We start from the raw sequence: 57,671 nt of genomic DNA, 5'->3' as shown, positions 1-57,671 counted from the left end.
ATAAAGCAAAAGCCGAAGGTAGAAGAATTATTGCTGTAGGAACAACATCTACACGTACTTTAGAAGCAAATATGCAAAAATACGGTAAATTTACAGCAACTCATGAAAATACTGATATCTTTATTTATCCTGGATATCAATATAAAGCCATAGATTGTTTAATTACTAATTTTCATTTACCTAAGTCAACACTACTCATGTTAATTAGTGCTTTTGCTTCAAAAGAACTTATATTTAAAGCATATCATGAGGCTATTCAAGAAAAGTATCGTTTCTTTAGTTTTGGTGATAGTATGTTTATTAAATAATGAAAATCAATTATGATTTAAAATTCAAAGAAGAATTAGAAAAGATCCAAGGTAGACCTACTTTATTACTTCATGTGTGTTGTGGTCCTTGTAGTGGTAATGTCATAAAAGAATTAATTGAATACTTTGATATTACTATCTATTATTCTAATTCTAACATTTATCCAGAAACAGAATATCAAAGAAGATATCAAGAACTTGTTCATTTTATTGAACAGTTTAATCAAGATTATCATCAAAACATTCAAGTCATTGAAAAAAAATATGAACCGATACCTTACTACCTAGATATTTCTTTCTATAAGAATGAACCCGAAGGTGGTAAAAGATGTTATTTTTGTTATAAAAAAAGAATGCATGATGCTTATTTATATGCTTCGTTACATCACTTTGATTATTGGACAACTGTATTAAGTGTATCTCCTCATAAAAATAGTCAATGGATTAATGAAATAGGAGGTACTTACCCTATTGATAAAACTCAATTCTTATTTAGTGATTTTAAAAAGAATAATGGATATTTAAAATCAGTTAGATTTGCTGATCAATATCATTTATATCGACAAAATTATTGTGGTTGTGTCTATTCATACAAAGAGATGTTAGAAAGAGAAAAGAATAAAGAAAAAAATAAAGAAAAAAAATAAAGATACTGAAAATCAGTATCTTTTATATTATACAAAAAGCAACGATTAAATCGTTGCTTTATTTTTATGCTTTCTTTAATTTCTTTAAATCGTAGAAGGCAACAATGACACCTAATACAACTAATAAGATAGCAATAATTAATTGTAATCCACTTGTAGCAAAATCAATAGTACCTGTTAACATCCAAGCACTAATAATCTTATAAATTGATAATCCTAAAGAAGATAAAGTAACAACTAACATAATTGTCATTGGAATCCATAACATGAATCCTTTTCTTCCAGTTACTTTTAAGAACACTGATAATGAAATTAATACTAATGCTGATAATAATTGGTTAGCTGCACCGAATAATGGCCAGATATTTTGATATCCTCCGATACATAATACGTATCCACCTAATAAAGTGATAAGTGTAGCGACATGTTTATTAGTAATGAATTTCATGAATGGTGATTGTTCTTTATCATCTACAAATAATTCTTGCCAACTCATTCTACCAATACGTGCAACTGAATCTAATGAAGTTAAAGCTAATGCTGATAAAGCCATAGCAATAAAACAGTTAACAAAACGTGTAGGTAATCCAAGTGTTGATAAGAAACTATTAACACCATAAGCAAATGTTTGGAATGGAGTTGATCCTGCAGGCATATCTTTTAACACTGCTGAAGCAACAACTAAAGCTACAGTCGCTAATAAAGCTTCTAATAACATTGAACCATATCCAACTAATTTCATATCTTTTTCATTTTTAACTAATTTTGAAGAAGTACCACTTGATACTAATGAGTGGAATCCTGAAACGGCACCACAAGCAATAGTAACAAATAATGTTGGGAAGATGTAACTTCCATTGACTTCAAATCCAACGAATGCTTGAGAATTCATTGTTGGGTTTGCAATTAAAACACCAACTACAGCAGCAATAATCATACCTACAAATAAGAATGTAGATAAATAATCACGTGGTTCCATTAATAACCACATTGGTGTAACTGATGCTGCAAAGATATAAGCAAAAATAACGAAAATCCATACATTACGACTTGCCATAACTGGTACATAAGTTCCTAATACCATGATGACAACAAATAATACTAAACCAACTACAAATTGTAATTTAGCTGATGGTTTAAAGTAATGTGTAAATAAACCAAATGCTAATGCAGCAACAATGAATAATAATGAAATTGAAGCAACTGATCCATTAATAGTATTTTTAACTACTTTTCCAGCAGCATCTACTGGGAAACCGTTAAATGTTCCTGCAACAATATCAACGAAAGCTGCAATAACTAATAAAGTAAATAACCAACAGAATAACATGAACATTTTTCTACCTGTTTTTCCAACATATTGCTCAATGATCATACCCATTGATTTTCCTTCATTTTTAACTGAAGCATATAAAGCACCAAAGTCTTGTACAGCTCCAAAGAAAATACCACCAACAACAATCCAAATTAAAGCTGGAACCCATCCAAACATTAAAGCAATGATTGGTCCTGTAATTGGTCCTGCTCCTGCGATTGAAGAAAATTGATGTGTAAATACTTCAAATTTACTTGTTGGTACAAAATCTACACCATCTTCATATTTGTATGCAGGTGTTTGTGCTTTTTCATCAACACCCCATGTTTTTTCCAAATATGTTCCATAAACTTTATACGCTACAAGTAAAATAATCATAACAATAGCTAATATTGCTAATCCATTCATAACTTATAACCCCCCTAAATGTGAACAAGAGAATAATAATCCTATTTAATATATTTGTCAATATTATAAATTTATTTTTTAAATTTATCTTTATTAGAATTTTTTTATAAAAATCGAATATACTTTGTGTTTCAAAATTTTCTTTATAAAATACCTAAATAATTAATATTTCTCAACAAAAAAGAGAAGATATGATATCTTCTCCAATCCGCATTATATTGTATTTTTATTCATATGGTTTTAAGTTTTTTAATGAAAAATCTAAAACAGGTGCATTATATGTAATGGCTCCTGAAGATACAAAATCCACACCTAATTGAGCAATTTTTTCTAATCTTTCTGGTGTAACATTTCCTGAACATTCAGTTTGAGCACGATGATCAATTAACTTTAATGCTTCTTTCATCATCTCATCAGACATATTATCTAACATGATAATATCCGCCTTCGCTTCTATCGCTTCTTTTACCATCTCTAAGTTTTCTACTTCAACTTCTATTTTTCTTACAAAAGGTGCATAAGCCCTACATGCTTCTATCGCTTCTTTTACACCACCGGCTGCACCAATATGGTTATCTTTTATTAATACACCATCAGATAAGTTATAACGGTGATTTTTGGCTCCACCAACAGTAACCGCATATTTTTCAAAAATACGGTTATTAGGTGTTGTTTTACGTGTATCAAGTAAAACAGTATGACTTCCTTTTAAATGTTGGATAGCACGATGGGTATAAGTTGCAATTCCAGACATTCTTTGTAAGTAATTTAAAGCGACGCGTTCTCCTGATAAAAGAACACGGATATCACCACATACTTCACCTATATGATCACCTTTTTTAATTTCATCACCATCTTTATATTTACATATAAATTTAGTATCTTCATCTAATAATGTAAAGGCTCTTTCAAATACTTCTAATCCACAAATAATTCCATCTTCCTTAGCAATCAAATCAACATGACCTTCTACACGTTCTTTCATAATTGCATTTGTTGTTACATCTTCACTTGTAATATCTTCTTGTAAAGCATTTAAAATATATTGATCAATATTAACTTTCAAATTGACACCATTTATCATAGAATTCTTCATCCCTCTTTTTAATTTCATCTAACACTAACTTATGATTTTCTTTTTGTAATTTTTCAACATCTTGGTATTTTGTTAAATCATAATCTAAATGTTTATTTTCTACTTCAGCAATTGTTTCGTTAATAACACCGGCTGCTCTTTTAGCGAATACTAAACTTTCTAACAATGAGTTACTCGCTAATCGGTTAGCTCCATGAACTCCATTACATGCTGTTTCACCTACAGCATAGAGTTGTGTCATAGATGTTTTTCCGCATGTATCTGCTTTAATACCACCCATTAAATAATGTTGTGCAGGTACTACAGGTACAGGTTGTTTAAACATATCGTATCCTTCTTCTTTACAACGATCATAAATGTGAGGGAAACGATTTAAGACTTGATCATGATCCATATGCATAACACTTAAATATACATGATCACTATGGTCTTTTTTCATTTGTTCACGAATCGCATTAGATACAACATCTCTAGGTTGTAATTCATCAGTAAAACGTTCACCATCTTTATTTAATAAATAAGCACCTTCACCTCTTACTGATTCACTAATAAGGAAACTACGTTCATTTTTATTAGTATATAGAGTAGTTGGATGAATTTGAATATAATTAATATTTTCTAATTCAACATGATTTTTTAATGCTATCGCAAAAGAATCTCCGGTAATATGTCTAAAGTTGGTAGAATGCTTAAATAATCCTCCCATACCACCGGTAGCTAAAATAACAGCTTTACTATTAATTTGTTTAATTTCACCTTCATGTAAAACAATAATTCCTTTAACTTGATTTTGATCACATACTAAATCAAGCATTGTTGTATCTTCAAGTAAAGTAATATGACTTCTTTTTTTAACTTGCATAATCAGTTTACTTGTGATTTCTTTTCCAGTTACATCTTGATGATGTAAAATACGATAATTAGAATGAGCCCCTTCACGAGTATAGGCAAGATTACCTTGCTTATCTAAATCAAATTCTACACCATAATCCATTAACTCTTTCATAATATGAGGAGAATTTTTAATCATAATTTTAACTGATTCAGGATTATTTTCTCCGTGTCCTGCTTTTAATGTATCATTATAAAAAGCATCAAAATCATCAGGACTTTTTAAAGTACAGATTCCTCCTTGAGCTAAGTAAGAATCACTATTTTCTACTTTATCTTTCGTAATCATTAATATGTTCAATTGTGGATCAAGACTTAAAGCGGCAAATAAACCAGCTGCTCCTGTTCCAACAATGATAACATCATAATAAGTGTTCATTTTAATTCCTCTCTATTTTGCTAGTTCTAACATTTTTTCTAATGGATGTAAGGCTTTTTTACGATCAAATTCATCCATTTCTACAACATGGTTAAATTGTTCTAATGTTGAACATACTTTTTCTAAAGTGATTTTTTTCATATTAGGACATGTTTGATGGTTATTAACTAAATAAAATGATTTATCAGGATTATCATTTTGTAATTTGTGTAATACGCCTCTTTCAGTACAAATAATAAATTCTTGACTATCATCTTGATGAGCAAAATCAATAATTCCCGAAGTTGAACCTATATAATCAGCCATATCACAAATTTCTAAACGACATTCAGGATGAACAAGAACTTTTGCATTTGGATGTAATTCACGCGCTTTTTCAATATCTTCCTTACTGATTCCTTTATGAACATGACAAAAGCCATCATTAAAGATAAAATTCTTTTCCGGTACTTGCGTTGCAATATAACGTCCTAAATTTTCATCAGGTATAAAGTAAATGTTTTTTTGAGGTAAGTTTTTCACTATCTTCATTGCATTAGAAGAAGTAACACAAACATCACTAAACTGTTTTAGTTCTGCTGTTGAGTTGATATAACAAACAACAGCTACATCATCATATTCTTCTCTTACATGTTTAATTCTTACTATGTTAGCCATATGTGCCATTGGGCAATCTGCTTCTGGTTCAGGCATTAAAACTGTTTTTTCAGGATTTAAAATTTTTGCACTTTCACCCATAAATTCAACACCACAGAATAAAATCGCTTGTGCATCTGTTTCTACTGCTTTTTTGGCTAAGAAGTATGAATCACCTACATAGTCAGCTACATCTTGTACTTCACCTTCTACATAATAATGTGCTAAAATTACCACATTTTTTTCTTCTTTTAATTTTTTTATTTTTTCTACTAAATTCATTTTTCATCCCCATTTTCTTTTGTGAACATTTTAACAAGTTTTTCTAACATATTATATTCCTTTTTCTTAATCTTGTGAACTATTTTATAGCGAAAATTAACATAATTATCAAAAAAGGAGTTAAGCTTTATCAATAATAAAGCTTACTCCTTTTTCTTGATTAACAGCCTTGACTTGATAACCATACATTGTCACTGTTTTATAGACAATAGAAAGTCCTAAACCAAATTGTCCTTTAGTTCCAGTTTCGTATGGTTGAAATAATAACTGAGGATCATCTTTTTCTATAGGATCACCATCATTATAAATTTCTAAATAATCTTCTTTTAATGTAACCTTGATAATTTGATGAACATAGCGACAAGCATTTTCAATAATGTTTTCAATACAAATACGCCAATAATCATCTTTACCTTTAAAAATAACATCTTGTAAATCAACAACAATATCAATATCTGAATGTAACCCCTGCATTTGAATGACAATATGTTCAATTAAATCTTTCATCTTACAAACATCATCTGTTTCTTCACCACTTAAATAATCCAAACGATTTAAGTATAGTAAACTTTTAACTTTTTTATCTAAACGATCACTATTTTCAATAATCACATCTAATGATGAATCTTTATCCCCATAAGGATAAATATCATCTTTCATACTTTGAGCATAGGTACGAATTAAAGCAATCGGTGTCTTTAGATCATGAGATATATTATGAATCATTTCTTCTTTTATTTCATTTTGCTTATCTAACTCTTCTTTCATTTCAATTAATGAACGGGAAACAACCCCTATTTCATCTTCTCGATCAATATTCAGTTCACTCTCTTTATCTTCTTTAATATCATTAATATATTGACGTATCTTCTTTAAAGGTTTAATTAAACTAGATAACCATATAAAAATGACAACACCTAAAATCAAAAAAGCCCCATAAAAAATATAAATAACTTGCTGCCTTAGTGCTGTAATTAACGTTTTAGAATAATCACTGTATACTAAAGAAATAACATATGTACTAGAATCATACTTTTCAATTTGATAATAAACATCATCATTACCACATTTTCCTTTTTCTTGTATTTTCTCTTTATTATTAGAAATCATTTGATAAAGTTTTTGTGAAAATACAGGTGCAAGAACACTTGCTTTTTTGGTACTCATTCCTTGAGATGGATAAAGAGTATTCGATGATACATCATATGTCATATGATAAATTTGTTTTGTTGTATCTCGATATTCTGGAGAGTAATGATATGAATAAAAGGCAGATTGTGAACGATCTAAAACATCATACATTTCTTCATCAATTACATGAGATAAGTTCTTATCAATTAAGGGAAAAAGAATAACAAAAACAGTGATTGCAATGAGTGAAAAAATAACAATCAACTGCTTTTGTAATGATAATTTTTTTAACATTAATCTAGTCGATAACCAAAGCCATAAATCGTACGTACATTTATTTCTGGCATTTTCTTTCTTAAACGTCTAAGTGTGTCATCCACAACACGATCACTACCATAATAGTTTTCATCCCAAACTTTAGATAAGACTTGTTCTCTTGATATCGCAAGTCCTTTATTTGTAATAAAGTATACTAATAAATCATATTCCTTAGTTGTAAGTGTGATTTCTTCACCGCTACGGAAGACTCTTCTTTTTTCTAAATCAATATCATAACCATCTAATTGAATTTTGGATGGATCATCATAAGATCTTTTAAGTAAATTATTAATTCTTAAAATAACTTCCTTAATATTAAAAGGCTTTGTAATATAATCATCTGAACCCTTTTCTAAGCCAATGATACGATCAAATTCTTGATCTCTTGCTGACATAAAGATAATAGGCATTTTAGGTTTCTTTTCCTTTATTTCATTAAATAATTCAAAGCCACTTGCCTTATCAAGCATAATATCAATCAACCAAAGGTGAACATCATCCTCTTTATGCAACAAAGCTTCATCATAAGTATAAAATGAACAAACTGCATATCCTTCTCTTTCTAGATATGTTCTTACTAAATCATTTAAATTTTTTTCATCATCTATAATATTTATTTTAAATTGCATATATTTCACCTCACTTTTTACTATATATAAAATATTGCCATATTATATGGCAATATTATGTGATATTATGTTATTTATCTTTTAATGACAAATCCGCGCTCTCTCATCTTATCAATGATTTTTCGTACATTTTCACTACATTTTTCATCACTATCAGCTTCAACCATGACACGAACAACTGGTTCAGTACCAGATTCACGCACTAAAACACGTCCTTCATCACCAAGTGATGCTTCTACTTCTTTAATAACAGCTTGTACTTCAGGATCATTTTGTGCTTCCTTTTTATCTCTTACTGCTACATTTTGCATTAATTGTGGATAGATTGTGACTGGTTCTGTTAATTGGGCTAATGTTTGTTTACTTTCAATAACAGCTTCCATTACTTTTAATGATGTTAAAATACCATCACCAGTTGTCGCATGTTTAGAGAAAATGATATGTCCTGATTGTTCTCCACCTAAACAATGACCATTTTTAACCATGTTTTCGTTAACATATTTATCTCCAACAGCTGTTTTTTCATAATGAATATTTTCTTTATCTAAAGCTTTATATAATCCTAAGTTAGACATGACTGTTGTAACAATTGTATCATTAGATAATTCACCATGATCTTTTAAATATTTACCACATACATATAAAATTAAATCACCATCAACAACACGTCCAAATTCATCAACAGCGATACAACGATCTGCATCTCCATCATAAGCAAAACCAATATCTAAAGCATGATCTCTTACATATTTTTGTAATACATCAATATGTGTTGATCCACAATTAGTATTAATATTTAAACCATCAGGTTGATTATTGATAACATAAGTTTTTGCACCTAAAGCATCAAATACACTTTTTGCAATGGCACTAGAAGCACCATTAGCACAATCTAAACCAACACGAATATCTTTAAATGCACGTGTAGGAATAGACATTAAATATCCAATGTAACGATTACGTCCTACTGAATAATCTTTAGCACAACCAATTTTATCTTTAGTTGCGAATGGAATTTCATCAATTTCACCATCAATATATTGTTCAATCAACGCTTCTACTTTCGCATCCATTTTATGACCATTACCGTCTAAAACTTTAATTCCATTATCATAATAAGGATTGTGTGAAGCACTAATCATAATCCCACAATCAAATCCATCTGTTCTTACAATATAAGAAACTGAAGGTGTTGTTGTCACATGTAATAAATAGGCATCTGCACCACTGGCAGTTAATCCTGATACAAGTGCATATTCAAACATATAAGAACTTCTTCTGGTATCTTTTCCAATAACCACTCTGGCTTTTTCTTTGCCATGGCTAAAATACCACCCTAAATAACGACCTACTTTGTAGGCATGTTCCACTGTTAAATTAACATTGGCTTCCCCACGGAATCCATCCGTTCCAAAATATTTTCCCATAATATCCTCCTATTTTTTAATCAAAATGCTTACATTTTGAATATCATCAATTTGATAATTTAATGATTTGTCACTTAATTCTACTGAAAGCGGAACTAAATGTCGACCTCTTTTTAAATTTTCGACATCAACATATACTGTAATGTCATTATTTGTTAGTTTATTGACCTTTGATTCAGCTCCTGTCACAGTGACCTGTACAGCCTTTGTATTAAGAAAGCTAACTTGATATTTTTGATTGTTATTCTTTACATGAATAGGTAAATCTGAAAAAGCCTTAGAAATGGCATTTGTAATGGTAACAGTACCATCAACACTGGCAAAAGACATCTTATTAACGTTAGAATCTTTGACTAATTTTAAATCTTTAAAACTTTGAGTTGAAGAAAGATTATTGACATCAATTAATACTTTAACACTATCAATATCCTTAATATTAGCTGCGTCACCATATATTCTAACTTGTGATTTAGAAAAATCAACCTTTTCAACCGCAAATCCTGATGCAATTGTTCCAGTAAATTCAGGTTCTAAGCTTACTTTTTTACTATATGAACTAACAGAACAATCAACATCAACACTTGAAGGAATAATTTCCACATTTAATACTTTACCACTACGATCATATGCTTTTACTTTACATTTTTGACTAAACGAATCTGTAATTCCCTTTAAATCAATAACAGCGTCAACCGAATATATTTTATCAATATTGTCTTGGCTACCTCGCACTTCTACTTTATCATGTTCTAAAGAATTAACCGAAACAGAATACTTACTATCAATTTTATCTTCATTAATAAAGCGATAATTTAAATCAAATGTTTTTGTCACTTTTCTCGTAATTGTTACAGTAATAGTTTGAGGTACCATCATCACTTCTACACTATCAGGAAAATTACGTGATTTAAGTTCTACTGTTTGTTCACCCTCACCTAAACCTGATAAATCTACATAAACTTCATAATTCTTAGTCAGCTTTGTAGAATAAATATCTAGTGATGGTCCAATTAATCCTACATTCACTGTTTCTGGTACTCCAGCAACATCATAATCATCTTGTAAACCTTCTATTGCTACAGGTACAGATTTGATATAATCTCCGCCATTTGGTGTAGAAAATAGCGATTCTAATGAACCTCCACTTACAGTAAACAATAAAACTACAGCTAATAAAAACGATAATATTTTAATTGATAAATTTGATTGTAACATCTTATCAAATGTTGTATTAAGCAAATTAATCATTTTAAATAAAGCTTTCGCAAATTTTTCTTTTGTAGATGTATATTCTTCGCTAATACCACGATGATTGTTTGGCTTTGATTTTTTATCTTCTTCACTTTTTTCTTTATTAATAAATTTTAAAAAGAAATCAGTAGTTGAATCATGACGTGATGAATCTTTTTTATTCATCTTCATCACCATCCTTTTCATTAGAATTAAACCAATCTAACTCATTGACAAGTGATGCTTTTAACTCTTTACGAGGGATCTTTCTAAGTTTACCATTTATCGCAAAAGAAATCGTCCCTGTTTCTTCAGATACAACAATCGTAAGCGAATCAGTAATTTCACTAATTCCTAACGCTGCACGATGACGTGCCCCATATAATGGTGATAAATCCTGATTTGTTGGCGGGAAGAAAGCAGCAGCACATACAACACGGTCATTTTTGATAATAACAGCCCCATCATGTAATGGCGTTCCTTCCCAAAAGATTGTATTGAATAACTCTGATTTAATATCAGCGTTAATCTTTGTTCCTGTATTAATATAATCAATCAATGATTGTGTTCTTTCAAAAGTAATCAGTGCTCCAGTTTGAGTCTCCGATAACTTTGTTACAGAATCAACTATTTCATCAATTAAATGCTCTTTTTGATCATCTGACAAATCATTCATCTTATAATCCAATTTCGTACGTCCCATTTTTTCTAGTAGAGAACGAATCTCTGGTTGAAAAATCACAATAATCGCAATAATTCCCCATGTTAAAACTGTATCTACTAAATATGACATTGTTGTGAGTCCTAAAATAGATGTTACAAATTTTAAAATAAGAATAATCAGTACCCCTTTAAATAATTGCATAGTACGCATATTTTGTTTAAACATACCAATTAGTAAATATAAAACATACCAAACCATAAAAACATCTAATAATGTTCTTATAATATTGACAATAAACGATAAATTAAATTGTATCGCTGAAATATTAAACATTGTCTAACCACCTTCTTATTTCATATTATACCAAAACTGATAAAGATAGGATAGAATATAAAAAATTATTTTAAAACAAAAAAGGGCATCCACCCTTTAATCATTCACAATATGATTTTGATAAATTCGTATGCCACCAATAATGATGACTAAAGTTAAAAAAGCACTAAATAAAGTTAAAAGTAAATTTTGTGTAAATCCAGCGAATAAATACCCTACTATACAAGCCAAAGCCACAATGAGAGCATATGGTAATTGGGTTGTAACATGATGTAAATGATGACATTTTGCACCCGTTGAAGCCATAATTGTTGTATCTGAAATTGGTGAAATATGATCACCACAAACAGCTCCTGCCAAAATAGATGAAATAGAAATCACTAACATATTTGAGCCTTCAGGAAACAACGAAGTTGCCATTGGAATAAGAATAGCAAACGTTCCCCATGATGTCCCTGTTGAAAAAGACAAGCCTGCTCCTACAACAAATAAACATCCTGGTAAAATAGCAGTAGAAATCGAGGCAGATTGCAACATTTGATAAACAAACGCCCCTGCTTTTAACTGATTAGAAACAAGATCACCTAATACCCAAGCTAAAACCAGAATCAAAATAGAAGGTACCATTGTTTTAAATCCTTCTGGAATACATTCTACAAATTCATCATAACTCAACACTTTTCGAGATAAATATAAAACAAACATACAAATTAAAGTAAAAAATGTTCCATATACTAATCCTTTAGAAGCATCACACTGACTAAAAGCAGTGATTAAGTTTTCACCCGAAAAAAATCCTCCGGTATAAATCATTCCTATCATACAGCTCATAATAAGGATAAAAACAGGTAATACCAAATCAATCATTTGACCACCTTTTTGAACATCATCTTCCTTTTCATTATAAGGATTCATTCCATAATGGATATCTCCCATTTTAGCTGCTACCTCATGTTCTTTCATTTTCCCAATATGAAATTCACTATAAATAACATAACAAACCATAACAATAGTAAGTAAAGCATAAAGATTAAAAGGTATCGTATTTAAAAACAATTGAAAACCATCACCTGTTGTATAACCACTTACAGCCGCCGCCCAAGATGAAATAGGGGCAATAATACATATTGGTGCTGCTGTGCTATCTATAATATAAGCGAGCATCGATCTCGATACTTTAAATTCATCAGTTACCTTTGACATAACATTCCCTACTGTTAAACAATTAAAATAATCATCAATAAAAATAAAAACACCTAAAAGAAATGTAGCAAACAATGATTGTTTAGATGATTTTATTTTCTTTTTAGCAAACTCGCCATAGGCTTGACTACCACCACTTTTACTCATTAAAGTTACGACTATACCAAGCATCACTAAAAATCACAAGATACTTATATGCGTTGATTGACTTAAACATTGAATAAATGTATCAAATAATAAATCTATACCTTTTATGATATCAAATTGACTTAATAATAATGTTCCTGAAATAACACCAATAAATAAAGATAAATAAACTTCTTTTGTTTTTAATGCCCATATAATCGCAATAATTGGTGGTAGTAATGCCCACCCTGTCTTTACATAATTCATTTTTTCCTCCAAAAAAATAAGTACTTTGAGACAATCAAAGTACTTATACTTCATGATAGCTCTCCACAATTGTGACAAGAAATAATATCTTTTATTATCTCCCAGGTAAATAGAAATTGGTGTTTCTATTTCCTTCGGCATGTTTCCCTTTCTTTAACAACTGTCACCAACCATTATCGTTAAATACTAATGATTCATGCGCCTCTATCTTTTATTTATTTTTCTTGAAAAGAATATCAAACTCTTATCACGATGTCAATGAATTGTATTTATTTTAATACATTTCATCTAATCCATTTTTTTAATTAATACAAGCATCAAAACAATAGATAACATTGTAAGTAAATAAGAAATGAGTATAGACTGATTATCTCCCGTTACCACTGTTTCCAATTGATGTGTTGAGTTCACATTTGTCTTTATGATTTTATTTATTAAACTATATTCTACTTCTAATGTACCATCTTGATAAATAGCATCACTTTGATACATATTATCATTTAAATGATCTGTTACATCTTTCCCATTAAATATAACTTTACTAATTCGATAACCTTGATGAGCATTAAAAACAAATTGATAACTTTTTCCCCGTTGTAAAAGAATAGTATCCCCCTGATGATAAACTATTCCATTGACCGTCATTGTTCCCTCTCCCTTGATGACAATTTTAGTATCATGCTGTGTCGGTATTGTTGTTTTTAATGATGTTTGCTCACTTGCATAAACTGGTGTAATTAAATTAATGATCATTAAGAACATTAAAAATAGTCGTTTAAATCTTATTTTTAATTTCACTATTTTGCTTCTTTCTTATTGTAACTTAGCATCGAAGATAATACTTCCATTATAGGATCCTGCTGGTGATTGATTCCAATCTTCTTGATTAATTGCGATTTGAAGTTGTACTTCTTTTGTAGATTTTAAATCATTTTGATTAAAATTCATTGATGTGAAAGTTTGATTACCATTTTTTAATGTATAAGGTAAATCAGCATTTTGATCATCATTATGTAATGGTTGAGTAACTGCAGATACCACTACGTTTTGAGTTGATAAAATATTTCCGGTTACTTTAATTGTTCCATTTAATGGTGTTGTAAGTGCATTGACATCAATTGTTGTTTCTTTAGGAATAGTCAATGTATAACTTGAACCTACATTTGCATGAATTAATGTTGTTTGTTCTGCTGCTTGTACTGGCACAGTTAAAGTAGCCATCAATGATACTAATAATAATCCTGTTAAACCCTTTTTCACTTTATTTTCCCCCTATTTATTAACAACTTTAATATCAAAAGTCATTTGTCCTTTCCAAGTCCCCGCTTTTAAATTATTAGCTAATCCAGCAAAATAAAGAGTTCCTCCTTCTTTTGCAGTTAAATCTTGGCTTTCAAATGAAGCAACAATACTATTATCATTGATAGCTGTTCCATTTGAAGTAAGACTCACTTTTGATGTTGTTTGATCAGTTCCATTATCATGAGTTAATGTTACTTGACCATTTGTAAGTCCACTGTTTACACTTACTTGTACTTTTTCTGTTGGTGAAACATTCATTTGTGTTGCCTGAATTTGGGCACTCACTTCTTCCCCTTGTTTTAAGTTTACTGTTTTAGGAATACTAATTGTATAGTTATTTCCTTGTGTATAAACAACATCTGTTGTTTCTGCTGCACAAATTGGTGTTACGACTGCTGAAAGTAACATCATTAATGTTAACCCACTACTTATCATTTTTTTCATTTTTAAATCCCCCTATTACTCTAATACACTTAAATTAAAATTTATTTGTGATCCATTTAATGGTGTTTGTTCATCATTGAGTTGAAAACACTCATATTTTAATAAACAATTTTGGTACTCACCTGTTTTTAAACCCTTATTCAATGTGATTTCATAAATAGCTTTCCCTGGTTTAATTAATTGACTTTGCCATAACTTTGTTCCATCTTGAAGACACATTGAAAGTCTAAAATAGCATGTATTTTGCTTAGGATTATAAAAGTTAACCTTCTGTTTTTTAGTTCCTGCTTTAAATGTAAGCTTATCAAATCCCGGTATATCAATCGTATCTGTATTTTTCTTACCAGTATATGTTTCTTTATTCCCTTTATAATCTTGAGCATTTTTATCTACATTAGAAATTGTTTGATTAGAAAACCAATGAGACCAATTCATTCCTACAAAAACACCACCTCCTAAAAGAATGAATACAATCACTATTGATAAAATGACTTTCTTTGTTTTTTTCATTTGAACCTCCGTTATTTTTCTTTATAACTGATTTTAAATGTAATCTGTCCTTTATATTGCCCAGCTAAAATAGACTGGTTTTCAGGTTTCTTTACTGATAATGACGCATAATCTGTTTTATTAACAATCTGAATGACACTTTGACTTAAATTAGTAAATAATTGATTATTAATAAATAACTGTGCACTCACGGTTGTCTTTTTTGCATCATTTAATCGAGATAATGTAATATTTCCATTTTTAATATCTCCAGTATCTTCAATCATTACATCAACATAACCATTCTTTCCTAAATAGAAATCTTCATTTTGGTTGATTTTTATTTGTTGTATACTTCCATCAGCTTTCACTTCTTTAGGAATACTTACTACATATGTTGCTGCTCTTGTTGTATATTGCACTGTTGTAATATCTGAAGCCCCATATTCTTCACTTTCGCTAAAACGAACATAAATAGTATAAGTTTGTCCCGGTTGTATTTGATCAAATATATTTGATGTTTGCCAATGACTTTGATCTAGACTATATTCCTCGTCTCCATAAGCATCATTTTTATTAGTGACTGTTACTTCAAGTTGATGATTATCTTCACTTACTGTCACTTCCGGTGTCTTTGCCTTTTTGCGTGTTGCCTGTGGTAAAGTCAAATCAACATTACCTGAAGGTATTCCTGATATTGTTAAACCCTTATCTGTTTTACTTACAACTAAACCATTTAATCCTTGAATATTTTTTAAATCATCATCGCTTATTGTATAACCTTTTTTTAATTCAACAGTAATAGTTGAAATAGCTTGACCTTCTTCTACATCTTGACTTTCATTATGAGAAGTAATTTGTAACCCTGTACTTTCCTTAATTTCTACATGGTAACTTTCTTTAGTTGGTTCTTGTGTACCCGCTAATGAAGCTGAAGTGATACGTTGATCCGTATTCGTATTTTCTATCCACACTTGATACCCTTTAAAACTTGTTAATCCTAAATCACTAGCTTGAATAGAAGTAGAACCAGAAACAGCTTTTGACCAAGAACCTTGATTATTTTGAGCTACTAAATAAGTTCCTGCTGGCACATTTGTAAGAACTGCTTTTTTATAATCAGTTGTTACATTCACTGTACCTATATTGTCCGATTGATAGCGCAAAGTCATTGCTTCACTTTTATCTAATTGTCCTTCTTTATTTACAGCAGGTGTTGTTGATCCAAACAACACTTTGGACATATCAATTTGACATGCAGGACGAAGTCCACTTTCACTTGTTACATCTACTCTACCTGTGTTAGCCAACTTAGATGTAGGCGAGTAATTAAATCCTTTTACCGAAGTATTTCTAGCAGGTGCTGTCAAAAAGAACCACTTATATGTATCGGTTGCCCAATAATTTTTATAAACAGGTAACCCTGCATATAAATTATCTTCGCTGTTTTCTCCAACTGATAGAGTATCAGTAGAAGCTCCATAAGCACCCTCTGCTTCATGAGGTAAGTAAAGTTTATCATTTGTGTAATAAGTTACACTATTTTTTGAATCCTTTGTATAAACCTTAGTTGGTAAAATTAATTTTTGTTCTTCTGTTGTAAAATATGTAAGTGATAAATTGATTAATGTTTTACGTGCTAAACTGCTACCGTAATGGTTAGGATAAACTTGTGAAATACTTGTTCCACTTGGATAAACACCAATATCATCATTTAATGAGACATCTTTATTTGAATTGTCATTATTAAATTTACAATCTTGTAAAGAAGACATTGCATATAACACCAAATGATCATTTTGACTACCTGTAACAATCCATTTTTGTTTATAATTTCCTAAATAAACTTGTACTGTTTCTTCCATGTTTTTATCATTATCACTGGCTGTATTAAATTTTTTTAATTCTTCACATAATGCAAAATCTGTCTTTGCTGGTAAATTGACATCATTTTCTGGTTCTTCTTGAACTGCCATTGTAGCATAATGACAACGTTCACCAGTATCAGTACTCTCTAACCATATTTGACTATTATCAAAACTGCTTAAGTTATAATCTTTAGCCGTTCTTGTACTATTTCCATGTGCTACAGAATAGCGATAAGCACCTTCACTATTTTGAATAACTACATCTACACCATAAGGAACATTATCAAAAGTAATTGATTGTTTGTCTGTTGAAACTGTTGCAGTTCCTTGTAGTTGTGACTTATATCTTAGCGTCATCGTATCATCTAACGCTACTTTTCCACTTGTACTTGTTACAGGTACTCTTGATGCAAATAAGTAACGATCTCCTTTTAATTGAAACGCTGGTACAATATTTAATTTTGCAGTAACCCAAGTTGCCACTGTTGATAAATCTGTATTTACCGATAACACTTGACCTGATGCACTAGCAGGTGTTCTTAAAAAGAAATTATTCGTTTTTAAAGTGGATTTTTTTATTTTGATTCCACTATCAAGTTGATCACTACTATTTTCACCAACACTAATAGTATCACTATTAATATCTCCGTATGGTAAATACAAATAATCGCTCATACCATATAAACCATTATTTTTTTCATCCTTATTATATAAATAAGTAGAAACCATCCCTTTTGATTCAAAATCACTGAAATATGTGTTTTTTAGATTTTTTAAAGTTTGGCGAATAGCACTACTTCCATAGTGATTAGGATATACTGAAGAAACATCTCCACTCATATAAAAGCAATCATCCCATAAGCTACTATCACTTATTTCATTTCCGGTATTATTAAATGTTGTATTAGTTTGAATTGGTGATTGTGCCATGAGTACAATGTTATCATTTTGACTTCCTACAATATCCCATTTCGTATCATCTTTACCATAATATAGACTTACATCATCACTTGTTGTTAGTGTCTTTAATTGCTCCATTGTCGCAAAATCTTTTACACTTGGTAAATCAACAGCATGACCAATAATTTCATAATGAACAAGTCCTGTTATCATCATCGTAAAGACAATAGAAAGTAATATTAATTTCTTAACTGTTTTTTTCAAGTTTGTATTCCCCCGATTCTTTCCTTGAAAAAGCAATGGCGTGATGCCATTGCTTATTAATCTAACTCTTCTCCATTCGATGCAATGACTCTTTTATACCACTCATAAGAGTCTTTTTTACTTCTTTGTAATGTTCCCTTTCCATCATTATCCCTATCAACATAGATAAAACCATATCTTTTTTTCATTTCACCCGTTGTAAATGAAACACAGTCAATGCAACCCCATGGTGTATACCCCATTAATTCAACACCATCTTCTTCAACTGCTTTTTTCATTTCCTTAATATGTGCTTTTAAATAATCAATACGATATGGGTCATGACATGATCCATCTGCTTCTTTTTGATCAATAGCCCCAAAACCATTTTCTACGATAAATAATGGTTTTTCATATCTTTCATAGAATAGATTTAAAGCATATCTTAATCCTTCTGGATCAATAGCCCAACCCCAATCTGATTCTTTAATGTAAGGATTTTTAACAGAATGTTCACTTGATCCATCTGTTGCCTTTGATACATCTTTTGTTACTGTAGAATCAACAACATTTGTCATGTAGTAACTAAATCCAATATAATCAACAGTTCCTTGAGCTAAAGCTTCTTTGTCTTCTTCTGTAATATCAATATTAAAGCCTTTTCTTTCAAACATCTTTAATGCATATGCAGGATAATGTCCTCGACATTGTACATCAGCAAAGAAAAAACGATCATGCATTTGATGTTGTGCTAAAATTTGGTCTGCCGGACGACAACTAAATGGATAAATGGGTACCATTGCAATCATACATCCAATTTGGAAATCAGGATTGATTTCTTTACCAATTTTTACCGCTTTTGCACTTGCTACTAATGTGTGATGTCCACATATGTACATTGCTTCTTCTGGATTATCATAATTACCAAAATGAGCTCCACTATTAGTCCAACCAAAAATATCATTTTTAAAATTCATCTGGTTATTAATCTCATTAAATGTCATCCAATATTTAACTTTATTTTTATATCTTTCAAAACAAACCTTAGCAAATTTCACAAAGAAATCGATTGTTTTACGATTCATAAAACCACCATACTCTTTAGCTAAATGATAAGGCATTTCAAAATGACTTAAAGTAATAACTGGCTCAATCCCATATTTTAATAATTCATCAAAAACATCATCATAAAATTGCAAACCTTCTTCATTAGGTTCATCTTCATCACCTAATGGAAAAATTCGTGTCCACGCTATAGATGTTCTAAAACATTTAAATCCCATATCAGCAAACATCGCAATATCTTCTTTATAATGACCATAAAAATCAATACCTACATGATTAGGATAATAATTTCCTTCTATGACACCATCTGTAATCACTCTAGGTACTCCATGAGCACCAGCTGTCATCACATCAGCTACTGAATACCCTTTAGAAGTATTTAAAACCCCTCCTTCAAATTGGTGAGCTGCCAAGGCACCACCCCACAAAAAATCTTTTTTCAACATATTTCCTTTCCTCCTCATTGACAGTATAACATTACTATGTATGCTTCTTCGTTACATTGAATGTAACATATGACAAAGATAAATCTTTGTGCACTTATGAGTTATATGCATTATTATTTTATATCTATAAAAAGCGCATTTTCCCATTTGTCGAAGCTTATTATGTCATTTATGCTGTCAAATGTGCTATTTACGCTTTCTTATTGAACATTATGTTTAATTTTGTATAATCATGTAATAAAAGATGAGGAGTGTTATTATGGATATCGTCATTATAAGTAATGACAAAAAAAGTAAGGAAATTTTAAAACAGCACATATTAGAAATTGATTCAACAGCAAATATTTCATTATTTAATGAAAATATTGATTTAAAACATGAATTAACTCATTTTAATAAACATACTATTTTCTTCATATATTTAAGTGAACCTTTTTCTAATGGTATTCATATTGCAAAGACAATTTCGCATTATTTCTTTGAAACTTCTATTATCTTTGTTTCTTCATCGCTTCAAGCATCAAGGTATATTTATGATGTCAATCACTGTTATTTTATTTACGAACCCGATTTAAAAGATAAACTGTTAGCTGCTTTAAATAAAGCAGCTAACAACAATCAAAGAATCGCTATTGTAAATAAAGGAAAGACTTCGCTTATTCCTTGTTCAGATATCATTTTCTTTGAACGTGATTTAAGACAAACTATTATTCATTTAGAGGACAAAACAATAAAAACATATGAGAATCTAAAAAAATACGATGAACAAACTGGTCCTCATTTTTTAGAGTGTCATCGCAGTTTTCTTGTCAATCTTTCAAAGGTAATAGAATATCATCGTACATATTTCATTATGTCTAACGGACTACATGTACCCATTAGTCGAAGTCATGAAAAACATACTAAAACCATATTTGAACAATACTTCTTATAAAACAAAGGAACTGTTTTAACAGTTCCTTTGTTTTATTTAAGCATAAAAAAGAATCATGATAAATCATGACTCTTATAAATTTGAATATCCCATTAAATCTTCATCAATAGCATGAGCAACTTCTCTTCCTTCTTTTATAGCCCAAACAACTAATGATTGTCCTCTTCGCATATCACCTGCAGCAAAGACTTTTTCTTGATTAGTACGATATTGAGTATCCGTAACAACCGTATTTCTTTTTGTAAGATCAACTTGGAATGCTTGTACTGTTGCATTTTCACAGCCAACAAAACCAGCAGCAATTAAAACTAAATCAACATCTATTGTTTTTTCAGTTCCCTTTACTGGTACCATTTGAAAACGTCCATCTACCTTCTTTGATTCAACTTGAACAATAACAGCTTGTTTTACGTTTCCTTTATCATCTTTAATAAATTCTTTTACTGTTGTTGTATAAAGACGAGGATCATGTCCAAACACTGCAATAGCTTCTTTTTGTCCATAATCTGTCTTTTTCACCTTTGGCCATTCGGGCCAAGGATTAGAATCTAAGCGTTGAGTTGGTAATTCAGGCATCATTTCTAATTGAACTACAGAATGACATCCTAAACGAATAGCTGACCCAACACAGTCATTACCAGTATCTCCACCACCAATAACAAGTACATTTTTTCCTTTTGTTGGCACATAAGTTTCATCTTTTAAATCACTTTTCATAAGTGATTTTGTGATTCCAGTTAAATAATCTACAGCAAAATAAATTCCTTTGGCATCTCTTCCAGGAACAACGATGTCTCTTGGCTTTCTTGAGCCACACGCTAAAATAATACGATCATATTCTTTTAGTAATTCATTGGCTTGTTTTTTAGTTTCAATAGGTGTATTAGTTTTAAATTCTACACCTTCAAGTTTCATTATCGCAACACGCGCTTGAATAACTTCTTTTTCAAGTTTCATATTAGGAATACCATACATTAATAATCCACCTGGTTGATCATCTTTTTCAAAGACTGTAACATGATATCCTCTTTTATTTAACTGATCAGCACTCGCAAGTCCAGCAGGACCTGATCCTATAATCGCAATCTTTTTATCAATACGATGAGTAGGTGGTTCAGGTTTCATCCATCCTGCTTTATAGGCTGTTTCAATAATACCATGTTCATTTTCTCTAACTGTAACTGGATCTCCGTTTAAACCACAAGTACATGCTGCTTCACATAAGGCAGGACACACTCTTGAAGTAAATTCAGGAAAGTTATTTGTTTTACGCAATCTTATAAAAGCTTGCTTATAATTATTATGATAAACTAAATCATTCCATTCTGGGATTAGGTTATTAAGTGGACACCCTGAGGCCATTCCATCAATCATTTTACCGCTTTGGCAAAAAGGTACACCACAATCCATACAACGGGCACCCTGACATGCTTGTTCTTCTTTAGATAAAGGTTTATGAAATTCTTTAAAGTTTAAAATACGTTTTTTAGGTTCTATTTCTTTACTTACTTGACGATCAATTTCTAAAAATCCGGTAGGTTTACCCATGGTGTTACACTCCCTTCTTAAAAGCGTTAAATGCTTCTACTTTTGCTTGTTCATTTGTAAGACCTTGTTGTTCATATGAACTAATTAATTCAATCATATGAGCATAATCATGAGGGACAACTTTCTTAAATAAAGTGACTTGATGTTCAAAGTCATCTAATATATCTTTAGCTACTTGTGAATTTGTATAATCATAATGTTTTTCAATTAATTTCTTTAACTGTGCTTCATCATATCTTGAACTTACATTACTATAATTAACTAATTCTTTATTAATATGAGCATATAACTTATTATCAGGATCATAAACATAAGCAATTCCTCCTGACATACCAGCAGCAAAGTTACGTCCTGTAGGACCAAGGACAACAACAAGTCCACCTGTCATATACTCTAAACCATGATCTCCAACTCCTTCAACAACAGCATGAGCTCCTGAATTACGAACGGCAAATCTTTCACCAGCAATACCATTAATATAAACTTCTCCTGATGTTGCTCCATAAAGCGCAACGTTACCAATAATAATATTTTTAGCTGGATCAATAATTGAGTTTTCTGGTGGTACTACGATCAGTTTTCCTCCAGATAATCCTTTACCAAAGTAGTCATTACTATCACCATGAAGATTTAATGTTAAACCTTGTGGAATAAAGGCACCAAATGATTGACCACCTGATCCATAACAATTTACTTTAAATTGATCTTCTGGTAACTTACCATACATCTTTGTTATTTGAGAACCAAACATTGTTCCAAAAGAACGATCAATATTTGTAATATCAACATGAATTTCTTTAGAATCTTTATTAATTAAAGCATCTTTTAATTGTTTTTCTAATACTGTTGTATCTTTAACTTGATCTAATTTGAAATCATATTCATTTTTAGGATCATGATGTACATGTTTGGCTTTAGTATAAGGATTATGAATAATACGACTTAAATCAACATTTTCATGTCCTGGTCTAACTTGTAATAAATCACTACGTCCAACCATTTCATCAATTGTTTTAAATCCTAACATCGCCATATATTCTCTTAACTCTTGAGCAACAAATCGCATAAAGTTTTCAATATATTCAGGTTTTCCTTTAAATCTCTTTCTTAAAATTGGATTTTGTGTAGCCACTCCTACTGGACATGTATCTAAGTTACATACTCTCATCATGACACATCCCATTGTTACAAGTGGCGCTGTTGCAAATCCATATTCTTCAGCACCTAATAATGTAGCAATAGCTAAATCACGTCCATTCATTAATTTACCATCTGTTTCAATGACAACTCGACTTCTTAAATCATTCATTATTAATGTTTGATGAGCTTCAGCTAAGCCTAATTCCCAAGGTAATCCGGCATTATAAACTGAATTTCTTGGTGCTGCACCGGTACCACCATCATATCCAGAAATGAGGATAACTCCGGCACCTGCTTTAGCTACCCCAGCAGCAATTGTTCCAACACCTGCTTCAGATACTAATTTAACTGAAATACGAGCATCTTTATTAGCGTTTTTCAAGTCATAAATGAGTTGCGCTAAGTCTTCAATAGAATAAATATCATGATGAGGTGGTGGTGAAATTAAACCTACACCTGGTGTACTGTGTCTTGTTTTAGCAATCCATGGATAAACTTTACCTGATGGTAAATGTCCACCTTCACCCGGTTTTGCTCCTTGTGCCATTTTGATTTGAATTTCTTTAGCACTACATAAATATTCACTTGTGACTCCAAAACGTCCCGAAGCAACTTGTTTAATAGCTGAACAACGACTATCTCCATTTTCATCTGGAATGAATCTATCTGGATCTTCGCCACCTTCACCACTATTTGATTTTCCTTTTAATCTGTTCATTGCAATAGCCATACATTCATGAGCTTCTTTAGAAATTGACCCATAAGACATGGCTCCTGTTTTAAATCTTTGAACAATACTTTCTACTGGTTCTACTTCTTCTAAAGGAATAGATTTTTTAGGTTTTTTAAATTCTAATAAACCTCTTAAATTAATATTTTTACCTTCTTCATCAATCATTGATGAATATTCTTTAAATAATTTATAATCCCCTAAACGAGTGGCTTGTTGTAGTTTATGAATCGTTTGAGGATTATATAAATGTTCTTCTTTTCCTGAACGTTCTTTATGATCTCCGGCACTGTCTAATGAAATGTCAACATCTAATCCAAGAGGATCAAAGACTTGGTTATGACGATATTCTACATCTGCTTCAATATCTTTGATTGTTTTTCCTTCAATACGACTGACTGTTTTAGGGAAATATTTATTAACTAACTCACTTGATAATCCAATGGCTTCAAAGTTTTGTGAACCACGATATGATTGAATTGTACTAATTCCCATTTTAGAAGCAATCTTTACAATCCCGTGTAAAATACCATCATTATAATCATCTATTGCTGCATAGTAGTCTTTTTCTAACAGACCTTGATCAATTAATTCAAAGATCGTATCTTGTGCTAAATAACCATTAACGGCGCTTGCTCCATAACCAAGTAATGTCGCATAATGATGAACTTCTCTTGGTTCTCCAGATTCAATAATTAAAGCTAAACTATTACGTTTTTTAGTGCTAACTAAATATTGGTTTACTGCGGCTACTGCTAGTAATGAAGGGATTGGTAAGTGGTTATCATCAACACCTCTATCTGATAGAATTACAATATTAGCACCTTCATGATAGACTTTATCTACTTCAACAAATAATTTATCTAAAGCTTTTTCTAATGAAGTATTTTTAATATAAGTTATTGGGACAACAGCTACCTTAAAACCATCTTTTTTAAGTTTTTTAATTTTTAATAAATCGGTATTACTTAAAATAGGATGATTGATTTTTAATAAATGACAGTTTTCTGGTTGATCTTCTAACATATTTCCATCATGACCAATAAATAGACTTGTAGAAGTAATAATTTCTTCTCTAATAGCGTCAATTGGTGGATTTGTTACTTGAGCAAAGAGTTGTTTAAAATAGTTAAATAAAGGTGGATGTTTTTTAGATAAGACAGCTAATGGTCCATCATTTCCCATCGCTACAATACCTTCATTTCCTGTTAATGCTAATTTTTTAATATAATCTGTAACATCTTCATAACTATATCCATATACTTTTTGAAGTTTTGTCAATTCTTTACCCTTATAGCGTTCTACTTTCGCATTAGGAATACGAATATCTTGTAATTTAACTAAGTTACTTTCTAACCATTCCCCATATGGTTGACTTGTTGCATACATTTCTTTTAAATCATCATCTTTAATAAGTTTACCGGCTTTAGTATCTACAAGAAGCATTTTCCCCGGTCTTAATCTTTCTTTTAAGACAATGTCTTCTGCAGGTATATCTAAAGCACCTACTTCTGATGATAAGATTAAATAATCATCTCTTGTAATATAATAACGAGAAGGTCTTAAACCATTACGGTCCAATACAGCTCCCATGACATCACCATCACTAAATAAGATAGAAGCAGGTCCATCCCAAGGTTCCATTAAAGTTGCATTATATTCATAGAAATCTTTTTTAGATTGTGACATACTCTTATCATTTTCATATGGTTCTGGTATACACATCATGACAGCACGAGGTAATTCCATTCCTGACATTACTAAGAATTCTAATGTATTATCTAACATAGCAGAATCAGAACCATTTACATCAATAACTGGGTAAACTTTATTGGTATCTATTTGATCAGTTGCCATGTTTTCTTCACGGCTTAACATATTGTTAGCATTTCCCTTAATCGTGTTAATTTCACCATTATGAACAATAAAACGATTAGGGTGAGCACGGCGCCATGAAGGCATTGTATTGGTAGAAAAACGAGAGTGAACTAATGCAATAGCACTCTTATAATCTTCATCTTGTAAATCTTTAAAGAAAGAACGTAATTGTCCTACTAAAAACATTCCTTTATAAACAATAGTACGTGATGATAAAGAACATACATACGTATCTTCAAATTGACTTTGTTCAAAAATTCTTCTTGCTTGATATAATTTACGATCAAAAGCTAAACCTTTATCTAAACCATGTGGTTTTCTAATAAAAGCTTGAATAATATAAGGCATTGCATCAAGTGCTTTTTTACCTAATACTTTAGGTACAGTTGGAACTTCACGCCATCCTAAAAATTCCATACCTTCTTTTTCGACAACAGTTTCAAACATTTTTTTAACTCTTGCACGAATTTTTTCATCTTGTGGCATAAAGAACATTCCAACTCCAAATTTTCCTTCTTGTGGTAAAATAAATTCAGTAACCACCTTTTTAAAATAAGCATAAGGAACTTGAGTTAAAATTCCTACACCATCCCCTGTTTCACCGGCAGCATCTTTACCAGCACGGTGTTCTAATTGTTCAACAATCTTTAAAGCATTATGTACTGTTAAATGTGTCTTAACACCTTTAATATTCACAACTGCCCCAATACCACAGTTATCATGCTCAAAAGATTTGTCATATAAACCGCTATAACTTTCTTTGTTCATTATGGTTCCCCCTTTTTTAATGTAGAGTTAGAATAACATATTTAGTAATATGTGTAAAGTGTTGTATCTTTTTTAGGAATATCCCAACTTTTTAAAATACTAAGATTTAAAATCATTGATTTTAAGCCATTTTTTAATCATTTTGCAATAATTTTAGCACTTATGATAATATTATTTTACTATTTTAATAAATTTATTTCAAAACATGATAAAAAATTTTTTAAATTTTTTTAATTTTATTGCAAAGAATAGTAAAAAGAGTAAGATATATAGATGAAAAAGGAGAGTTATCATGGAAAATAAATTTATTGTAGAAACATCTGCTAGACACATTCATTTAAGTGATAAAGATCTAGCTACATTATTTGGTGAAGGTTACCAATTAACAAACAAAAAAGATTTATCTCAACCAGGACAATTTGCTTGTGTTGAAAAAGTAAAAGTAGTAGGACCTAAAAGTGAAATGAACATGTCAGTATTAGGACCAACTCGTAATGCAACTCAAGTTGAAATTTCATTAACTGATGCAAGATCATTAGGATTACAAGCATTAGTAAGAGAATCTGGAGATATTGAAGGAACTGCTGGATGTAAATTAGTAGGACCTAAAGGTGAAGTTGAATTAACATGTGGTGTGATTGCTGCAAAACGTCATATTCACTTAACTCCTGAAGATGCAGAAAAATTTGGTGTTAAAGATAAAGAAATCGTTAAAGTAGAATTAGATACTGAAGGACGTTCTTTAGTATTCGGTGATGTTGTTTGTCGTGTAAGTGCTAATTATGCAACTGCTATGCACATTGATACTGATGAAAGCAATGCTGCTGGATGCGGACGTGAAGTATACGGTAAAATTGTAAAATAATATAATTGAGAGGGAAACCTCTCTTTTTTTTACAATAAATGGGGTTATTTTCTAAAATATGCTATAATTTGCTTGGTGATGATATGAAATTATTAGATGGTTTAGGTAAGGCTAAAAAAGCAATTGGTGGGATTGTTGCGATTATTGTTGTTGGTGTTATCATCTTTTTGATAGGAATGCACTTTGGTGGAAAAAGCAGTGAGCCAGAAATTACATCTGCTTCATTAGGACAACAGATAGAAAATATTGAAGAATTATCAACTCTCTCTTATCATTATTCAAAAGTTGGACAATTCTCTAATAATCTGAAATTAAATGGATGGAGTATCCCTCTTACACAAAAAAAATTTCTTTTATCTTATGAAGGTGAACTTAAAGTAGGTGTAAAACTAGATCAAGCAAAAATAAGTGTAGATGATTCTACGATTACTGTTTCTCTTCCTGAAATTACATTTTTATCACATGAAATTGATGAAAATAGTATAGAAGTTTATGATGAAACAAAGAATATCTTTAATCAAATAAGTATTAAAGATTACAAAGCCTTTGCAAAAAAACAAAAAAGTAAGGTTGAAGAAGAAGCAATCGAAAATGGTATTTTATCTAAAGCAGCAACCCGTACTCAAAAAGTAATAACTCAATATTTAGAATCCTTACCAAATATAAAAAATCATTATACAATTAAAATTGAATTCCAAAAAAAAATAGACAGTTGATAAAATCAACTGTCTATTTTTTATTTTTCATTTACAGCTTTTTTTAATGCTGAACTAGCTTTAAATGCTGGTGCTTTGCTTGCTGCAATTGTCATCATTTCACCAGTTCTAGGATTTCTTCCTGTTCTTTCTCCACGAGTACGAACTTCAAAATTTCCAAATCCTTTTAATGAAACTTTATCACCTTTAGTTAAAGCATCTGTTACAACTTCTACAAATGAAGAAATAACTTTATCTACGTCAGTTTTTGTCATTTCTGTACTTGAAGCAATCGCTTCTACTAATTCTGTTTTATTCATTATTATAATCTCCATTTCTCAATAATATAGGTTTTAATACCTGTTTTTATTTTACTACTTTCATGGGTATATTACAACATAATCAAAGATTATAATTGCGCTAAATCATTTATAAATTCATGACATATTTCTTCCGGTGTAGCCCATGACGTCACCAATCTTACGCATATATGATCTTCATCTACATTAAACATTTCCGTCATTGCATAATCTTGTGATAATCGTTGATAAATGTTTTTTTCGAAGATAGGAAATAGTTGATTGGATGGTGAATCAATATACATTGGAATGTGATTTGTGATTAATCCCTCTTTTATAATATGGGCACATTTATTTTCATGTAAACCAATTTTATAATATAAATCTTCTTTAAATAGTGCCAAAAATTGTAATCCTAGCAATCTTCCTTTTGCTAGCATCGCTCCTTTTTGTTTAATGTGATAACGAAAATCTGGTTTTAAATCATCATTGATCAATACTAAGCATTCACCAAATAAAGCCCCCATCTTTGTTCCACCAATATAGAAGGCATCGCTGTATTGTGCTAAATCTCTTAAAGTAGGTGCATTTTCTAAAACAAGAGCACTTCCTAATCTTGCACCATCTACAAATAAGTATAACTGATGTTCCTTACAATATGCATAGATTGTTTTTAGTTCTTCTAATGTATAATAAGTACCATATTCTGTTGTTTGTGATATATATACCATCTTAGGCTGTACCATATGTTCATCTGTATGTTGTCTATAAATTTCATCAATCATCGATACATTTATCTTACCATCTTGATGAGGACATGTCAGAATTTTATGACCTGTGCTTTCTACTGCACCTGTTTCATGAACTTGAATATGACCACTATCCACAGCAATCACTGCTTGATAGTCTTTTAAAGCAGACGCAATCATAATCATATTTGTTTGGGTGCCACCAACTAAAAAATGAATATCGACATTTTTGTTTTGCATTTTTTCTTTTAAAATTTCTTTAGCTTGCAGACAATATTCATCTTGTCCATAGCCTACTGATTGAACTAGATTTGTTTGATTTAATGCAGCCAATACTTGAGGATGTCCACCTTCACTATAATCATTTAAAAAACTATATTTCATATTTACCCCCCCTTAAAGAAAAAGGAAACATATGTTTCCTATAATTCTTCTCCATTTGTTTCAATCACTTTTTTATACCAATAATAAGAGTCTTTTGGAATACGATTTAATGTTCCACTATTTTCATCTTCTTCACGATCAACATAAACAAAACCATAACGTTTTTGATAACCATTTAGCCAACTTAATAAATCAGTGTATGACCACGTACAATAAGCTAATACACGACATCCATCATCACAGGCTTTCTTTAATTCTTCTATATGTCTTTTTAAATAGTCAATGCGATATGGATCATGAATATGACCATCTTCTACTTTATCAAAAGCACCTAAACCATTTTCCGAAATAACGATTGGTAAATCATAGCGAGATGTAATTTCTCGACAACACATTCTAAGTCCCATAGGATCAATTGTCCAATCCCAATCTGTTGTTGGTAAAAATTCATTTTGTGGTTTTTTGTATAAACCAGGAACTCCTTGAACCTTTGCTGTTCCTTTTTTACCTGTTGTATTCATTTCATGAGTTGTTTTAACACCATCTAATGGATTATATTCTACAACACATGTTTGATAATAATTAACTCCCATAAAATCAATCAATGATGCTGCTTTTTTCATTAAAGCTTCATCACCTTCTTCAAATTGTGGAGCACAACCTAAAGATTGTAGATATTGAATGGCAGCTCGTGGATAACGTCCATAAGCATAAACATCCATCCAATAATAATTTTGTAAATCGTCATAGTCTGCTTTAGCCATTGCATTTTCAGGTTTACGATCATAAGCGTAACTTGGACTATAAGCAAATGAGGCTCCTACCTTAGCATCAGGCCATAATTCTTTTAATGCAATGACACTTTTAGCGTGCGCCATATTAGCGTGATGATTAACTTGATAGAAAGTTTTGAAATCATCTACTTTTCCTGGTGGATGCATTCCTTCTAACCACCCAAAACTTGTAAAGATATTTTGTTCATTCATTGTAATCCAATATTTTACACGGTCACCATAACGTTTAAATAATGTTGTTGCATAATGAACATAATCATCAACAATTTGTCTATTTTCCCAGCCATGATATTGATCTTCGAGCGATTGTGGCATATCCCAGTGATATACTGTTACCATTGGCGTAATATGATATTTAATAAGTTCATTAATTAAATTATCATAAAACTGTAATCCTGCTTCGTTAACTTCGCCATTTCCATTTGGATAAATTCTTGACCATGCAATTGAAAAACGATAAGTTTTTAATCCCATCTCTGCCATTAATTTAACATCTTCTTGATAACGATGATAGTGATCTACTGCTTTGTCACCTGTTGTTGCTTTGAATGTTTTTCCTGGAATACGAACAAATTTATCCCAATTGCTTACACCCTTTCCATCTTCGTTCCATGCTCCTTCTACTTGATAAGCAGCGGAAGCACTTCCCCAAAGAAAATCTTTGGGAAAACCTTTTGTTTCTTTAAAGTACATTTTTCTCCTCCTTTATTATTTCCTCGGCAATAATCGACTAACAATTAACATATTGATCTATAAATTGTTTAAAGTCTTTAATCATTTCACTTTTTGAATCTAATTCATATAAGTATTTTTCATCCTTTAATACAAATAATTCTTTCTTTCCTCTATTAGCGTTATATAAAGGGTAACCCATTTTTAAAGGAACAAAATCATCATTTTTTAAATGAATATATAATGTTGGAATATCATTATGTTTAACATAATTTGTTGTATCTTCTTTAATATTAATGTGTACTGCTCTTTTAATCTTTCTTTGTAATAAAAGAAGCATTGGCATTTTAGGGATTTTGTAATCTTGAACTAAACGATAACCTAATATTTGTTGTGGTGAAGTATAGGCACCATCTGATATGATTGCTTTAACATTCTTCAAAACGTGTTTCCCAGCAGCATTTAAAATCGTATTAGCACCACACTCTTTTCCAAATAATACAAGTTGATGTTCTTTTCCAAAACGTCCTAATAAATATTGATTCCAACAAACAAGATCATTTACATCTTTAATACCTAATCCTCTAATATATCCATCACTTTGTCCATGAGCACAAGCATCAACTAATAAGATATGACTATCTTTAATATATTCCTTTAAAAAAGGAACATATAAAGACATATCTTTTGCTTCTAAAGCATAAGGATGTAAAATAACTAAAGTTTGTTGAGCATTATCTTGATTGATAAATAATCCTCTTAACTTTACCCCTTCATTGTTATTAATTAATATATTTTCACATTGATAACGGCTTTCTAACAAACTAGGTCGATCATCTTCTTTATGATGACGATAAAGTAAAGATTTTGTTAGTTTGGTAGCTGCTGCATTCATTGCATAAAGGCTTCCCCCAACTGCTGCTACACTAGCTAAAGTTTGATATGTTTTTTTTCTATTATTCACTACGATAATCCTCCCTGTAATTTTCCATTAATAATCGATTAATATTGGCAACTTGTTCAAACGATGTTAAACGATATTCATCATGTTCCATTCTTGCTGCATAAAAGCGAATTGCTTTTTCCAATTCTTTTTTAATAGTACAACGGTATTCTTCAGGAAATGTTGATATAGGGAAACATACAAATACAAAAGTATTATAATCTTGCGAAAATAAATCTATAAGTAATTGATATCCTACATCTAAAACAATAGAATTACCTATCGCTATTTGTAAGTCATGATTAGCAAAAGTAAGCATATCATTCATGACAAAACGAATAACATCTTTACAAGCATCCTTAAATGCTTCATCATCACTATTAAATATGGCTTCCATATAAGGTAATACAATACTTTGATAGTGTTCATCTTTAGCTCTTTTATTAATATAATGAAAGATATCTAATGTAATATGATAATGGGATAATACTAATGATCCAAAATCAGTCATGATTGCAAAAGCAAATCTTTGTAGTTTACACAATCTCCAGATTGCTTCTAATAATTGTTCTTTGGTTTCTTTATAAAACTTATCTAAATTAGCATAAACAATTCGTATAATTTCTCTAAAATAATATAAATGGTATTGATATTGAGTATCTAGATATTTAGCTGTTGTGCCATCCCATTCATATTCATATAAAATCTTATCTAACAATAAAGTAATAGAATCCATAAATTTCTTATAGTTTTTATTGTAGATTAAGCGATTTAAATAAGGCATAAGGAAACTATAAAACTGATCTACAGTTTCTTGATTAGTACCATTATGATATTCTAAATAATCCAATATATTACGGTAATCTAATGGCTCCAATAAGGTCTCTTTTTGATGTGTTTCAATAAAATGAGCAATAATATGACAATGCAATATTGTTTTATAATGACTATCATAAATAATTTTATTTAATGCGTCCTTGATAATATATTCTTGTTCCTGTTCATGAAGTTCTACTGAAAAAGTAGGAATAATTTCTTCCCCTGAATAATCTATTGTAAGAAAAACATTAATATCTCTAAATTGACTATCTAAAATATAATATCGAAACTTATGTTCAAATTTCTTAGTTTGTACTGAACTGTGACAACGATATTTTCCAATATATTTACTGGTATGTTCGGCTAAATATTTTTCTATACATTCTCTTGCCATATGACCACCTCCTCATGGTTTATTTTACCATTTTTATATATTGAATAAAACAAAAAAGAAAGTCAATATTTGAGCTTTCTTTTATTCTGATTCTATTTTGAAAGAATCTAAGTAGTAAATATTAATTTCATTTGAACATTCTATATCGGTATTTTCACTATAAATACGTGTTGTAAATGTACGATAGCCATCATTAATAAACATTTCTATAGATGAAGTATCACTATAAATAATGAGTGAGTCTAAATGTTCTAATTCCAGATGTCTTATATCTCTTCCATAACCTGATTCATTCATTGTAAGTGTCATAAGTCCGTTATGATATTCTATGATAAAATCATTTCTTAGTTTTAAATATAATGTGTCAGATATATTTTTTATTTGTAATTCAAAAACATTGTTTTTTAATTGGAGGTGAGGTTTTTTATATGACTCTTGTGACATTCTTAATTGTTTAAATTCAGGTAAAGGTTTTTGATATAAATGACCATCATGATAATCGAGAATTCGAGGCATCGTCAAAGCATGTTGCCAATTATTTTGTACTGTTGGATTTGTATAATCAACATCAGGTAATCCCATCCACCCAATCAGAATTCTTCTTCCTTGTTCATCTAAAAATGTTTGTGCAGCATAAATATCAAACCCATTATCAATTTCTTCAAAATCTTTAACAATAGAATCATTAACAAAATCATAATTAACTTTGAAATAGCCATTTTGATATATATTTTCATATAAATAACCATCTTGCTTAATTCCTTGTGGAGAACAAAGCAAAATCATTTGCCCATTAAGTTCAAATAAATCAGGACATTCCCACATATAGCCAAATGGCTTTTCGGTTTTTAAGCGACAACAATAATCAAATTTCTTTAAATCATCACTTTGATAAACAAGAACTTGCCCTACATCCTGTTTATCTCTTGCGCCCATAACTAAATAATCATGATCTCGATGATATATTTTTGGATCACGTACGTGAAGTGTTAAATCATCAGGATAATCTTCATTTGTCATGAGACATTCTTTATTTGTTAGAATATGACCATCACAACTTTCTACATGCATAAAATTATGTTCTCTGCCTTTTAATATATAGTCATAATCACCTGGCTTTTTAACGTTACCAGTATAGAAATAATGAATCTTATTATCTTTAATAATAGCACTTCCTGAATAAGCACCACCTTGATCACGAGGATGATCAGGTAATAAAGGCATTTTTAAATCTTGATAATGAATAAAATTTTTTGTTGCATAATGCCCCCACCCTTTTAAACCATTGTTTACATCGGCTGGTGCCCATTGATAGTAAATGTGATATGTTCCATCATGCTGACACAATCCATTAGGATCATTTAGCCAGCCTATTGGTGGCATAAGATGATAATGAAGGCGATATGGATCATCTGTTGTTGGTTGTTTTATTGCTTGTAATAATCGATCTATATTATTCATAACTACCCTTTCATTTCTATAATACATGTTCCATTTTGAGTTTTTCCATCATGAATTAGATTAAATTCTTTTCCATTTGTAATAACAACTGCAGTTTCAATAGAACATCCAGATTCTTTTATTTGATTTAAATCGGCTTTTAATAATTTTTCCCCAGCTTTGATGTGTTGTCCTTGTTGTACATATAATTCAAATGGTTTACCTTGTAGTGATACTGTATCTAAACCACAATGAATTAAGATTTCTACACCATCTTTAGATTTTAAACCTAGTGCATGTTTTGTAGGAAAGACCATCATCACTTCACCATCAAAAGGTGCATAGATTGTCCCTTCTTCTGGTAAAATCATAATTCCATCTCCCATCATTTTTCCAGCAAATGTTGGATCAGAAATTTCTGTAATATTCTTCACAATTCCTTTCATAGGTGAAAGCATTTTATTTGTTTGATGTTGATCTTGAGTCGTAATTTGTTGACGTTTAAACAAGATCGCTGTTACAACAAATGCAACTACGAACGCTAAAATCATTCCTATCGCAAAATTTAAGTAACTTCCTACTGGAATTGATAAAAATCCGGGAATTCCTGCTGCACCTAAGGCATTTGATAAAACATGAGTTCCAGCTAAATAAGCACTTCCTACACCACTACCACACATTGCTCCAATAAAAGGATATTTAAGTTTTAATGTTACCCCAAACATAGCTGGTTCAGTAATACCTAATAACGCTGATACTCCTGAAGCTGAACAAATACTTTTTAATTTTTTATCTTTTGTTAGAAATAATACTGCAAGAACTGCTGCACCTTGAGCTACATTGGACATTGATGCTGTTGGGAAAATGAATGATCCCCCTGTTGTTTGAATAGACGCTAATAATTGTGTTTCTACTGCAATAAAGCTATGATGCATACCCGTAAGTACAATTGGGGCATAGAAGAAACCAAACAATCCTCCCCCAATAAACCCAAGTGTGTTATACATCCAAGAAATACTATCTGCTAAATAAATACCTGCCTGTCTTAATACAGGACCTACAAAAATAAAAGTAATAAATCCAGTAACTAAAATAGATAACATTGGAGTTGTTAAGTTATCTAACCAAGTAGGTGTTACTTTATGAAGTCTTTTTTCAATATTAGCTAAAATCCAAGAGACACCTAATACTGGAAGAACAGTTCCTTGATAACCTACCGCTTCAATCGTTAATCCAAGTATTTTCCATGTTGGTACATCTACTCCTGTTTTTCCATAACTATATGCATTCAATAAATCAGGATGTACCATGATCATTCCCATAGCAGCACCTAAATAAGGATTCCCGCCAAATTTTTTAGTTGCACTAAAACCTATAAGTACAGGTAAAAATGTAAATGCTGCATTAGCGAACAAATTAATCATTGTTGCTAAATCTTTAAATTGAGGATAAACATCAATTATACTTTTCCCCGCACCAACTAACCCTTGTGCAGTCAAAATATTATTTAATCCCATCAATAGACCACCTGCAACAATAGCAGGGATAATCGGAACAAAAATATCCGATAACAATTTAACTGCTCTTTGTAATAAATTTCCTTCTTGTTTTTCTTCTACTTTTTGTTCTTCATTTTTTAAACCAAGAATTGAACACACTTCTTGACAAACTAAATTAACTAAACCAGGTCCTAAAATAATTTGATATTGTCCTTTCGCTTGAAAAGTTCCTTTAACACCTTCAACATCAGTAACCTTTTCTTCATCAACTAAACTTTCATCTTTTAAAGCCAGTCTAAGTCTTGTTGCACAATGCATAGCACTTATAATATTGTCTTGACCACCAACTGCTTCTATAATTTCTTTTGCTAATTGATTATAATTCATATCGTCCTCCTTTTTATGGTACCGGTTCCTTACGGTGATAATATATCTCATTTTGAAAGCGATGTCAATAAAAATATGAAATCGTTCCCATATAAATTAAAAAAATATGACTTTTCGTCATATTACTGTTGTAAAAAAACACTTGCACCCTTTATAAATTGATAATGGATTTTTTGCGTAGCTTCTACATTTTCGTTTTTTATGAGTTTTATTAGTGTTTGACCTGTTATCATTCCAGCTTGTTCATTATCAAAACGAATTGTACACAAGGTTGGGGTAATCATTTGAGATATTTCGTAACCTCCAAAACCAATTAGAGAAACTGTTTCAGGTACTTTAATATTTGCTTCTTTAAGTTCTTTAAAAGTTGCTAAAGCAATATTATCAGTTGCACAAATGATAAGTGATGGTAATTCTCTTTTTATTAAACCTCTAACTACCTTTCGTGTATTTTCAAAAGTAAAATCAGTTTCGACTGTTTTTACTTGCTCAATTCCTTTTTCTTTTAAGCCATCTAAGACACCTTTTTTTCTTGTATATCCAACAGCCTCATCTTTTCCATTTACGCCTAGATAAACAATATGATGATGGTTCATTTTTGCTGCATAAATTCCAACTTCATATCCCGCCTCATAATCATCGTTGATGATAGAAATACCATCATCCATTTTTTGCCCTAACACAACAAATGGAACATCTATTTTTTTAGCCAATGTACGATGGGCCATTGTTAGTTCTGTCGCAACTAAAACAATCCCATCTACATTCATACGCCACATTTTTTCTATTGCTCTTAGTTCTTCTAATTGATTATGATTGGTATTAATAATCAGTGGTGTATAACCTTCTTTTTTTAAATATAAATCTAAACTTGACATCATTCTTGATGATGTTGTTGATGTAAGTGTTGGTGCTATGATACCAATTATTTTTGTTTCTTTTGCCTTTAAACTTTGAGCAAAAGTATTAGGCTGATAATGATATTTATCAATTATTTTTTTTATCTTTTCTCTTGTTTCATCTTTGACATATCCCCCGTTAAAATAGCGTGATACAGTTGTTTTCCCTACTCCAGCCATTTGGGCAATATCTTTCATTGTTAGTTTCTTTTCTTTCATATAACCACCTATTCGTATTATAACAAAAAAAATGTATCATTTGAATAAATGATACATCGTTCTATTTCCGATTACCTTTTTTAAATTCTAGATGATCTATAATTTCTAAATTAAACCTCTTTGCATAACGTAACATTTGATCGTAGATTTCATTGTTTATATCTTGAGGGCAATGAGCATCTATTCCTAATATGACTTTATTGCCTACTTGAGATGCTATTTTAAAGAAATGATCATTTGGATATGGATAAAGCATTTCATCTCCTACTTGTCTTCTTCCTTTTCGCATACCACCACCATTAATTTCTAATGGCATATTGTATTGTTTTGCCTTCATGCATATTTCATAACTCACTTCTTTACATAAATCATCAAAATAAATTCTGCCCATCATAAATAAATCAGGGTGAGCAATATATGAAAATAAATTAGATTCAATGGCTTGTATAACTTCTTTTTTATAATTTAATAACATATCATCCGACAAATATACCCTTCCATAATAACAATTATGAATAGCATATCGATGAAAGTGATGCCCTAAAATAAGATAATCAACCTCTTCATTATCTAACAATTGTTGGTAATAAGGTAAATAATCTAAAAAGTATTCTGCTTCATATCCTTGATATATTTTGATTTCTGGATATTTGATTTTTAATTGTTTTATTTGTAGTTGATGTTCTTCTTTCATTTTGTAAGGCATTCTCATTGAGGGTCCATTTTTTATCATTGTTTGAATACAAGACAAAAAAGAATGACAATCTTTTAAAGCATAGGGTAATGCTTTAATCAATTGTCTTCTTAAATGCGGTAATGGTATGTGATCCGAAAAGCCCAATTCTTCGTAATGATGACTTATCGCCTCTACAACCATATCTTCTTCGTTACCAGTAGCATGACCACAACGATATGTATGACAATGATAATTAGTCTTCTTCATAGTATACCTCATGTAAATATAATCCTTGGGGTTTAGCTTTGAATAGACATTTATCTTGTCCTCTGCTATCAAGTAGTTCTTGTAGTCTTTCTTTTTTGATTCGTTTAGCACCTACCTGAATAAGACCACCAACGATATGTCTTACCATGTAGCGTCTAAAACCATTTCCCACTAAAACAAATCTTACAATTCCGTTACTAACAGTAATTTCTAATTTATAGAGTGTTCTAATTGTATTTCCATATTGATCATAACTACAAAATGATGCAAAATCATGTTCTCCTAAAAAGATTGTAGCTGCATCTTTCATTAACTCTATATCTAATGGCATACCATATTGATAAATATAGTTAGTTTCAAATGGACTATACTCATTCATACTTAATAAATAATGATATTCTTTTTTTGTTGCGCTATAGCGGCTGTGAAATGTTTCATCAACAAAACATGCGTCTAAAATATAGATATCATTTGGCAAGAAATGATTAATAGCTCTTTTCCATTGGGCAGCCGGCATTTCTCTTTTGCTATCAAAATGGAAAACTTGATGTCTACCATGTACCTTCGCATCTGTTCTTCCACTTGCATGAATCACAATATTTTCGTCTTTACATATGTTCCCAATTGCTTTTTGAATTTCCCCTTGAACAGTTCTAAATTTATCTTGAACTTGAAATCCATGAAATTTAGTACCATCATATTGCACTACACATTTTATTCTATTCATTATATTAAAAAACTCATTACAATCACAACAAAACATACTAGTAAAGTTACAGCAAGGGCAACTGTGTCAGATAAATTCCAAGTTAGAATTTGATAACGGGTACGTCTTGCTTCTGGATTGTAATTTCTACTTTCCATAGCGTTAGCCAAATCTTCTGCTCTTTGAAACGCAGAAATAAATAGCGGAATAATCAATGAGATGATTGATTTGATTTTTTCAGTAAAAGTTCCTTCATTGAAATCAACACCCCTGCTTGCTTGAGCTTTCATAATTCTTTTTGCTTCATCAAGTAAATCAGGAATAAAACGTAACGCAATTGAAATCATCATGGCAAGTTCATGTACTGGAAAATGAACTTTCTTTAATGGTGATAACAGTGATTCTATCGCTAGTGTTAATTCTAATGGTTTAGTAGACGATGTCATAATTGTTGTAAGAGTTATGATTAATACTAAACGTATAAAAATATAAGCTGATTGCAAAATCGCTCCAGAATAGATTTTTACCGGTCCTAATACTAACAATAAATCACCTGTCTTCAATAAAAAAATATTAAAGAACATTAAAAACAACATCATAAACAGCATCGGTTTTATTGCTTTTAAGATATGTGATAACTTTATTTTTGAAAGTAAAGCACACATTAAAACATAGATTCCCAATATTCCATATCCTATAAATCCTGCATCAAAAAATACAGAAATTAAGAAAATAAACAATGTTACAATTTTTAATCTTGGATCCAAACGGTGAATAATTGAATTCATAGGAATATACTTACCAAAAGTCATATTATCCATTGATTTCACCACCAATCGCCTCTATTAAATCCTCAATACAATTAATTGATGGATCAATATGATATCCTTGTTCATTTAAATCTAAAATAAATCGTGTCATCATTGGTAAATCAATACCTAATTGATTTAAGTATTCACTATCTTGGAATATTTGAGTTACAGTATCATGTCTTTCTACTTCTCCATGATTCATAACAATAACATCATCACAGTATTCTAATACGTGATTCATATCATGAGTTACGATGATAATGGTTTTCCCTGATTCATGAATAGATTTGAATAAATTCATCATATCTTTTGTTCCTTGAGGATCAAGACCTGCTGTTGGCTCATCCAAAATAAGAATATCAGGATTCATAGCGAGAATTCCCGCAATCGCCACTCTTCTTTTTTGACCACCAGATAAATCAAACGGTGATTTATCTAAATAGGATTCATCTAATCCTACAATCTTAATCATACTTCTAGCAATCTCTTTTGCTTCCTGTTCAGTTTTACCAAAGTTTAAAGGACCAAACATGATATCCTTTTCTATTGTTTCTTCAAATAATTGATATTCTGGAAATTGAAATACCAAACCTGCTTTTTGTCTTAATTGTTTTAGTTTTTCAGGTTTATTGGTTACTGAAATAAGATAATCATCGATTTTTATTGAACCCTGAGTAGGGAGTAATAGTGCATTAATATGCTGAATCAAAGTAGATTTCCCACTTCCTGTTTGCCCAATAATAGCAGTAAAACTATGGTTTTTAATATTTAATTGTACATTTTTAAGTGCATGGAATTCAAATGGTGTATCCACACCATAAACATGACTTACATTTTCGAACGTAATTGACATAGTTGTTGCTCCAAATCTTTATTATCTAATGTATTTTTTATACTAATTCCTTTTTCTTTTAAACCATTTGTTATTTTTAAAGCAAAAGGAATATCTAATTTCAATTGTGATAAAAGGTCAATATCACTCAATATATCTTTTGCCCTATCCGTTTTTACAATTTTTCCTTTATTTAGTAAAATTATTTGATCTGCATATTTTGCTTCTTCGATATCATGAGTAATTGAAATAATAGTCATATCTTTTTCTTTTTTTAGTTCTCGAACTAACGTGTTGATTTCACGTCTACCTATAGGATCTAACATACTTGTAGCTTCATCTAAAATTATAATGGATGGAGACATAGCAAGAATTCCAGCAATGGCAACTCGTTGTTTTTGACCACCAGACAATTTTGTGGGTTCATGATTTAAAAAATCTTCCATATGTACTTTTTTAGCATACGTACTAATTAAATCATCCATTTGTTCGTGAGGAATGCACATATTTTCTAACCCAAATGCAATATCATCTCTAACTGTAGCCCCAATAAATTGATTATCAGGATTTTGAAATACGATACCTATTGATTCACGCACCTTGTATAAGTTTTCCATATTGAGTTCATAACCATTAACAATGATATCACCAGATTTTTTTTCTAACAAACCAATAAGAAGTTTTGCAATCGTACTTTTACCACTACCATTATGTCCTAATATTGCCACATAATTTCCTTTATCAATATTAAAAGAAATATTATCTATTGTATGAAGACCTTCATCATACTCAAATGATAAATTTTTAACTTCTATCATATGATCCATTATTTCACCTTCTTTCATATACTTTTTTATTCTATTATTTTCATAAGTTAATGTCAAACAAACCAATAAAAAAAACCATGATATCTCTATCATGGTCAAAATTAATTATTTTGTTAAAGTGATTACAGCCATTGTAGCATTGTCACCTTTACGGTTATAAGTTTTTAAGATGCGAGTGTATCCACCGTTAACATCTTTAAATTTAGGTGCTACGTCATCAAATAAAATTTGAACAGCTGTTTTACCAGTGTTAGCATCAACAACCTTGTGCATATCTGCAGCAGCTTGTCTTCTTGCATGTAAATCTCCACGTTTACCTAAAGTAATTAATTCATCAACTACACTACGAACTTCTTTTGCTCTTGTTTCAGTAGTTTCAACTTTTCCATAAACGATTACTTCAGTAGCTAAGCTACGTAACATAGATTTTCTAATATCTGAAGTACGTCCTAATTTTCTGTTTTTAGCCATGAGATTAGCGCTCCTTCCATGTATTTTAATTAAATTAATCTATAGGTTTAAACCCTAATCCTAATTCAACTAATTTTTCTTTTACTTCTTTTAATGATTTTTTACCTAAGTTTCTTACCTTAATCATATCATCTTCAGTTTTAGCTGCTAAATCTTGAACAGTTTGAATTCCAGCTCTCTTTAAGCAGTTATATGAACGAACTGATAAATCTAATTCTTCAATTGTCATATCTAAAACTTTATTTGTTGTATCACTTTGTGTTTCAGACATCACTTCCATATTTAAAGCCATATCTGTCATTTCAACAAACATATTTAAATGTTCTACTAAAATTTTAGCAGCAAGTGAAATTGCTTCATAAGGTTTTAATGTTCCATTAGTTTCAATATCTAATGTTAATTTATCATACTTAGCTGTTTCTCCAACACGTGTTGGTTCAACATGATATGCAACATTTTCAATTGGTGAATAAATTGAATCAGTTGGAATTACACCAATAGTGTTAATATCTTTTTTATTTTGATCTGCACTTGCATATCCACGATCTTTTCTTGCATATAATTCCATATACAAGTGTCCACCTTCAGCAACATGTGCAATAATTAAATCATTTGAGATCATTTTAACATTACTTGGACATTGAATATCTGCACCAGTTACTGTAGCAGGTCCTTTAACATCAATGATCATTGTTGCTGAATCTTCACCATCAACATCAAATACTAACTTCTTAAGATTTAAGATAATAGCAGTAACATCTTCAACAATACCGTCTACTGCTGAAAATTCATGGATAGCTCCTTGAACTTTAATTGCATAAACAGCAGAACCAGGTAATGAAGAAAGAAGAACTCTTCTTAAAGCATTACCTAAAGTAATACCGAATCCTCTTTCTAATGGTTCAATTGTAAATGTACCATGATTATCTGTTTCATCATACTGATCAATATTAAAATTTGCTTTTTCAAATTTATGCATATGTTCCCTCCTCACTAGGAATGATTTGTAATTTTTCAAACACTACAACAATACTATCCACGAGGACGTTTTGGTGGACGACACCCATTATGTGGAATTGGAGTAACATCAGTAATTGCAGTTACTTCTAATCCAGCAGCTTGTAAAGCTCTAACTGCTGCTTCACGTCCTGGTCCTGGACCTTTAACATTTACTTCTACAGATTTAACTCCATGTTCCATTGAAGCTTTTGCAGCTGCTTCTGAAGCCATTTGAGCTGCATATGGTGTTGATTTTCTTGATCCTTTAAATCCTAAAGCACCAGCACTTGACCATGTTAACACATTTCCATGTTCATCAGTAATAGTAACAATTGTATTATTGAAAGTTGAATGAATGTGTGCAACACCTTTTGCAATATTTTTCTTTACACGTCTTTTACCACGTGTTTGTTTAACTTTAGCCATTTCCTTTCAACCTCCTATTATTTTTTCTTTCCTGCGATTGGTTTAGCTTTACCCTTACGAGTTCTAGCGTTTGTTTTAGTTTTTTGACCACGTACAGGAAGTCCTTTACGATGACGCATACCTCTGTAGCTTCCGATTTCCATTAAACGTTTAATGTTTAATTGAACTTCTCTACGTAAGTCACCTTCAACTTTAATTTTTTCTACTTCTTTTCTGATTTTACCGATTTCTTCTTCAGTTAAATCTTTAACTCTAACATCTTCACTAATTCCTGTAGTTTTTAAGATTTGTTGAGCTGTTGTTTTTCCGATACCATATACATAAGTTAATGAGATAACAACACGTTTATCACGTGGGATATCCACACCAGCAATACGAGCCATATTTCTTCCTCCTAAAAATTAACCTTGTCTTTGTTTATGTTTTGGGTTTTCGCAAATAATCATTACGCGCCCTTTTCTTCTAATTACTCTGCATTTATCACACATTGGTTTTACAGATGGTCTTACTTTCATCTTGTCTACCTCCTTTTGGAAGATTTTTTATTTATGTCTAAATGTAATTCGCCCACGTGTTAAATCATATGGAGAAATTTCAACGGTAACTCTATCCCCCGGTAAAATGCGAATGTAATGCATACGGATTTTACCAGAAACGTGAGCAAGAATTTCCACTCCATTTTCTAATGCTACTTTAAACATTGCGTTTGGTAATGTCTCTAATACTGTAGCTTCTACTTCAATAACGTCGTCTTTCTTTGCCATAGGTCTCAACTCCTTCATTAAAGTTTTGTAAGAATTCGATAACCATCGTCTGTAATGACGATAGTATGTTCATAATGAGCCGCTAAAGAACGGTCTTTTGTTACTACTGTCCAACCATCGCTTAAAGTTTCTGTTTCTTTTGCACCTAAATGTGCCATTGGTTCAATGGCCAAAGCCATTCCTTTCTTCAAACGAGGTCCCTTTCCTGCTGGACCATAATTTGGTACAGCTGGATCTTCATGAACTTCAGTTCCAATACCATGACCTGTATAATCTAGTGGTGTTGTACATCCGTGTTCATATAGATAAGTTTCAATAGCATGAGAAATATCAGATAAGCGATTACCCGGTTTAACTTGCTCTAAACCAGTATATAACGAAGCTTCACAAACTTCCATAAGTTTTTTTACTTCATCGCTTACTTTACCTACTGCATAAGTCCATGCGCTATCACCATGATAACCTTTATAACATGCACCTACATCAACTGAAATAATGTCACCCTCTTTTAATTTACGATGACTAGGAATTCCATGTACAACTTCTTCGTTAATAGAAGTACATACACTATTAGGAAATCCATATAATTTAAGAAATGAAGGTGTTGCTCCATTATCACGAATAACTTTATCACAAATTTGATCAATTTCCAATGTTGTTATTCCAGGTACAATCACTTCTTTTAATTTTTGATGTACAAGAGCAACAATTCTTCCTGCTTCAGCCATCAATTCTATTTCTCTACTATCTTTAGTAACAATCATTATTTAACCTCCAGGCTTTTCTTGATATCCTTAAAGACGTCTTCCATAGATTGATCACCATTAATATTAGTGATTTCACCCTTCATTGTATAATAATCAATTAAAGGTCTAGTCTGTTTATTGTAAGTATCTAATCTTACTTTTACAGCTTCTTCATTTTCATCAGGTCTTTGATATAATTCACCACCGCAATTATCACAAATTCCTTCTTGTTTAGGTGGATTATATTCTACATGGAATGTAGCTCCACATTCTTTACAAGTTCTTCTTCCTGAAAGTCTCTTAGTTAATTTATCAAAATTAACATCAAGATTTATAACTGCATCAATAGTAAAACCAAATTCTTTACCAATACTTTCAAGTTCTCTTGCTTGGATAATAGTACGAGGGAACCCATCCAAAATAAATCCATTAGGAAATTCATTTTCTTTTAAATAATCCCTAACCATTTGAATAGTATAGTCATCAGGAACTAAATGTCCAAATTGAATAAAATATTTTGCGATAACACCATATTTAGTTTGTTCTTTAAGAGCTTTTCTAAAAATATCTCCTGTAGAAATATGTGTCATTCCATATTCCTTAACTAGATTTGCTGCTTGTGTCCCTTTTCCTGCACCAGGAGGACCCATTAAAATAATATTCATTGTAACCCTTCTTTCTATACTACTTACGAATATACCCGTGATATTCTTTTCTTGTTATGTGAGTCTTGATTTGTTTTACTGTTTCAAGTGCCACACCAGTAACGATAATCAAACCTGTTCCACCAAGTGATAAACTTGCGTTTTCAGTTTGTGTCCATAAAACTGGAGTAATAATTGGAATTGCAGCAATAATACATAAAGATAATGATCCTGCAACTGTTACACGATTTAAAACAGTTTTAATATAATTCTTAGTATCAACGCCAGTTCTCACACCTGGAATTGAACCACCATTTTTCTTAAGATCATCACTGATTTTTTCAGCATCAATCTGTAAATTTGAATAGAAGAATGTAAATCCAATAATCATGACAATATATAGACAGAAACCAATTGGTTCTTGATAATTAAATATTGTATTAATCCATTTTGTAACAGTGCTAGCTTTCATAAAACTAACAATTGTTCTTGGCGCTGCGAGTACAGATGAAGCAAAGATAACAGGAATAACCCCTGAACTATTAATTTTAATAGGCATATGAGTCTGTTCCTTTGTTCTCATTGTTGTATTTGTACTTGTAGCATAGACAATTGGAATTTTTCTAATTGCACCTTCAGTAAATACAACGAAGATAACAATTGATAAATAAACAATTACAAATAATACATACCAAGCTATATCTAACCACATTCCACTGTCGAATTTAACAATATTGTTAAATGTTGTAATAAATGAATTAGGTAAGTTAGAAACGATACCTGTAAAGATTAATAATGAAACACCATTACCAATCCCCTTATTTGTAATTTGATCTCCTAACCAAATTGCAAACATACTTCCAGCCATCATAATTAAAACAACATAAATGTATGACCAAATAGAAGTATTTGTTAAAATATTATATCCACTATCAAAGGCATATGTTAGCACGCCACCTTGTAAAGCAGATAAGAATAAAGTTAAAATTCTTGTAACACGGTCCTTCTTCTTTTTACCAGTATTACCTTCTTTACGCCAGCGAGTAAGTGCTGGTATAACATCCATAGATAATAATTCGATAATAATTGATGAAGTAATGTATGGTGAAACACCTAAAGCGAATAATGAAAATCTTTCAAGTGTTCCCCCACCTAATAAATTCATAATTCCAAAAATACCAGAATTCGCATCACTCGAACTTAAAGATCCGATATTAACACCCGGAATTGTAACTGCTGATCCTAAACGATAAACAAATAAAATTCCAAGTGTAAATACGACCTTACGACGAAGCTCTCCTTTTTTGAATACATTTTTCAAAAATGTAAGCATCTTAGATCACCTCAGTTTTTCCACCTGCAGCTTCAATAGCAGCAACAGCAGATTTAGAGAATTTAGCAGCTTGAACTGTTAATTTCTTTTCAATAGCACCATTTCCTAATACTTTAACACCATCTAATTCTTTTTTGATGATTCCAGCTTCTTTTAATGCTTGTGCGTTCACTGTTGCACCATCTTCAAATTTATTTAAGCTATCTAAATTTACAATAGCATATTCTTTACGATTAAAGTTTGTAAATCCACGTTTTGGTAAACGCATGAATAATGGAGTTTGTCCACCTTCGAAACCTGGTTTTTTACCTCCACCTGATCTAGCTCCTTGTCCTTTTTGACCTCTACCAGCTGTTTTACCAGTTCCTGAACTTGTTCCACGTCCAACACGTTTTCTTTCTTTACGTGCACCTTCAGTGTATTGTAATTCGTGTAGTTTCATCGTTACACCTCCTATTTTTCTTCTACTTTAACTAGGTGTCCAACAACTTTTAACATTCCTTGAATGTAAACGTTGTCTTCTTTTTCTACTGTTTTATTAACTTTTCTTAAACCTAACGCTTCAAGAGTTTTTCTTTGTTTTGGTAAGCAACCAATTGGACTCTTAACAAGCGTAATACTTAATTTCTTAGCCATGTGTTTGCCTCCTATTATCCAAAGATTTCTTCTACTTTTTTATCTCTTAATTCAGCTACTTCATTAACTGTTTTTAATGATGCTAAACCTTCCATAGTTGCTCTAACCATGTTAATTGGTGTTCTTGAACCTAAAGATTTAGATAAGATATCTGAATATCCAGCTAATTCAACAACCGCACGAACTGGACCACCAGCGATGATTCCAGTACCTTGAGATGCAGGTTTAATAAATACTCTACCTGAACCATAAATACCAGTTACTTCGTGTGGGATTGTTCCATGGATTGAAGGTACTTTGATTACATTACGTTTAGCATTTTCGCATGCTTTTCTAATTGCATCAGGTACTTCGTTAGCTTTACCAGTACCGAAACCAACTCTACCTTTTTTATCTCCGATAACAACTAATGCAGCGAAACGCATTCTACGTCCACCTTTTACTACTTTAGTTACACGGTTAATAGTAACAACACGTTCTTCAAATTCTTTTTCTTCTCTTCTTGGTGCTCTTCTTTGACCATTTCTTCTAGGTCCAGATTTTCTTTCACCATTGTTAGTTCTTGGTTTACGTTGTTCCATATTGACCTCCTTCTAGAATTCTAATCCAGCTTCTCTAGCTGCTTCAGCTAAAGCTTTTACACGACCATGATAAATATATCCACCACGATCAAATACTACTTTTTTAATTTTTTTAGCTTCTGCTCTTTCAGCAATAGCTTTCCCTACAGCAGCAGCTGCAGCAATATTTCCACCGTTTTCTAATTTCATATCAACGCTTGATGCACTTACTAAAGTTACACCATTTACATCATCAATGATTTGAGCATGAATATGAGCATTTGAACGGAACACATTTAAACGTGGACATTCTGGAGTTCCACTGATTTTTGCACGAACTCTAGCGTGACGTTTTAAACGTACATCATTACGAGATTGTAATTTAGCCATGAATATAGCTCCTTTCTTACTCTTTCTAAACTACTTCTTACCAGCAGTTTTTCCTTCTTTTCTGATGATTCTTTCATCAACATATTTAATACCTTTTCCTTTATAAGGTTCAGGTTTTTTCTTAGATCTGATTAATGCTGCCATTTGACCAACACGTTCTTTAGAAATACCAGATACGATAATTGAGTTAGCATTTGGAGTTTCGATTTTTACTCCTTCTTCAGCTTCAATTTCAACTTGATGAGAGAAACCAATATTTAATACTAATGTATTTCCCTTCATTTGAGCACGGTAACCAATACCAACGATTTCTAATTCTTTTTTGAAACCATCATGTACACCTGTGATCATATTTGCAAGTAATGCTCTTGTTGTACCATGTAATTGTTTTACATGTTTTTCTTCACTACTTCTTTTAACAGTAATTTCATTTTCATTTTTTTCAAATGAAATAACTGGAGAAAATTGTCTTACTAAAGTCCCTTTAGCTCCTGTTACTGTAACAGTATTATCTTCAGCGATATCAACAGTTACACCTTCAGGTACAATGATTAATTTATTACCGATACGAGACATCAGTTATACCTCCTGTATAATTTTTTTATTACCAGATATATGCTAAAACCTCTCCACCAATTTGTTTAGCTCTAGCTTCTTTATCAGTCATTAAACCTTGAGAAGTTGATAAGATAACGATTCCTAAACCATTTAATACTTTAGGGATTTCATTAACTTTTGCATATACACGTAATCCAGGTTTAGAGATTCTCTTTAAATCTGTGATTACTCTATCTTTACCTCTATATTTTAAAGTGATATTAATGTTTTTAATGGCACCTTCGCCTTCAACTTTATATCCTTTAATGAATCCTTCATTTTTCAAAATTTCAGCGATTTCTACTTTTAATTTTGATGCAGGAACAGTTACTTCATCATGATACTGTCTATTTGCATTACGGATTCTTGTTAACATATCTGCAATTGGATCTGTCATTACCATTTGCTAGTCCTCCTTCCAAAACGGATTTTAAATTTCTAATTACCAGCTTGCTTTTTTTACACCTGGGATTTCACCTTTGTATGCTAATTCGCGGAAGCAAATTCTACAAAGTTTAAATTTTCTAATTACTGAATGTGGTCTACCACAACGTTCACAACGAGTGTATTCACGCACTTTATATTTTTGAGGACGTTGTTGTTTCACTTTCATTGATGTTTTAGCCATTGTGAGTCCTCCTCTTATTTATGGAATGGCATTCCTAATTGTGCTAATAATTCATGACCTTCTTCATCGCTATTAGCAGTAGTTACGAATACGATATCCATTCCTCTTAATTTATTTACTTTATCAAAATCGATTTCAGGGAAAATTAATTGTTCTTTAATTCCTAAAGTGTAATTTCCTCTTCCGTCGAATGAATTGTTAGATACACCTCTGAAGTCTCTTACACGAGGTAAAGAAACGTTGAATAATTTATCAACAAATTCATACATTCTTTCACCACGTAAAGTTACTTTACAACCAATTGCTTGACCTTCACGTAATTTGAAACCAGCGATTGATTTTTTTGCTCTAGTTACAACTGGTTTTTGACCAGAGATTAATGTTAATTCATTCACTGCATCATCTAATAATTTTGAATTAGATACAGCATCACCAACACCAATATTGATAACTACTTTTTCAATTTTAGGTGCTTGCATTTTAGAAGAATAATTGAATTTTTCCATTAACGACTTAACTACTTCGTTTTCATAACGTTCTTGTAAACGATTCATCTGCTATCTCCTTTCAATTATTTCTTTTTCTTTTTATCAACTTCAGCCCCAGTTTTTTTGTTAATACGGACTTTAGTTTTCTTACCATCAGCATCTACAGTTACTTTATATCCTAATTTAACTGCTGCTTTTGCTTTTGAATCATAGTATGCAACATTTGAAACATGAATTGGAGCTTCTCTTGTTACAATACCACCTTCAGGATCAGCTTGAGAAGGTTTTACATGTTTAGTAACAACATTAATTCCTTCAACAATTACTTTATCTTGTTTTGCAAGAACTTGTAACACTTCACCTGTTTTACCTTTATCTTTACCTGCGATAACTTGAACAGTATCACCTACACGGATTTTCATGTGCCACCCCTCCTATAATACTTCTGGAGCTAATGATACGATTTTCATGAAATCAGCATCTCTTAACTCTCTTGCAACTGGTCCAAAGATACGAGTACCTCTTGGAGATTTGTCATCTTTAATAATTACACAAGCGTTATCATCAAATTTAATGTATGATCCGTTTTCACGACCTACACCATATTTAGTTCTAACGATAACCGCTTTTACTACTTCACCTTTTTTTACAGTTCCACCAGGTGCTGCTTGTTTCACTGTTGCTACAACAACATCACCGATGCTACTTGTTTTTCTATTTGAACCACCTAAGTTACGAATTACTAATACTTCTTTAGCACCAGTATTATCAGCAACTTTAAGTCTACTTTCGTTTTGAATCATCTTCGGTTACCTCCTTTTAGAGTTTCTAATTAAACTGTTTCTGCTTTTTTAACGATTTCTACTAAACGGAAACGTTTTGTAGCAGATAATGGTCTTGTTGACATGATTTTAACAATGTCACCAACTTGAGCAACATTTTCTTCATCATGAGCATGAAATTTAGTAGAAGATTTCATACGTTTACCATATAATTTATGCTTTACATGTGTTTCAACTAGCACTGTAATAGTCTTATCCATTTTAGTAGATACAACTGTACCAGTATAAACTTTACGATTATTTCTTTCCATTGTATCTCCTCCTATTGGTTCATTTCTCTTTCTCTAATAATTGTTTTAATACGAGCGATTGTTTTACGAACTTGTCTAATACGTGCTGTGTTTTCTAATTGACCTGTAGCTTGTTGGAATCTTAATCCAAAAAGCTCTTTTTTGTATTCTTCAACTTTAGCTAATAAAGCTTCGTTATCTAATTCTCTAATTTCTTGCGCTGTCATAATTATTCACCCTTTCCAATGATTTTACATTTAATAGGTAATTTATGAGATGCAAGTCTTAAAGCTTCTCTAAGTACTGGTTCTTCTAATCCACCTACTTCAAAAAGAACACGACCAGTTTTAACAACTGCTACCCATTCTTCTGGAGAACCTTTACCTGATCCCATACGTACTTCTAATGGTTTTTTAGTTTTAGCTAAATGTGGGAAAATTCTAATCCATACTTTACCACCACGGTTCATATAACGGTTGATGGCAATACGTGCTGCTTCGATTTGACGTGAAGTAATCCAAGCACCTTCAGTTGCTACTAAACCAAATTCACCAAAAGATACTTTATCTCCACCTTTAGTCTTACCTTCATAGCTAACACGATGAGGTCTTCTGTATTTTGTTCTTTTAGGCATCAACATGATTATTTATCCCCTTTCTTCTTTTCAGGAAGGATTTCTCCCATACAAATCCAAACTTTAACTCCTAATTTACCATAAGTCGTATCTGCTTCAGCAGTCGCATAATCAATATCAGCTCTTAAAGTATGAAGAGGGACATTCCCTTCAGAGTATCCTTCAGCACGAGCCATATCAGCTCCACCTAAACGTCCTGAAACACTTGTTTTAATTCCTTTAGCACCAGCTCTCATTGCTCTTTGAATAGCACGTTTTTGAACTGTTCTAAATGAAGCACGATTTTCTAATTGTTCTGCAATGTTGTTTGCAACTAATTGAGCAACAACATCTGGATTTTTAATTTCTACGATGTTAATGAAAACTTGTTTTCCACTAACCATTTTAGCTACTTCTTTTCTTAAAGCATCTACTGCTTCTCCATCTTTACCGATTACTACACCAGGTCTAGATGTGTGAACAAAGATTGTTACACGGTTTTTTGATCTTTCGATTTCAACTTTAGCAACTGAAGCAGTTTTTAATTTTTTAAGGATATAATCACGAATTTTAATATCTTCATGTAATAACCCAGCGAAATCTTGATCATTTGCGTACCATCTTGAATCCCAATTACGGTTAACACCAACTCGTAAACCTACTGGACTTACTTTTTGACCCATTCTAGTACCTCCTATCTTTCATCTACCACACATGTGATGTGGCTTGTTCTTTTTAAAATTCTTGTTCCGCTACCTTTTGCTCTAGCACGGAATCTTTTTAATGTTGGACCTTCATCAACGAAGATTTCTTTAATATATAATTTATCTGCATCTGCACCATTGTTGAATACAGCGTTTTGTGCAGCTGATTTAACGACTTTAATGACTGCAGGTGTAGCTGCTTTATTAGTATATTCTAAGATACCTAAAGCTTCTTTCACTTGCTTACCTCTTACTAAGTCAACAACTAATCTTGCTTTTTGAGGTGATACACGAATCGTTTTAGCTAATGCTTTTGCTTCCATGTTTTATGCTCTCCTCTCTCTATTTACCAGCTTTTTTATCATCATCACCGTGACCATGGAAAGTTCTTGTTGGAGCGAATTCTCCTAACTTATGACCAACCATATCTTCAGTAACGTAAACTGGAATATGTTCTCTTCCGTTATACACTGCAAATGTATGTTCAATAAATTGAGGGAAGATTGTTGAACGTCTTGACCAAGTTTTGATAACTTCTTTTTTACCAGATTCATTTAATGCTTCAACTTTTTTCATTAAATGAGCATCAACAAATGGTCCCTTTTTTAAACTACGTGCCATTTTTTCTTTCCTCCTTATTATTTACCGTTGCGACGACGTACAATTAATTTAGTCGAAGCTTTTTTATTCTTTCTAGTTTTAACACCCATAGCTTTTTTACCCCAAGGTGTCATTGGTGCTTTACGACCGATTGAAGTTCTTCCTTCACCACCACCATGAGGGTGATCATTAGGGTTCATTACAGAACCACGAACTGTAGGTCTAACACCTTTCCATCTCATACGACCAGCTTTACCATAGTTAACTAAACCATGATCTTCGTTTCCAACTACACCAACTGTAGCTCTACAAACTGCTAAGACTTTTCTAACTTCACCAGAAGCTAATCTTAAGATTACATATTTATCTTCTTTACCTAAGATTTGAGCAGACACACCAGCAGATCTTGCGATTTGTCCACCTTTACCAGGTTGCATTTCGATATTATGGATAACAGTACCTTCAGGCATATTTCCCATTGGTAAAGCATTACCAACAATAATATCTGCATTTTCTCCAGAGATAATAGTCATTCCAACTTCTAATCCCTTTGGAGCTAAAATATATCTTTTTTCACCATCTGCATAGTTAATTAATGCGATGTTTGCTGATCTATTTGGATCATATTCAATAGTTGCTACTTTTCCAGGGATATTGTCTTTATTACGTTTGAAGTCAATAATACGATATTTTTGTTTATGACCTCCACCGTGATGACGAGTTGTAATAACACCATTGTTATTACGTCCACCGTTTTTGTTTTTCTTAGCAACTAAAGATTTTTCAGGTTTTGTTGCTGTAATTTCTTCATAAGTTAATGAAGTCATATTACGACGACCGTTAGTGACTGGCTTATAAGTTTTAATTGCCATCTTTAGTTTCCTCCTAATTTCTTATCTGGAACGAGTTATTCCAATATTTTACGAATTATCAATTAGTCTTCATCAAAGAAATTGATTTCGTTTCCTTCAGCTAAAGTTACGATAGCTTTTCTTCTTTTGTTAGTTTTACCAACATATCTACCCATTCTTTTTGTTTTTGCTCTTACGTTCATAACATTAACGTTAACAACTTTTACATTGAACATTGCTTCAACAGCGTTTTTAATTTCAATTTTGTTAGCATTAACATCTACATCAAATGTGTATTTGTTTGATTCAGCTTGAAGAGTCATTGATTTTTCAGTAAGTACAGGTTTTTTTAATACATCTGTAATGTGTGCCATTATGCAAGTACCTCCTCAACAGCTTTAATTGCAGCTTCAGTCATAATTAACTTGTTGCTGTTTAAAATATCATAAACATTAACATGTTTAGCATCTAATAATTTAACTCCTGGGATATTGTTAGCAGATTTAGCAACGATTGGACAAATTTCATCAAAAACAATTAATGTTTTTGCTGGAGCTTGTAAGTTTTCTAAAACTTTAACCATATCTTTTGTTTTTGGAGCTTCAATTTTAATTCCTTCGATTGCCATAAATTCATTATCTTGAACTTTAGTAGATAAAGCTGATTTTAAAGCTAATCTTCTAACCTTACGGTTTAATTTAAATTTATAACTTCTAGGTGTTGGACCAAATACAACTCCTCCTCCACGCCATTGTGGTGCACGGATTGATCCTTGTCTAGCTCTACCAGTACCTTTTTGACGCCATGGTTTTTTACCACCACCAGCAACTTCAGTACGATTTTTAACTTTATGTGTACCTTGTCTTAAAGACGCTCTTTGTAATAAAACCATATCAAATAAAGCTTGTTTATTTGGTTCAATTCCGAATACTGCTTCATTTAATTCTAAATCTTTTACTTCAGCACCTTCTTGGTTAAATACTTTAATATTAAGCATTCTATGTTCCTCCTTCCCAAAATTACTCAGCTGTAGCTTCAGCTGCAGCTTCTACATTTGTGTTTTCTTCTGCAGGAGTATAATCTACTAATTCATGAGCTGTTTTAACTTGACCAGCTTTTTTGATTGCAGATTTAACAACTACTAATCCTTTTTTAGGTCCTGGTACTGAACCTTTGATTAATAATAAATTGTTTTCTACATCTACTGCAACAACTTCTAAGTTTTGAATTGTACGAGTTACATGTCCCATTTGCCCTGGTAATTTTTTACCTGGAGCAATTCTGTTTGGAGCGATTGGTCCCATTGAACCAACAATTCTATGAGCTCCTGAACCATGTCCTTTAGGACCAATGTGTTGACCATGTCTTTTGATAACACCTTGATATCCTTTACCTTTTGAAGTTCCAGTTACATCTACAACTTCACCAGCTACGAAGCTATCAACAGTAATTTTATCTCCAACTTCATAACTCATCATTTCGTCAAAACGAAATTCTTTAATGAAGCGCTTAGGAGCTGTGTTTGCTTTGTCAGCAATTCCTTTTTCAGCTTTGTTTGCTAATTTTTCTCTTTTATCTTCGAAACCAACTTTAACAGCATCATAACCATCGCTTGCAACTGTTTTCTTTTGTAACACTACGTTTTCAGTAGCTTCTACTACAGTTACAGGGATTAATAAACCGTCAGTTGTGAAGACTTGAGTCATTCCAATCTTACGACCTAAGATTCCTTTCATGAGTTACACCTTTTACCTTTCTTATAATTTAATTTCGATGTCTACACCACTTGGTAATTCTAATCTTGTTAAAACATCAACTGTTTCTGGTGTAGGATTCACAATGTCGATTAAACGTTTGTGAGTTCTAATTTCAAATTGTTCACGTGAATCTTTATATTTGTGAACTGCTCTTAGTACTGTATATACTTCCTTTTCAGTAGGTAATGGTACAGGACCAACTACTTGAGCACCTGATTTTTTGGCAGCACCAATAATTTTTTCTGCCGAATTGTCTAGAATTTTGTGATCAAATGATTTTAATCTAATTCTAATTTTGTTATTTGCCATGATTTTTTCTCCTTTCAAATTTCTTAGGATGTGATTCACTCAGTGCAAATTACCTGAAACATGCCGTTTCATGACAACGCCTTTCGGTGTTTCAGCAACCTCGCACATCAACATGAAGTCAACATCGACATTATATAGAAAAAAAGCCCATTATGCAAGGGTTTTTTAATTATTTTTTTAAATTTTTTTTATTTATTTTATGATCATTTATTATGAAAATCTTTATGTCTTTAACACTAATAAACTTGTCAATGTAATAAGTCTTATATCTATTGAAGCGACGTATTTAGTTCTCATGTAAATGGGTTGTATTACCCCTAGAACTGGTTTGTTTAAAAAAAGATATCTTTATAAATCATTACATTTATAAGCAAGTATATTATTCACGTTTGAGGATAAAATAGTTTTATATTAGTCATTTAAGATATATTACCCGTTATTTATTATTTTGATCCATACCACTCATTTCTAACAAAGATATTAAGTTTATGATTTTAGTTTAATTATTAAATCAATTGACTCATACTGTTTTATACTATTACTTTATGTTTTATAATTGATCATTATATGATGAGATCAATAAGACACAATTATGAACTTTGTCAAAATTAAACAAGCAACATTGGCTTGAATATCAATAGTTCTTTTCTATATATTAGACATCACCATTCAAATAATTTTATTGAAACATTGTACATATTCTTATTACAATTTATTTAATTAAGTATTAGTGAAAACTCATTATTTATAAATCATATTTTTACATGTGTTCTTCCTCTATTAAAACAAGCCACGATTTTTTCTGTAAATATAAAAAAAGATACTAGAACGTATCAAGTATCAACTATATATAAATAAAA

The 57,671-nt window shown here is 31.3% G+C and carries 67 protein-coding genes and 1 riboswitch (1 of these 68 running past the window's edge); of the genes, 5 read left to right on the top strand and 62 right to left on the bottom strand.

Annotated features, from left to right (window positions below; genetic code table 11):
* Both queA and DWZ53_RS05700 read left to right on the top strand, forming a co-directional pair.
* Window positions 1-308: the final stretch of a tRNA preQ1(34) S-adenosylmethionine ribosyltransferase-isomerase QueA gene (gene queA / locus DWZ53_RS05705; protein ID WP_118432734.1), read on the top strand. 718 nt of this gene lie to the left of the window's left edge; only the last 308 of its 1,026 coding nucleotides appear in the window; its start codon lies beyond the left edge, outside the window; its stop codon occupies window positions 306-308.
* The gene (locus DWZ53_RS05700; protein WP_118432733.1) at window positions 308-955 is read left to right on the top strand and encodes an epoxyqueuosine reductase QueH; all 648 of its coding nucleotides are present in this window, start codon (window positions 308-310) and stop codon (window positions 953-955) included. Before queA ends, DWZ53_RS05700 begins: the two co-directional genes overlap by 1 nt.
* A 64-nt stretch (window positions 956-1,019) precedes the next feature.
* On the opposite strand, the gene DWZ53_RS05695 is transcribed toward DWZ53_RS05700, so the two are convergent.
* The 17 genes from DWZ53_RS05695 to DWZ53_RS05620 form a co-directional block, all read right to left on the bottom strand.
* Window positions 1,020-2,678, bottom strand: a complete 1,659-nt coding sequence (locus DWZ53_RS05695) for a carbon starvation protein A (RefSeq protein ID WP_118432732.1) — start codon at window positions 2,676-2,678, stop codon at window positions 1,020-1,022.
* A gap of 226 nt (window positions 2,679-2,904) precedes the next feature.
* On the bottom strand, window positions 2,905-3,762 hold the full coding sequence (gene nadC, locus DWZ53_RS05690; protein ID WP_118432731.1) for a carboxylating nicotinate-nucleotide diphosphorylase: 858 nt from the start codon (window positions 3,760-3,762) through the stop codon (window positions 2,905-2,907).
* A complete protein-coding gene (locus tag DWZ53_RS05685; protein ID WP_118432730.1) occupies window positions 3,734-5,044 on the bottom strand; it encodes an L-aspartate oxidase in 1,311 nt (436 codons plus the stop codon). The genes nadC and DWZ53_RS05685 overlap by 29 nt, the downstream gene beginning before the upstream one ends.
* Window positions 5,045-5,056: 12 nt before the next feature.
* Window positions 5,057-5,962, bottom strand: coding sequence for a quinolinate synthase NadA (gene nadA, locus DWZ53_RS05680; RefSeq protein ID WP_118432729.1), 906 nt, complete (start codon window positions 5,960-5,962; stop codon window positions 5,057-5,059).
* A gap of 120 nt (window positions 5,963-6,082) precedes the next feature.
* A complete protein-coding gene (locus DWZ53_RS05675) occupies window positions 6,083-7,387 on the bottom strand; it encodes a HAMP domain-containing sensor histidine kinase (protein ID WP_118432728.1) in 1,305 nt (434 codons plus the stop codon).
* A complete protein-coding gene (locus DWZ53_RS05670; RefSeq protein ID WP_118432727.1) occupies window positions 7,387-8,040 on the bottom strand; it encodes a response regulator transcription factor in 654 nt (217 codons plus the stop codon). Before DWZ53_RS05670 ends, DWZ53_RS05675 begins: the two co-directional genes overlap by 1 nt.
* A gap of 74 nt (window positions 8,041-8,114) precedes the next feature.
* Window positions 8,115-9,467 carry a phosphoglucosamine mutase gene (gene glmM / locus DWZ53_RS05665; RefSeq protein WP_118432726.1) on the bottom strand — a complete coding sequence of 451 codons (1,353 nt, stop codon included), beginning with the start codon at window positions 9,465-9,467 and terminating at the stop codon, window positions 8,115-8,117.
* A gap of 9 nt (window positions 9,468-9,476) precedes the next feature.
* On the bottom strand, window positions 9,477-10,883 hold the full coding sequence (locus DWZ53_RS05660; RefSeq protein ID WP_233541850.1) for a YbbR-like domain-containing protein: 1,407 nt from the start codon (window positions 10,881-10,883) through the stop codon (window positions 9,477-9,479).
* Window positions 10,876-11,694 carry a diadenylate cyclase CdaA gene (cdaA, locus tag DWZ53_RS05655; RefSeq protein WP_118432725.1) on the bottom strand — a complete coding sequence of 273 codons (819 nt, stop codon included), beginning with the start codon at window positions 11,692-11,694 and terminating at the stop codon, window positions 10,876-10,878. The genes DWZ53_RS05660 and cdaA overlap by 8 nt, the downstream gene beginning before the upstream one ends.
* A gap of 96 nt (window positions 11,695-11,790) precedes the next feature.
* Window positions 11,791-13,068 (bottom strand): Na+/H+ antiporter NhaC family protein, encoded by a 1,278-nt coding sequence (locus tag DWZ53_RS05650; RefSeq protein ID WP_233541849.1) that lies wholly within the window; start codon window positions 13,066-13,068, stop codon window positions 11,791-11,793.
* A gap of 9 nt (window positions 13,069-13,077) precedes the next feature.
* Complete coding sequence (locus DWZ53_RS11310) at window positions 13,078-13,290, bottom strand: hypothetical protein (protein WP_233541848.1); 213 nt, start codon at window positions 13,288-13,290, stop codon at window positions 13,078-13,080.
* A 48-nt stretch (window positions 13,291-13,338) separates the two neighbouring features.
* A riboswitch (Lysine riboswitch) is annotated at window positions 13,339-13,505 on the bottom strand.
* 73 nt (window positions 13,506-13,578) lie between these two features.
* On the bottom strand, window positions 13,579-14,088 hold the full coding sequence (locus DWZ53_RS05645) for a hypothetical protein (RefSeq protein ID WP_118432724.1): 510 nt from the start codon (window positions 14,086-14,088) through the stop codon (window positions 13,579-13,581).
* A gap of 15 nt (window positions 14,089-14,103) precedes the next feature.
* Window positions 14,104-14,550 (bottom strand): hypothetical protein, encoded by a 447-nt coding sequence (locus DWZ53_RS05640; protein ID WP_118432723.1) that lies wholly within the window; start codon window positions 14,548-14,550, stop codon window positions 14,104-14,106.
* Window positions 14,551-14,562: 12 nt separating this feature from the next.
* Complete coding sequence (locus tag DWZ53_RS05635; protein WP_118432722.1) at window positions 14,563-15,036, bottom strand: hypothetical protein; 474 nt, start codon at window positions 15,034-15,036, stop codon at window positions 14,563-14,565.
* A gap of 15 nt (window positions 15,037-15,051) precedes the next feature.
* Window positions 15,052-15,546: a tRNA (uracil-5-)-methyltransferase gene (locus tag DWZ53_RS05630; protein WP_118432721.1), complete on the bottom strand. Its 495-nt coding sequence runs from the start codon at window positions 15,544-15,546 to the stop codon at window positions 15,052-15,054.
* Between the two features lie 11 nt (window positions 15,547-15,557).
* A complete protein-coding gene (locus tag DWZ53_RS05625; RefSeq protein ID WP_118432720.1) occupies window positions 15,558-18,557 on the bottom strand; it encodes a DUF6273 domain-containing protein in 3,000 nt (999 codons plus the stop codon).
* A 56-nt stretch (window positions 18,558-18,613) separates the two neighbouring features.
* Window positions 18,614-20,047: a 6-phospho-beta-glucosidase gene (locus DWZ53_RS05620; protein WP_118432719.1), complete on the bottom strand. Its 1,434-nt coding sequence runs from the start codon at window positions 20,045-20,047 to the stop codon at window positions 18,614-18,616.
* A gap of 259 nt (window positions 20,048-20,306) precedes the next feature.
* Between DWZ53_RS05620 and DWZ53_RS05615 the strand changes: the two genes are divergently transcribed.
* Complete coding sequence (locus DWZ53_RS05615; RefSeq protein WP_158568187.1) at window positions 20,307-20,981, top strand: LytTR family DNA-binding domain-containing protein; 675 nt, start codon at window positions 20,307-20,309, stop codon at window positions 20,979-20,981.
* Between the two features lie 72 nt (window positions 20,982-21,053).
* Here DWZ53_RS05615 and DWZ53_RS05610 read toward each other — a convergent pair whose 3' ends face one another.
* Window positions 21,054-22,529, bottom strand: coding sequence for a glutamate synthase subunit beta (locus tag DWZ53_RS05610; RefSeq protein ID WP_118432717.1), 1,476 nt, complete (start codon window positions 22,527-22,529; stop codon window positions 21,054-21,056).
* Between the two features lie 4 nt (window positions 22,530-22,533).
* Window positions 22,534-27,045, bottom strand: a complete 4,512-nt coding sequence (gene gltB, locus DWZ53_RS05605) for a glutamate synthase large subunit (protein ID WP_118432716.1) — start codon at window positions 27,043-27,045, stop codon at window positions 22,534-22,536.
* Between the two features lie 292 nt (window positions 27,046-27,337).
* Here gltB and pduL point away from each other — a divergent pair, with 292 nt between their 5' ends.
* Both pduL and DWZ53_RS05595 read left to right on the top strand, forming a co-directional pair.
* Window positions 27,338-27,910 carry a phosphate propanoyltransferase gene (gene pduL / locus DWZ53_RS05600; protein ID WP_118432715.1) on the top strand — a complete coding sequence of 191 codons (573 nt, stop codon included), beginning with the start codon at window positions 27,338-27,340 and terminating at the stop codon, window positions 27,908-27,910.
* Window positions 27,911-27,993: 83 nt separating this feature from the next.
* Complete coding sequence (locus DWZ53_RS05595) at window positions 27,994-28,626, top strand: DUF4230 domain-containing protein (protein ID WP_118432714.1); 633 nt, start codon at window positions 27,994-27,996, stop codon at window positions 28,624-28,626.
* 20 nt (window positions 28,627-28,646) lie between these two features.
* Here the strand turns inward: DWZ53_RS05595 and DWZ53_RS05590 are convergent, their stop codons facing one another.
* From DWZ53_RS05590 to rpsJ, 43 genes are all read right to left on the bottom strand, one after another.
* Entirely contained in the window at window positions 28,647-28,925 is a 279-nt protein-coding gene (locus tag DWZ53_RS05590; RefSeq protein ID WP_118432713.1) for an HU family DNA-binding protein, read from the bottom strand.
* A gap of 89 nt (window positions 28,926-29,014) precedes the next feature.
* A complete protein-coding gene (locus DWZ53_RS05585) occupies window positions 29,015-30,037 on the bottom strand; it encodes a low specificity L-threonine aldolase (protein WP_118432712.1) in 1,023 nt (340 codons plus the stop codon).
* Window positions 30,038-30,075: 38 nt separating this feature from the next.
* Entirely contained in the window at window positions 30,076-31,524 is a 1,449-nt protein-coding gene (locus DWZ53_RS05580; RefSeq protein WP_118432711.1) for a glycoside hydrolase family 1 protein, read from the bottom strand.
* Between the two features lie 37 nt (window positions 31,525-31,561).
* The gene (locus DWZ53_RS05575) at window positions 31,562-32,467 is read right to left on the bottom strand and encodes an alpha/beta hydrolase (protein WP_199589108.1); all 906 of its coding nucleotides are present in this window, start codon (window positions 32,465-32,467) and stop codon (window positions 31,562-31,564) included.
* Window positions 32,460-33,659, bottom strand: coding sequence for a hypothetical protein (locus DWZ53_RS05570; protein WP_118432710.1), 1,200 nt, complete (start codon window positions 33,657-33,659; stop codon window positions 32,460-32,462). Before DWZ53_RS05570 ends, DWZ53_RS05575 begins: the two co-directional genes overlap by 8 nt.
* Before the next feature lie 81 nt (window positions 33,660-33,740).
* Window positions 33,741-35,120, bottom strand: coding sequence for a glycoside hydrolase family 32 protein (locus DWZ53_RS05565; RefSeq protein ID WP_118432709.1), 1,380 nt, complete (start codon window positions 35,118-35,120; stop codon window positions 33,741-33,743).
* 2 nt (window positions 35,121-35,122) lie between these two features.
* Window positions 35,123-36,985 (bottom strand): sucrose-specific PTS transporter subunit IIBC, encoded by a 1,863-nt coding sequence (locus DWZ53_RS05560; protein ID WP_118432708.1) that lies wholly within the window; start codon window positions 36,983-36,985, stop codon window positions 35,123-35,125.
* Window positions 36,986-37,107: 122 nt separating this feature from the next.
* Window positions 37,108-38,103: a LacI family DNA-binding transcriptional regulator gene (locus tag DWZ53_RS05555; RefSeq protein WP_118432707.1), complete on the bottom strand. Its 996-nt coding sequence runs from the start codon at window positions 38,101-38,103 to the stop codon at window positions 37,108-37,110.
* A 61-nt stretch (window positions 38,104-38,164) separates the two neighbouring features.
* Complete coding sequence (locus DWZ53_RS05550; protein ID WP_118432706.1) at window positions 38,165-39,046, bottom strand: histidinol-phosphatase; 882 nt, start codon at window positions 39,044-39,046, stop codon at window positions 38,165-38,167.
* Complete coding sequence (gene truA, locus DWZ53_RS05545) at window positions 39,033-39,773, bottom strand: tRNA pseudouridine(38-40) synthase TruA (RefSeq protein ID WP_118432705.1); 741 nt, start codon at window positions 39,771-39,773, stop codon at window positions 39,033-39,035. The genes DWZ53_RS05550 and truA overlap by 14 nt, the downstream gene beginning before the upstream one ends.
* A complete protein-coding gene (locus DWZ53_RS05540; protein WP_118432704.1) occupies window positions 39,773-40,573 on the bottom strand; it encodes an energy-coupling factor transporter transmembrane protein EcfT in 801 nt (266 codons plus the stop codon). Before DWZ53_RS05540 ends, truA begins: the two co-directional genes overlap by 1 nt.
* Window positions 40,566-41,417 carry an energy-coupling factor transporter ATPase gene (locus DWZ53_RS05535; protein ID WP_118432703.1) on the bottom strand — a complete coding sequence of 284 codons (852 nt, stop codon included), beginning with the start codon at window positions 41,415-41,417 and terminating at the stop codon, window positions 40,566-40,568. Before DWZ53_RS05535 ends, DWZ53_RS05540 begins: the two co-directional genes overlap by 8 nt.
* Window positions 41,393-42,223, bottom strand: a complete 831-nt coding sequence (locus DWZ53_RS05530; protein WP_118432702.1) for an energy-coupling factor transporter ATPase — start codon at window positions 42,221-42,223, stop codon at window positions 41,393-41,395. The genes DWZ53_RS05535 and DWZ53_RS05530 overlap by 25 nt, the downstream gene beginning before the upstream one ends.
* A gap of 105 nt (window positions 42,224-42,328) precedes the next feature.
* Window positions 42,329-42,694 (bottom strand): 50S ribosomal protein L17, encoded by a 366-nt coding sequence (rplQ, locus tag DWZ53_RS05525; RefSeq protein WP_118432701.1) that lies wholly within the window; start codon window positions 42,692-42,694, stop codon window positions 42,329-42,331.
* Between the two features lie 34 nt (window positions 42,695-42,728).
* Window positions 42,729-43,673 carry a DNA-directed RNA polymerase subunit alpha gene (locus DWZ53_RS05520; RefSeq protein ID WP_118432700.1) on the bottom strand — a complete coding sequence of 315 codons (945 nt, stop codon included), beginning with the start codon at window positions 43,671-43,673 and terminating at the stop codon, window positions 42,729-42,731.
* Between the two features lie 53 nt (window positions 43,674-43,726).
* Window positions 43,727-44,119, bottom strand: coding sequence for a 30S ribosomal protein S11 (gene rpsK, locus DWZ53_RS05515; RefSeq protein ID WP_118432699.1), 393 nt, complete (start codon window positions 44,117-44,119; stop codon window positions 43,727-43,729).
* Between the two features lie 17 nt (window positions 44,120-44,136).
* Window positions 44,137-44,502, bottom strand: coding sequence for a 30S ribosomal protein S13 (rpsM, locus tag DWZ53_RS05510; protein ID WP_118432698.1), 366 nt, complete (start codon window positions 44,500-44,502; stop codon window positions 44,137-44,139).
* Window positions 44,503-44,520: 18 nt separating this feature from the next.
* Window positions 44,521-44,634, bottom strand: a complete 114-nt coding sequence (rpmJ, locus tag DWZ53_RS05505) for a 50S ribosomal protein L36 (RefSeq protein WP_118432697.1) — start codon at window positions 44,632-44,634, stop codon at window positions 44,521-44,523.
* A 27-nt stretch (window positions 44,635-44,661) separates the two neighbouring features.
* A complete protein-coding gene (gene infA, locus DWZ53_RS05500) occupies window positions 44,662-44,883 on the bottom strand; it encodes a translation initiation factor IF-1 (protein ID WP_022001368.1) in 222 nt (73 codons plus the stop codon).
* Window positions 44,884-44,900: 17 nt separating this feature from the next.
* Window positions 44,901-45,647, bottom strand: a complete 747-nt coding sequence (map, locus tag DWZ53_RS05495; protein WP_118432696.1) for a type I methionyl aminopeptidase — start codon at window positions 45,645-45,647, stop codon at window positions 44,901-44,903.
* A complete protein-coding gene (locus DWZ53_RS05490; RefSeq protein ID WP_118432695.1) occupies window positions 45,647-46,294 on the bottom strand; it encodes an adenylate kinase in 648 nt (215 codons plus the stop codon). The genes map and DWZ53_RS05490 overlap by 1 nt, the downstream gene beginning before the upstream one ends.
* 19 nt (window positions 46,295-46,313) lie before the next feature.
* Window positions 46,314-47,606 carry a preprotein translocase subunit SecY gene (gene secY / locus DWZ53_RS05485; protein WP_118432694.1) on the bottom strand — a complete coding sequence of 431 codons (1,293 nt, stop codon included), beginning with the start codon at window positions 47,604-47,606 and terminating at the stop codon, window positions 46,314-46,316.
* 1 nt (window position 47,607) lies between these two features.
* The gene (rplO, locus tag DWZ53_RS05480) at window positions 47,608-48,048 is read right to left on the bottom strand and encodes a 50S ribosomal protein L15 (protein WP_118432693.1); all 441 of its coding nucleotides are present in this window, start codon (window positions 48,046-48,048) and stop codon (window positions 47,608-47,610) included.
* Window positions 48,049-48,059: 11 nt separating this feature from the next.
* Entirely contained in the window at window positions 48,060-48,242 is a 183-nt protein-coding gene (gene rpmD, locus DWZ53_RS05475) for a 50S ribosomal protein L30 (protein ID WP_118432692.1), read from the bottom strand.
* 14 nt (window positions 48,243-48,256) lie between these two features.
* The gene (rpsE, locus tag DWZ53_RS05470) at window positions 48,257-48,823 is read right to left on the bottom strand and encodes a 30S ribosomal protein S5 (RefSeq protein WP_118432691.1); all 567 of its coding nucleotides are present in this window, start codon (window positions 48,821-48,823) and stop codon (window positions 48,257-48,259) included.
* A gap of 12 nt (window positions 48,824-48,835) precedes the next feature.
* Window positions 48,836-49,192, bottom strand: a complete 357-nt coding sequence (gene rplR, locus DWZ53_RS05465) for a 50S ribosomal protein L18 (protein WP_118432690.1) — start codon at window positions 49,190-49,192, stop codon at window positions 48,836-48,838.
* Window positions 49,193-49,222: 30 nt separating this feature from the next.
* Window positions 49,223-49,768, bottom strand: a complete 546-nt coding sequence (gene rplF / locus DWZ53_RS05460) for a 50S ribosomal protein L6 (RefSeq protein WP_118432689.1) — start codon at window positions 49,766-49,768, stop codon at window positions 49,223-49,225.
* 28 nt (window positions 49,769-49,796) lie between these two features.
* Window positions 49,797-50,192 carry a 30S ribosomal protein S8 gene (gene rpsH, locus DWZ53_RS05455; protein WP_118432688.1) on the bottom strand — a complete coding sequence of 132 codons (396 nt, stop codon included), beginning with the start codon at window positions 50,190-50,192 and terminating at the stop codon, window positions 49,797-49,799.
* A 39-nt stretch (window positions 50,193-50,231) separates the two neighbouring features.
* A complete protein-coding gene (locus tag DWZ53_RS05450; protein WP_003536834.1) occupies window positions 50,232-50,417 on the bottom strand; it encodes a type Z 30S ribosomal protein S14 in 186 nt (61 codons plus the stop codon).
* 14 nt (window positions 50,418-50,431) lie between these two features.
* Complete coding sequence (gene rplE / locus DWZ53_RS05445; protein ID WP_118432687.1) at window positions 50,432-50,971, bottom strand: 50S ribosomal protein L5; 540 nt, start codon at window positions 50,969-50,971, stop codon at window positions 50,432-50,434.
* A gap of 17 nt (window positions 50,972-50,988) precedes the next feature.
* Window positions 50,989-51,327, bottom strand: coding sequence for a 50S ribosomal protein L24 (gene rplX, locus DWZ53_RS05440; protein WP_118432686.1), 339 nt, complete (start codon window positions 51,325-51,327; stop codon window positions 50,989-50,991).
* A gap of 12 nt (window positions 51,328-51,339) precedes the next feature.
* Window positions 51,340-51,708, bottom strand: a complete 369-nt coding sequence (gene rplN / locus DWZ53_RS05435; protein WP_118432685.1) for a 50S ribosomal protein L14 — start codon at window positions 51,706-51,708, stop codon at window positions 51,340-51,342.
* 29 nt (window positions 51,709-51,737) lie between these two features.
* On the bottom strand, window positions 51,738-51,998 hold the full coding sequence (gene rpsQ, locus DWZ53_RS05430) for a 30S ribosomal protein S17 (protein ID WP_118432684.1): 261 nt from the start codon (window positions 51,996-51,998) through the stop codon (window positions 51,738-51,740).
* A gap of 11 nt (window positions 51,999-52,009) precedes the next feature.
* Entirely contained in the window at window positions 52,010-52,204 is a 195-nt protein-coding gene (gene rpmC, locus DWZ53_RS05425) for a 50S ribosomal protein L29 (protein ID WP_118432683.1), read from the bottom strand.
* Window positions 52,205-52,206: 2 nt separating this feature from the next.
* Window positions 52,207-52,617: a 50S ribosomal protein L16 gene (rplP, locus tag DWZ53_RS05420; RefSeq protein WP_118432682.1), complete on the bottom strand. Its 411-nt coding sequence runs from the start codon at window positions 52,615-52,617 to the stop codon at window positions 52,207-52,209.
* 2 nt (window positions 52,618-52,619) lie between these two features.
* Window positions 52,620-53,273 (bottom strand): 30S ribosomal protein S3, encoded by a 654-nt coding sequence (gene rpsC / locus DWZ53_RS05415; protein ID WP_118432681.1) that lies wholly within the window; start codon window positions 53,271-53,273, stop codon window positions 52,620-52,622.
* An 11-nt stretch (window positions 53,274-53,284) separates the two neighbouring features.
* Window positions 53,285-53,617 (bottom strand): 50S ribosomal protein L22, encoded by a 333-nt coding sequence (gene rplV / locus DWZ53_RS05410; protein ID WP_118432680.1) that lies wholly within the window; start codon window positions 53,615-53,617, stop codon window positions 53,285-53,287.
* A gap of 19 nt (window positions 53,618-53,636) precedes the next feature.
* Entirely contained in the window at window positions 53,637-53,915 is a 279-nt protein-coding gene (rpsS, locus tag DWZ53_RS05405; protein ID WP_118432679.1) for a 30S ribosomal protein S19, read from the bottom strand.
* 17 nt (window positions 53,916-53,932) lie between these two features.
* On the bottom strand, window positions 53,933-54,766 hold the full coding sequence (gene rplB, locus DWZ53_RS05400; RefSeq protein ID WP_118432678.1) for a 50S ribosomal protein L2: 834 nt from the start codon (window positions 54,764-54,766) through the stop codon (window positions 53,933-53,935).
* A 62-nt stretch (window positions 54,767-54,828) separates the two neighbouring features.
* Complete coding sequence (gene rplW / locus DWZ53_RS05395; RefSeq protein WP_118432677.1) at window positions 54,829-55,119, bottom strand: 50S ribosomal protein L23; 291 nt, start codon at window positions 55,117-55,119, stop codon at window positions 54,829-54,831.
* Window positions 55,119-55,742 (bottom strand): 50S ribosomal protein L4, encoded by a 624-nt coding sequence (rplD, locus tag DWZ53_RS05390; protein WP_118432676.1) that lies wholly within the window; start codon window positions 55,740-55,742, stop codon window positions 55,119-55,121. Before rplD ends, rplW begins: the two co-directional genes overlap by 1 nt.
* A gap of 22 nt (window positions 55,743-55,764) precedes the next feature.
* Window positions 55,765-56,481 carry a 50S ribosomal protein L3 gene (gene rplC / locus DWZ53_RS05385; RefSeq protein ID WP_118432675.1) on the bottom strand — a complete coding sequence of 239 codons (717 nt, stop codon included), beginning with the start codon at window positions 56,479-56,481 and terminating at the stop codon, window positions 55,765-55,767.
* A 21-nt stretch (window positions 56,482-56,502) separates the two neighbouring features.
* The gene (gene rpsJ, locus DWZ53_RS05380) at window positions 56,503-56,811 is read right to left on the bottom strand and encodes a 30S ribosomal protein S10 (RefSeq protein ID WP_118432674.1); all 309 of its coding nucleotides are present in this window, start codon (window positions 56,809-56,811) and stop codon (window positions 56,503-56,505) included.
* Window positions 56,812-57,671: the final 860 nt, after the last annotated feature.

It is taken from the genome of Coprobacillus sp. AF33-1AC, from assembly GCF_003475785.1.
GTDB lineage: Bacteria > Bacillota_I > Bacilli_A > Erysipelotrichales > Coprobacillaceae > Faecalibacillus.
The sequence above is the reverse complement of the archived record's forward strand: the minus strand, read 5'-3'. Positions and strand labels throughout refer to the sequence as shown.

Bases quoted from the DNA above. Each gene is read 5' to 3' on its own strand.
- DWZ53_RS05700 (WP_118432733.1), top strand. From the start codon at position 308: ATGAAAATCAATTATGATTTAAAATTCAAAGAAGAATTAGAAAAGATC.
- DWZ53_RS05695 (WP_118432732.1), bottom strand. From the start codon at position 2,678: ATGAATGGATTAGCAATATTAGCTATTGTTATGATTATTTTACTTGTA.
- nadC (WP_118432731.1), bottom strand. From the start codon at position 3,762: ATGATAAATGGTGTCAATTTGAAAGTTAATATTGATCAATATATTTTA.
- DWZ53_RS05685 (WP_118432730.1), bottom strand. From the start codon at position 5,044: ATGAACACTTATTATGATGTTATCATTGTTGGAACAGGAGCAGCTGGT.
- nadA (WP_118432729.1), bottom strand. From the start codon at position 5,962: ATGAATTTAGTAGAAAAAATAAAAAAATTAAAAGAAGAAAAAAATGTG.
- DWZ53_RS05675 (WP_118432728.1), bottom strand. From the start codon at position 7,387: ATGTTAAAAAAATTATCATTACAAAAGCAGTTGATTGTTATTTTTTCA.
- DWZ53_RS05670 (WP_118432727.1), bottom strand. From the start codon at position 8,040: ATGCAATTTAAAATAAATATTATAGATGATGAAAAAAATTTAAATGAT.
- glmM (WP_118432726.1), bottom strand. From the start codon at position 9,467: ATGGGAAAATATTTTGGAACGGATGGATTCCGTGGGGAAGCCAATGTT.
- DWZ53_RS05660 (WP_233541850.1), bottom strand. From the start codon at position 10,883: ATGAATAAAAAAGATTCATCACGTCATGATTCAACTACTGATTTCTTT.
- cdaA (WP_118432725.1), bottom strand. From the start codon at position 11,694: ATGTTTAATATTTCAGCGATACAATTTAATTTATCGTTTATTGTCAAT.
- DWZ53_RS05650 (WP_233541849.1), bottom strand. From the start codon at position 13,068: ATGCTTGGTATAGTCGTAACTTTAATGAGTAAAAGTGGTGGTAGTCAA.
- DWZ53_RS11310 (WP_233541848.1), bottom strand. From the start codon at position 13,290: ATGAATTATGTAAAGACAGGGTGGGCATTACTACCACCAATTATTGCG.
- DWZ53_RS05635 (WP_118432722.1), bottom strand. From the start codon at position 15,036: ATGAAAAAAATGATAAGTAGTGGGTTAACATTAATGATGTTACTTTCA.
- DWZ53_RS05630 (WP_118432721.1), bottom strand. From the start codon at position 15,546: ATGAAAAAAACAAAGAAAGTCATTTTATCAATAGTGATTGTATTCATT.
- DWZ53_RS05620 (WP_118432719.1), bottom strand. From the start codon at position 20,047: ATGTTGAAAAAAGATTTTTTGTGGGGTGGTGCCTTGGCAGCTCACCAA.
- DWZ53_RS05615 (WP_158568187.1), top strand. From the start codon at position 20,307: ATGGATATCGTCATTATAAGTAATGACAAAAAAAGTAAGGAAATTTTA.
- DWZ53_RS05610 (WP_118432717.1), bottom strand. From the start codon at position 22,529: ATGGGTAAACCTACCGGATTTTTAGAAATTGATCGTCAAGTAAGTAAA.
- gltB (WP_118432716.1), bottom strand. From the start codon at position 27,045: ATGAACAAAGAAAGTTATAGCGGTTTATATGACAAATCTTTTGAGCAT.
- pduL (WP_118432715.1), top strand. From the start codon at position 27,338: ATGGAAAATAAATTTATTGTAGAAACATCTGCTAGACACATTCATTTA.
- DWZ53_RS05595 (WP_118432714.1), top strand. From the start codon at position 27,994: ATGAAATTATTAGATGGTTTAGGTAAGGCTAAAAAAGCAATTGGTGGG.
- DWZ53_RS05590 (WP_118432713.1), bottom strand. From the start codon at position 28,925: ATGAATAAAACAGAATTAGTAGAAGCGATTGCTTCAAGTACAGAAATG.
- DWZ53_RS05585 (WP_118432712.1), bottom strand. From the start codon at position 30,037: ATGAAATATAGTTTTTTAAATGATTATAGTGAAGGTGGACATCCTCAA.
- DWZ53_RS05580 (WP_118432711.1), bottom strand. From the start codon at position 31,524: ATGTACTTTAAAGAAACAAAAGGTTTTCCCAAAGATTTTCTTTGGGGA.
- DWZ53_RS05570 (WP_118432710.1), bottom strand. From the start codon at position 33,659: ATGGCAAGAGAATGTATAGAAAAATATTTAGCCGAACATACCAGTAAA.
- DWZ53_RS05565 (WP_118432709.1), bottom strand. From the start codon at position 35,120: ATGAATAATATAGATCGATTATTACAAGCAATAAAACAACCAACAACA.
- DWZ53_RS05560 (WP_118432708.1), bottom strand. From the start codon at position 36,985: ATGAATTATAATCAATTAGCAAAAGAAATTATAGAAGCAGTTGGTGGT.
- DWZ53_RS05555 (WP_118432707.1), bottom strand. From the start codon at position 38,103: ATGAAAGAAAAGAAACTAACAATGAAAGATATTGCCCAAATGGCTGGA.
- DWZ53_RS05550 (WP_118432706.1), bottom strand. From the start codon at position 39,046: ATGAAGAAGACTAATTATCATTGTCATACATATCGTTGTGGTCATGCT.
- truA (WP_118432705.1), bottom strand. From the start codon at position 39,773: ATGAATAGAATAAAATGTGTAGTGCAATATGATGGTACTAAATTTCAT.
- DWZ53_RS05540 (WP_118432704.1), bottom strand. From the start codon at position 40,573: ATGGATAATATGACTTTTGGTAAGTATATTCCTATGAATTCAATTATT.
- DWZ53_RS05535 (WP_118432703.1), bottom strand. From the start codon at position 41,417: ATGTCAATTACGTTCGAAAATGTAAGTCATGTTTATGGTGTGGATACA.
- DWZ53_RS05530 (WP_118432702.1), bottom strand. From the start codon at position 42,223: ATGGATCATATGATAGAAGTTAAAAATTTATCATTTGAGTATGATGAA.
- rplQ (WP_118432701.1), bottom strand. From the start codon at position 42,694: ATGGCTAAAAACAGAAAATTAGGACGTACTTCAGATATTAGAAAATCT.
- DWZ53_RS05520 (WP_118432700.1), bottom strand. From the start codon at position 43,673: ATGCATAAATTTGAAAAAGCAAATTTTAATATTGATCAGTATGATGAA.
- rpsK (WP_118432699.1), bottom strand. From the start codon at position 44,119: ATGGCTAAAGTTAAACAAACACGTGGTAAAAGACGTGTAAAGAAAAAT.
- rpsM (WP_118432698.1), bottom strand. From the start codon at position 44,502: ATGGCTCGTATTGCTGGTGTGGATATCCCACGTGATAAACGTGTTGTT.
- rpmJ (WP_118432697.1), bottom strand. From the start codon at position 44,634: ATGAAAGTAAGACCATCTGTAAAACCAATGTGTGATAAATGCAGAGTA.
- infA (WP_022001368.1), bottom strand. From the start codon at position 44,883: ATGGCAAAGAAAGACGACGTTATTGAAGTAGAAGCTACAGTATTAGAG.
- map (WP_118432696.1), bottom strand. From the start codon at position 45,647: ATGATTGTTACTAAAGATAGTAGAGAAATAGAATTGATGGCTGAAGCA.
- DWZ53_RS05490 (WP_118432695.1), bottom strand. From the start codon at position 46,294: ATGAATATTATTTTAATGGGTCCTCCTGGTGCAGGAAAAGGGACACAA.
- secY (WP_118432694.1), bottom strand. From the start codon at position 47,606: ATGCTTACATTTTTGAAAAATGTATTCAAAAAAGGAGAGCTTCGTCGT.
- rplO (WP_118432693.1), bottom strand. From the start codon at position 48,048: ATGAAACTACACGAATTACAATACACTGAAGGTGCACGTAAAGAAAGA.
- rpmD (WP_118432692.1), bottom strand. From the start codon at position 48,242: ATGGCTAAGAAATTAAGTATTACGCTTGTTAAGAGTCCAATTGGTTGC.
- rpsE (WP_118432691.1), bottom strand. From the start codon at position 48,823: ATGGAACAACGTAAACCAAGAACTAACAATGGTGAAAGAAAATCTGGA.
- rplR (WP_118432690.1), bottom strand. From the start codon at position 49,192: ATGGCTAAATTACAATCTCGTAATGATGTACGTTTAAAACGTCACGCT.
- rplF (WP_118432689.1), bottom strand. From the start codon at position 49,768: ATGTCTCGTATCGGTAATAAATTAATCATTGTACCTGAAGGTGTAACT.
- rpsH (WP_118432688.1), bottom strand. From the start codon at position 50,192: ATGGTAATGACAGATCCAATTGCAGATATGTTAACAAGAATCCGTAAT.
- DWZ53_RS05450 (WP_003536834.1), bottom strand. From the start codon at position 50,417: ATGGCTAAAACATCAATGAAAGTGAAACAACAACGTCCTCAAAAATAT.
- rplE (WP_118432687.1), bottom strand. From the start codon at position 50,971: ATGAATCGTTTACAAGAACGTTATGAAAACGAAGTAGTTAAGTCGTTA.
- rplX (WP_118432686.1), bottom strand. From the start codon at position 51,327: ATGAAAATCCGTGTAGGTGATACTGTTCAAGTTATCGCAGGTAAAGAT.
- rplN (WP_118432685.1), bottom strand. From the start codon at position 51,708: ATGATTCAAAACGAAAGTAGACTTAAAGTTGCTGATAATACTGGTGCT.
- rpsQ (WP_118432684.1), bottom strand. From the start codon at position 51,998: ATGGAAAGAAATAATCGTAAAGTTTATACTGGTACAGTTGTATCTACT.
- rpmC (WP_118432683.1), bottom strand. From the start codon at position 52,204: ATGACAGCGCAAGAAATTAGAGAATTAGATAACGAAGCTTTATTAGCT.
- rplP (WP_118432682.1), bottom strand. From the start codon at position 52,617: ATGTTGATGCCTAAAAGAACAAAATACAGAAGACCTCATCGTGTTAGC.
- rpsC (WP_118432681.1), bottom strand. From the start codon at position 53,273: ATGGGTCAAAAAGTAAGTCCAGTAGGTTTACGAGTTGGTGTTAACCGT.
- rplV (WP_118432680.1), bottom strand. From the start codon at position 53,617: ATGGAAGCAAAAGCATTAGCTAAAACGATTCGTGTATCACCTCAAAAA.
- rpsS (WP_118432679.1), bottom strand. From the start codon at position 53,915: ATGGCACGTAGTTTAAAAAAGGGACCATTTGTTGATGCTCATTTAATG.
- rplB (WP_118432678.1), bottom strand. From the start codon at position 54,766: ATGGCAATTAAAACTTATAAGCCAGTCACTAACGGTCGTCGTAATATG.
- rplW (WP_118432677.1), bottom strand. From the start codon at position 55,119: ATGGCACACATTACAGATGTATTAAAAAAACCTGTACTTACTGAAAAA.
- rplD (WP_118432676.1), bottom strand. From the start codon at position 55,742: ATGCTTAATATTAAAGTATTTAACCAAGAAGGTGCTGAAGTAAAAGAT.
- rplC (WP_118432675.1), bottom strand. From the start codon at position 56,481: ATGAAAGGAATCTTAGGTCGTAAGATTGGAATGACTCAAGTCTTCACA.
- rpsJ (WP_118432674.1), bottom strand. From the start codon at position 56,811: ATGGCAAATAACAAAATTAGAATTAGATTAAAATCATTTGATCACAAA.